Origin of the sequence: Streptomyces sp. NPDC048734, from assembly GCF_043198675.1 — a bacterium.
Classification (GTDB): domain Bacteria; phylum Actinomycetota; class Actinomycetes; order Streptomycetales; family Streptomycetaceae; genus Streptomyces.
On record NZ_JBICUZ010000006.1, the window covers coordinates 107,084 to 163,681 of the forward strand.

Here is a 56,598-nt window from a genome sequence, read left to right on the forward strand (position 1 = left end):
GCCCCGTGTGAGAGCCCGCGCCCGCCTCCGGGCGTTTTTTGGCTTGCCCCCCGTACCGGGCCCCGCCCCCCCCCCCCCCCGCCCCGCGGGGGGGGGGGGGCCCCCCCGCGGCGCCGGGGCCCCCCCCACACTGCTGGTCAGGCGACGGCTCGTGCCTGTTTACCCGGTCAGACCGTGACGGGGGTGCCGAGCATCGCGGAAGCGTGCTGCATCGGGCTGGGAATGCCCAGGGGCGCTGGCTTGGGAACGGCGCGGCAGGTGAAGCCGAGCTGGGCCATGGCCCGCAGGACTTCGGCGGCGCTGAAGTCACGGCGGTCCTGGCGCGTGATGACCTGGCCGACCTGCTTGAGGGGGTAGTGGCGGCGGCCGATGATCACCGATTCGCCGGTGGCCGGTTCGGGCTTGATGCCCTTCATCGATTCCAGCACGCCGCCCTTGGTGAGCTCGAAGGGGAAGCGGGCGATGACGCAGCGCATGTGGCCTCACAGGGAGAAGGGAAGAACGATCCGACCGGGGGCGAGGTGTTTCAGCGGGAGAGGGCGAGGATGCCCAGGGCGCTGCCTTGCTCGTCGACTACCGGCAGGACACCGAGCCGACGGGTGCGCATCGCGTGCTCGGCCTCGGCCATCGTGGTCACGGGTGAGGCGAACGAGCCGTGGTCGCCGAGGATGTCGCGCAGGCGGACACGGTCCGTGTAGTCGGAGCTGTCACGGACGGCGGCGAGTTCGGTCTGGGTGACCAGGCCGGTGCACTGGCCGTCCTGGTCACAGACGACCAGCCGGCCCGTGCGTGCGGCGGCCATGACGGCCAGCGCCACCTCGACGCTCATGTCGTCACAGACCTGCGGTCCGGCCGCGTCCATGACCTCCACCGCCGTCCTGTGCGCGGGGTCGGCGTCCGCCGGGCGGGGCTGCATGTGAACCAGCGTCAAAAGGTGCCTCCTGCAGAGATGGACCGGCTTCCTGATCACGAAAGTTCTAGGCCACCGCGCCGAAGCCGGTCTGGCGTACGGGGGTGCGCCTGGTCGCCGAGGCGGGGCGGCGTCGGCCTCGGGAGGTGGCGCCGCGCTTGGGGCGTTCGACCACCGGTGCGGTGATGACGACCGGGATGCCGGACGGGGCCTGGGCGCCGGTGATCCGGTTCAGGGCCTCGTCACCCGAGCGGATCTGGGTGGTCTGCGGCTTGATGCCGGCGTCCGACATCAGACGGACCATGCCTCGGCGCTGGTTCGGCGTGACCAGGGTGACGACGCTGCCGGACTCGCCGGCGCGGGCGGTACGGCCGCCGCGGTGGAGGTAGTCCTTGTGGTCGGTCGGCGGGTCGACGTTGACGACCAGGTCGAGGTTGTCGACGTGGATGCCGCGCGCCGCGACGTTGGTCGCCACCAGCACGGTGACGTGTCCCGTCTTGAACTGCGCCAACGTGCGGGTGCGCTGCGGCTGCGACTTGCCGCCGTGCAGCGCGGCGGCACGCACCCCGCTGTTGAGCAGGTCCTGGGTCAGCCGGTCGACGGCGTGCTTGGTGTCCAGGAACATGATCACGCGGCCGTCGCGGGCGGCGATCTCGGTCGTGGTGGCGTGCTTGTCAGCGCCGTGGACGTGCAGGACGTGGTGTTCCATCGTCGTGACCGCCCCGGCCGACGGGTCGACGGAGTGCACGACGGGGTCGGTCAGGTAGCGGCGTACCAGCAGGTCGACGTTGCGGTCCAGGGTGGCGGAGAACAGCATCCGCTGCCCCTCCGGGCGCACCTGGTCGAGCAGCGCGGTGACCTGCGGCATGAAACCCATGTCGGCCATCTGGTCGGCCTCGTCCAGCACCGTGATGCCCACCTGGTTCAGCCGGCAGTCGCCGCGGTCGATGAGGTCCTTCAGCCGCCCCGGCGTCGCGACGACGACCTCGGCCCCGGCGCGCAGCGCGCCGGCCTGCCTGCCGATCGACATGCCGCCCACCACGGTGGCCAGCCGCAGCCGCACGGAGCGGGCGTACGGGGTCAGCGCGTCGGTCACCTGCTGTGCCAGCTCACGCGTGGGTACGAGGATCAGCCCCAGCGGCTGGCGGGGCTCGGCACGCTGTCCGGCGGTGCGAGCGAGCAGGGCGAGGCCGAAGGCCAGGGTCTTGCCGGACCCGGTGCGGCCGCGACCCAGCACGTCACGGCCCGCCAGGGAGTTCGGCAGCGTCGCGCCCTGGATCGGGAACGGTACGGTCACCCCCTGCCTGCCGAGTTCGGCCAGCAGCTGCTCGGGCATGTCGAGATCGGCGAAGCCCTCGACGGCCGGCAGTGCGGGGGTGACCGTCCTGGGCAGCGCGAACTCACCCTGCACGGCGGCGGGCCGACGGCCGTGACCGCCAAAACGGGCAGGCCCGCCGGAACGGCGCGGTGCCTGCGAGCCGTAGCCGCTGCCGCCCCTTCCGGCGTCGGCGCGGCCGTCACGGGAGCGTGCGGGGCGGTCGTTCGTGTACGTGCGGTTCATGCGGAACCTTCCTCGATGTGGCACATATCAAGGAATTCCCGCTGCGATGAACGGCACGGAGAATTACCAGTATGGACCGGTGGCAAAAGAAAGCAGATCTGGCCGGCGGAAAAATCCGGGGGCGCAGGTGCTGAAATGGGTGACGCGATGGGGACCTTGCGGTCCGGGCGTCGGCTGCGGTGCAGCGCTTCAGGATGCGTCTGCGTCCCGAGGGGGAACCGCTTGGGGTGGTGCTGCGGGTTCCTCCGGGGCATCCCGTAGGTGAAAGACGCGGCGGGATACGCGTGCAGCTGGGGCCCGCACCCCGAGGGATGCGGGCCCCAGCTACGGATTGCGCGTGAGCGTCAGGCCGGAACGATGTTCTCGGCCGTCGGGCCCTTCTGGCCCTGCGCGATGTCGAAGGTCACCTTCTGGCCCTCGAGCAGCTCACGGAAGCCTTGCGCGGCGATGTTCGAGTAGTGGGCGAACACGTCGGCGCCGCCACCGTCCTGCTCGATGAAGCCGAAGCCCTTTTCCGCGTTGAACCACTTCACGGTGCCAGCAGCCATGTCATATCTCCTTTGGGGCAGTGCATCGGCGTCCGCACTGCGCGGACTCCGTGTCGCCGCGATGATTGCCCCACCCGGAAATGACCGGAAATACAAAAGTGCTCCCGCCCGACAGAAACCTGGCGAGGGCACTTGAAGTTTTGGGAACCACAACTGCAACCGAGATAGACAGTAGCACGCCGGAGCGGCCCGTGTGCGTTGGATAATTCCACTCTGCCCTTCGCGGCAAAAACTCCCGCTGCACGGCCCCCTAATATCTGATCCCTCGGGAACAGATATTGATTCACCCGGAGTCCAACGTCTCAGGAAGAGAGGCCGATCGGCACGCTGCGCCACGGCCGAAGAAAAGCCGCTGCCGCCAGAAAACGCAGCCGCGAGACCGTGGAGATGACCATGGTGTGTCCGAGCCGGACCAGCAGTCCCAACTACTGCCGTCTGCATGATCGCTCTCATGCTGCTCGCTGCTCGCTGCTCGGCCTGCCTGGTCACGGGCGAGCGCGGGGAACCCGCCCGAGGCCGTCCATCTGACCGAAGCGCTCGCAGACACCTCGGTCACCCTCAGCCCCGAAACCCCGCTGCCCTCGTCGCCCAGCACCTGAAAGCCGGCCTGGGCCAGGCAAGAGCTCACCCGGGAAACGAGATCAGCCGGGACGCACGACACGCCGGTCGCCCGCTCACGAGAAGCACGATCATGCACCCGTCCTCACAGGCGCCCGTGAGAACGGTGGGAGGACGCGGTGGACCCCGGACGACGGCAACCGGCGGGTGGTGGCCACGGGTGGCCCGGTTGTACACACATGGACGGCTCCCGTCCTGCGGACAGAAGCCGTCCATGTGCGCCCGGAGGCGTTGTGCCTTCAGCGGGTCGCGTGACGGTGCGAATGCCGGTTGCCGGTGATGAGGCGGTACAGGGCGAGCAGGATGACGGAGCCGGCGATCGCGGCGATCCAGGTGGAGAGATCGAAGAACCCGTCGATGGAGTCGACACCGAAGATGACCTTGCCGAGCCAGCCGCCGAGCAGACCGCCGACGATGCCGATGAGCATGGTGATGATGATGCCGCCCGGGTCCTTGCCCGGCATCAAAGCCTTGGCGATGGCGCCGGCGAGCAGGCCGATGATGATCCACGCGATGATGCCCATGACACCTCTCCACTTCGTCACATAAAGGCTGTGTCAGCTCATCGTCTGCACCAATCACGCCCGAACAAACATCCTCTCCGAACCCGGCCGTGCCGGCTCCTGAGACCATCTCCCACCGTCGGTGCGGCGGCGACGTCAGGCGGCGAACGGTGACCGGTGTGGGCGCGGCCGTGGTCGGCGTGGTCACCCTGCTCGGCCAAATGAGATCGCCCGGCAGTTCCAGCGTTCTCTTCCGAGCTGCTGTCCCCTTGCGAAAGAGCACCTTCGTGTCGGGATACCGGTTCCTTCCTGGAACCCACAGGACGAGACCATGCGCGCATGCCCATGCCTCGGATGCCAACGGCGTGCGGACGCGGTCCCCGTCCACGCAAGACCCACAGCCAGATCAAGGAGCACCTGCCCCACCGGCGCCAGTACGCCTCCCCGGCCTCGTCAGCCGCCACGCGGGCAACCTCACCGACCGGGACGTCCACCTCTGGCGCGCAGTCGCAGCCACCGTCATCGCGGCGGAGATCGCCCTGCCACCGGCGCTGCTCGTCGAGCAGACGTGGCTGTACGCGGTGGTCACCGGCATCGGGATGCACGTCGCCTTCACCTGCCTCAAACCCCGCCAGCTCATCACCTTCTCCGGCATCACCCTCGCCACCTACGTCGCCTTCGCCGTCTGACCGACCCGCACGTCCTGGCCGTGCTCGATGCCGGATACGACGCCCGCGCATCGCTCGTCTCCTGACCGGACTGCCCATCGAGATCCTCGGCCGGCTCCGCTCCGACCGCGTGATGCGCCGACCGACACCGCCGCGGGTCTCACCGGCGCCTTCCGCCCCCTGCGCCCTGACGAGACCGCCCACTCCCGATACGGCCACAGCGGCAACGGCTTTCACACCGGCCACCTCTTCGTCCCCCCTATGTCCCACGCCAGCCACGTCCTCGCCTGCGAATACCACCAGGAGGCCCGGGAGGAACGGTCTGAGCAACCACGCGGTCATCCCCCTTCGACTGGGCCTGCCGGCGGGCTCAGGCAAGCAGGGCGAGGCACCCGTTGCGAATACCCGCTGAGCGCGTACAGCGATCCGTCCGAACGTCGGCGTTTCGGCCAACCCGCCCTCAGGCGCGCGCTCTTGCGCGGCAAGGGCCGGTGCACTGCCCACCTTCAGAAAACCGCTCGATACCAGGGCGCACAACCCGACCGAAAGACAGGTGTTCGAAATCGCGGCGGCGTCGTTGGACACGCCGACACCGCCATCACGTCCACGAGGGGGAACACGTTGACGCCAGTCGAACCAGGCAGTGACGAGACCGAGAACCCGCCGAAGGCCGCGGCCACGGACAACCTCTCGGACGCGGAACGCGAGCTGTACGGGGGTCGATTGCGCTACGACCAGTCCTACGTCCGCCACGAAGGCCCACTGACTCGGCTGGGCTTCGGACACATGGCAGCCGCGCTGCCCCGCATGGTGGGCATGGTGCTGCGCACCGGCTGGCAGACGGACCGGCGGGCGCTCGCCGCGGTCGTAGCGGCCCAGCTCGGGCAGGGCGTGACGGCCGCGTGGGGCCTGGTGGCGGTCAACGGCGTTCTCGCGCAGTTGTCCGCCGACGGTCCGACCGCGGACAAGCTTCGCGAGGCTCTGCCGTCGCTGGTGGTGCTCGCGATCGCGGCGGCGGCGACAGCGGTGCTGTCGGCGTGGTCGACGGCCATGTCCGGCAGGCTGGAGCCGCAGGTGGAGCGGGCGGTCTCCGCCCGGTAGCACACAGCCGTCACCGGTGTGGAGGTGGAGGCGACCGAGCGGCCGGAGGTCCAGCGGGTCCTGGAGGCGGGGAAGTTCGGCACCGACTCCGCCCGCAGCATGCTCCGGCTGTCGGTGGGCGTGGGCAACGTGGTCATCGGCATGGCGGCGGCCGCCGTGGTGCTCGCGGCGCTGCACTGGGCGCTCTTGCCGATGCTGCTGGCGATCGCCCTGCCCAAGGGGTGGGGCGCGGTCCGCTCCGCGCGCCGCGAGTACTCTCCCGCCTGAACTGGGTCGACCACCGCCGGGCGATCGCCTCGCTGCTGGCCTACCTGACCCGCCCGCACGCTGCCGGGGAGATCCGGGTGCACGCCGCCGGCACGAAACTGCTGTCCAGCTACGAGGAGATGGCGAGACAGACGGAGGCCGAGCAGCGACGCCTGGCCCGGGCGCAGGCATTCACAGACCTGGTCGCGGGAGCGCTCGTCGGCGTGGCGTCGCTGGCCTGCCACGGCGTGCTGTGGTGGCTCCTGGCGACCGGTGGTCTGCCGCTCGCCGTCGGGGGGACCGCGGTGATCGCCATCCGCACCTCGACGGCGCGGCTCACGTCGCTGGTGCAGCAGGTCAACCGGCTGTACGAGGAACTGCTGTACCTCACCGACACGGAGGACGCCATCAAGGTGGCGGGTGAGAACGCCATGCCGCTCACCGGAACGCCGCTGCCCACGCAGGTGCGGGAGGTACGGACGGAGGCGGTGTCGTTCACCTACCCGGGAGCGCACTCCCCCGCCCTGAAGGGCGTGAGCGTGCGGATCCCCCGGGGGAAGGTGACAGCCCTGGTGGGTGCGAACGGCTCGGGAAAGACCACCTTGACGAAAGTGCTGGCCGGGCTGCTCCTTCCCACGGAGGGGAGCGTGTGGTGGGAGGGAGACGCGGGCCGACCGGTTGAGCTCCGCGAAGCGGACCGTGCCCAGGTGTTCGCCGCGGTCGGGTTGCTGGCGCAGGACTTCCCGCGCCGGGAGCTGACGGCGGCCGCGAACGTGGCCATCGGCGCCGGCGACCGTCCCCGGGACATGGACCGCGTCCGCAAGGCCGCCGGGGATGCAGGCGTGCTCGACCTGATCGAGGGCCTTCCGCACGGCTGGGACTCGATCGTGTGCAAGGGCCACGAGCGAGGTGTCCAGCTCTCGGGCGGACAGTGGCAGAAACTGGGGACCGCTCGGACGCGGTACCGGCAGGCGCCGTTCCTTCTGGTCGACGAGCCGACCAGCGCCCTCGATCCGCATGCGGAAATCGCCTCGTTCCAAGGGCTGTGGTCCCTGGCCGAGCAGGGGCACGCGGTCGTGCTCATCACCCACCGGCTCGCCGCGACCATGAAAGCCGACCACATCTACGTCCTCGACCAGGGGCGCATCGTCGAGGACGGCACCCACGAGGACCTGATGGCCCACGAGGACGGCCTGTACCAGGGCATGTTCACCGCCCAGGCCGCCCAGTACGGGCTCGCGCCCGCGGCCGACACGCTTCCCGGCCCCCGCAGTATCCAGCCACCCGACCACGAGACGGCGAGCTGACCCACCAGCGCGACCTCCACAGCCCGGCCCGCAGCCCTCTACGTCGAAGGTGAGACGACGCTCATGCCCCCCAGCTCCTCCTCGATCCGCAAGACCGTCGAGGCCTACCTCGGCCGCCACCCTGACGAGCGTGACATCCTGGCCGAGCTGCTCGCCGCGCTGGACAAGCCCGCTGACGCGACGGAGGACGCCACCAGCGTCGACGGGCTCAGTAGTCCCGGTTCAGGCCTTCGTGGGCCGCTGGCGCGGCGACCCCGACCGGCTCCGGCTGCACGAGGGAGTGCTGCTGCGCTGGTTCACCCCCGACCGGTTGGACCGGCTGCGCCTGAGCCCTGCGACGCGAGACCTCATTCACCGGCACGCGGCCGAGAACGCACCGGCCGTAACCACTCCCCCGTGGGGCGGGGGAAGCCGGACCGTGCTGAACGGCATCGGCGTCCATCTCCATCTGGAGGACGACGTCGGCCGAGTGCTCCTGGGTCTGCGCCACCCCGACTCGGCGTACACCGGGAACCTGTGGCACTACCTGGCCGGACGGTGTGAGCAGGAGTCCGCGACCGCGTGCCTGATCCGTGAGGCGTGGGAGGAAGCGGGTCTGATCATCGACGCCGCGGACCTGGAGCCCGTGCACGTCGTACACGTCGTGGACACCCCGGGCGGACAGCCCTTGATGCAGCTGGTGTTCCGAGCCCACCGCTGGAAGGGCACCCCCGAGGTCCGCGAACCGGACAAGTGCCTCACACCTGGCGGTGGTCCTCATTCGACAAGCTGCCGGCGCCGACGGTCGCGTACTGCCGGGCGGGGCTGGACGCCTACCGGGCCGGCGCACGCATGGGCGTGCACTTCCAGGAGACCGGCGACCCGATCGCCTACGACCCGGCCGTCGACCGGCTGCTCCTGGTCCCCGGCCACGGCCGTCACGGCGCCGTCCCGGAGGACGCGGCGCACGCCTTCGCCGAGCGGGCGGTGGGCCGGATCACCCGCTGGACGGACGTCTCCTGGGCAAGGGAGGAAAGCCGCGTCTGGCGAGCGCACGGCGTCGAGGGCGGCACCTGGTACGTCAAGGTCCACCAGAACGACCGCTTCCACCAGCGCGAAGTGGCCGCGCTCCGTGGCTGGGTCGCCGGCCTTGGCGAGGCCGCGCCCCGCCTGCTGGCCACCGTGTACGGGCTGCCCGGCACCCAGTGGCCCCACAGCACTGTCGGGATGGTCTTCGACGGCGGCCGGCTCACCGCGGCGCAGATCCGCGGCATCACCCTCGACCCGCAGGAGCACGACGAGGTCCGCGTCCTGCCTCTGGCCGAGTGGAAGGCGCTGATGCCGGCCCGTGACTTCGCGCGCCTGAGCGCGGTGGAGGAGGCCCGCCGCACCGGCGAGGCAGCGTACTTCGGCACCTGGGACTGGGGGAACGAATGAGCAGCATCGTGTTGATGTCCGACCGGCGGGTGGCGGCAGTCCCCGTGCAGAACTACGGCGAAGATCTCGTCGACGTCCCTACGCACGGTGTGAACGTCGATGACCGCAAACGCGACGCTGCCGGAGCGTGGGCGCATGTCCGGCAAGGAGTCCTCACCCGGTTGCTGCACGCCCAGTCGCTGCTGCCCACCGGCGTCGCGCTGCTCTTCGTCGAGGGCTTCGGGCCGCCGGCCCTGCAGAAGCAGCGCTTGGAGACGTACTCCGAGGAACTCGCCCGCGCCCAACCGAGCCCCCAACTGCTGCGCGAAGTCGAACGGGCCGTCGGGCCGGAGATCGTGCTGTGCCAACCCGCCCGAGCCGGGCCGGATACCGGACGGAATCAACGCTGAGCGTCGACGTGGCCGACTGGGGCGCTCAGTGTGCGACACGGAGGGTTTCCCTCCTCACACGGCTGTGTGAGGGTCCGCCCGTGCCTCGTCCCGACGGGACGAGGCACGGGCGGAGCTCGGCTCAGAGACCGATGGTGCCCGGGCCTGCGCCGCGCATCACGGCGTCCTTGACGGTCTGCGGGTCGTCGACGGTGTAGTCGTAGTAGTCCGCCGGGTCCTCGACACTGCCGCCCGTGACCGGTTCGCCGGTGTCGCCGACGAAGACGTTGTTCCGTTCGACGATGTTGCCCTCCGGCCCCGAGTAGCTGTTGGTCATGGGCTCTTCGACGTCGTCGAAGTAGTTGCCCTCGACGAAGCAGCCGGAGTCCGCGTTGCAGGCCGGGCCGGTGTCACTGTTGTCGAGGAAGTAGTTGTTGTAGATGTGTACCGGATCGCCGAAGCGGGTGCGCGGATTGCGTTGCGGGGTGCGGTCGTACCAGTTGTGGTGGTAGGTCACCTTCAGTCGGCCGATGTCCTGGGCGCCGTTCTTGTCGGAGTGGCCCAGCAGCATGTTCTTGGCGTGGTGATGGGTGTGGTTCCAGGAGACGGTGATGTAGCTGGAACCCCGCTTGATGTCGAGCAGCCCGTCGTACCCGGCGGACAGGTCGTTGTGGTCGATCCAGATGTGGTGCGAGAACATCTGGACGTTGATGGAATCGTCACTGGCGTTCTTGAAGGTCAGGTTGCGGACGATGACGTTGTGCACGGCGTTCGCGGGCGGTGAGGTGACGTTGTCACTCACCGGGAGGCCGATGTTCAGGCCGCCGCCGGAGACGCCGGAACTCGCGCCGACACCGACGATCGTCTTGTCAGAGCTGACGTCGTACATTCCGGCGGGCAGCGTGATCATGCCGTTGACGCGGACGGTCCTCGGGCCCTCGGCCTTGACGGCGGCGATGAGGTCCGCGGCGGTGGAGACCGTGACGGTCGGACCGCCCGCGCCGCCGGTAGTCCCGTTCTGCCCCCACGCGCTGACGCTCGCGAACCCGGCGGGCGCAGGTTCCGCCAGTACGGCGGGGGCCGCCGGGGCGGGTGAGGGGGCGGCGGCCGTGGCGGTCAGAGCGGCCATGGCCGTGAGAAGGAGAGTGCCTTTACGGTGCATCGTGTGCCTCCCGGGCTCTCAGGCGATCCTGCCGACACCGACGCCGGCCGGGACGGTGGTGGGGACGGTCGACGGGGCGTCGAGGGTGTACGCGTAGAAGGTGCGCGGTTCGATCACGGTGCCCAGCGTCTGGGGCGCCCCGGAGTTGACGTAGAGGTTGTTCCGCTCGACCACCCGGCCGGGTCCGCTGTCGTCGTAGCCGGAGTAGATCGGGTGGGCGACGTCCTCGAAGTAGTTGCCCTCCACCAGCACGCCCGCGTCCTCGGTCGAGGCGACGCCGTAGAGGCGGTTGTTCCGGTAGTGGTTGTTGTAGACGTGCACCGGTTCGGCGAACCGGACACGTGGATGGCGCTGGTCGGTGCCGTCGAAGAAGTTGTGGTGGTACGTCACGCGCAGCTTGCCCCGGTCGGCCGTGTAGCTGTCGTTGTGGCCGAGCAGGCACGTCTTGCTGTGATCGTGGAAGTGGTTCCAGGAGACGGTGACGAAGTCCGACTCCCGCTTGATGTCGAGCAGTCCGTCGTACCCCTGTGAGAAGTCGCAGTGGTCGATCCACACGTGGTGGGCGCGGTTGGTGACGCTGACGGAGTCGTCGGAGGCGTGGGTGAAGCGGATGTTGCGGATGATGACGTTGTTGCCGGGCCTGGTCGTGGAGCCGAGTTGGAGACCACCGCCGGTGATCTCGGCGGTTGAGCCGACGCCGAGGACCGACTTGTCGGCCACCACGGTGATCATGCCGTCGATCTCGATGCGGCCGGACACCAGGACGGTGTAGGGGGAGTTGCGACCTACGTAGTCGGCGAGCTGGGCACCGGTGGTCACCGTCACGGTGGGTCCGGCTGCGCCGCCCGTGGTGCCGGGCAGGCCGAGCGCGCTGACACTCGCGAAGCCGTCGGCGCTCTGTGCCGCCACGGCGGCGAGCCGGCCCGGGGCGGTGTCGGCTCGGGCGAGCGGTGCCGCGCCGACGGCCGGCAGGGCGGCGGAGACCGCGGTGGCGGTGGTGCCCACGAGCAGGCCGCGACGGGTGATCGGGGGAATTTCTGACACAGGTTCTCCTTCAGGTCCGGCCGGCACCGGCACCGGCGGGAACGACGGCGGGGAGGTCTGCGGGGGCGTCGAGGGTGTACGCGTAGTAGGTGCGTGGTTCGACGACGGTGCCGAGTGTCTCGGGTTTCCCGCAGCGCACGTAGACGTTGTTCCGTTCCACCACTCGACCGGGTCCGCTCTCGTCGTAGCCGGAGTAGATCGGATGGGCGACGTCCTCGAAGTAGTTGCCCTCCACCAGCACACCCGCGTCCTCGGTGGACGCCACGCCATAGAGGGTGTTGTTCCGGTAGTAGTTGTTGTAGACGTGGACTGGTTCGCCGAAGCGGACGCGTGGGTGGCGCTGGGCCGTGCCGTCGAAGAAGTTGTGGTGGAAGCTGACTCGCAGCTTGCCCCGGTCCTGGCCGCTGTTGGCGTCCGAGTGGCCGATCAGCATGGTCTTGCTGTGGTCGTGGAAGTGGTTCCAGGAGACGGTGATGTAGTCGGCGCCGCGCACGATGTCGATCAGGCCGTCCGCTCCCGTGCTGAAGGTGCAGTGGTCGATCCAGATGTGGTGCGAGGACTGCTGGATGCTGAGGGAGTCGTCGTCGGCGCCGGTGAACCGCAGGTTTCGGATGATCACGTTCTGTCTGCGGTACATGTCCAGGCCGCCGCCGGTGATCTCCGCGTCGGTGCCCAGCCCGACGATGGTCTTGTTCGAGCGGACGCCCTGCTTGCTGCTGATGCGCAGGGTCCCCGAGACCTGGATGACGTAGGGCTCGTTGCGGTCGCAGTAGTCCAGGAACGTGTCGGCGTCGGTGACGGTGACCACCGGTCCGCCGGCTCCGCCGGTAGTGCCGGACAGACCCAGCGCAGGGACGCTCGCGAAGCCGTCGGCGGTCTGCGCCGCCACGGCGGCTCGCGTCCGTCGTACGGAGGCGGGCGCGGTGGCCCACGGGTGGCCGTTCCCGCCGGTGGCCGGCAGAGCGGCGGAGGCCGCGACGGCGGCGGTTCCCGCGAGCAGGCCGCGGCGGGTGATGGAGGGGAAGTTCCTCATCGTCGTCTCCGTCCCTCAGATCTTCCCGGCGCCGGCCCCGGCCGGGACGACGGTCGGGACCTCGGCCGCCCGGTGCAGGGTGTAGGCGTAATACGTGCGCGGCTCGACGACCGAACCCCGTTTCTCGATGGGGTGGTTGCACTCGACGAGGATGTTGTCGCGTTCGACCAGGCGGCCGAGGTCGCCGCTGAAGTCCACACGGGCGGGGTTGTTGACGCTGTGGAAGTAGTTGCCTTCCAGCACCACTCCGGCGTCCATGGCGGACGCGACGCCGTAACTGTTGTCGCGGTAGTAGTTGTTGTAGACATGCACCGGTTCGGCGAACCGTACTCGCGGATTGCGCTGGTCGGAGGCGTCGAAGTAGTTGTGGTGGTAGGTGACGCGCAGCCGTCCGCGGTCCTGGGCGGCGTTGTCGTCGTCGTGCCCGAGCAGCAGGGTCTTGTCGTGGTCGTGGAAGCGGTTCCAGGAGACGGTGACGAAGTCCGAGCCGCGTTTGATGTCCACGGCGCCGTCGTCACCGTTGGAGAAGTCGTTGTGGTCGATCCAGATGTGGTGCGAGAACATCTGGATGTTGATCAGGTCGTCCGTGGCTCCGTCGAACGACAGGTTGCGGATGATGATGTTGTGCACTGCCCCGGCGGGTGGCGAGATGACACCACCGCTCACCGGAAGGCCGATGTGCAGACCCCCGCCGGTCAGGCGGGCGGTGCTGCCCAGACCGATGATGGTCTTGTCCGAGGCGACCGGGTGCATACCGTCGCTGGAGCCGATGGGCAGCATGATCGTGCCGCTGACCTGAACGATCAGGGGTTTGGGGCGCGAGATGTAGTCGAGGAGCTGCGCCGCGGTGGCAGCCGTGACAACCGAGCCGCCCGTGCCACCGGTGGTGCCGTTCTGTCCCAGGGCACTGACGGAGGCGAAGCCGTCGGCGGTCTCGGCAGAGGCAGAGAGGGACGGAGGGGCTGAAAGGGCCGCGGCGGAGGAGCCGACCGGCGAGGTGGTGAGGGTGGTGGCGACCAGTACGGCGGCGATCAGTCCGGCTCGAGACGTACGGCGTCTGAATAATCGCATGACAGGATAGCCCTTTCTGTACCGTCTTTCGAGCATGCCGAAGAGGGTGCCTATCGGAGGGCTGTACTGAGCGGATGGCGGCTCGCTTGGAAGCAAGCGCTTTCTGTGAAAAGTAAAGCCCTCGTCCTGAGCGCGTCAACAGGCGTGCACATGTGCGAAAGCGCACGTTCTCAACAAAAGCAAACAGATGCCTGCTGGAGTGGGCGTCCCCCGGGGCGGAGGCCGGCGCCATGGAGGGCCCGGCCAGGGGGTTCGTTTGGATCAGTCGTTCGTTGTTCCAGTGGCGGCGCTCGGTCCGGAAGTAGCGGCTCAGGTCATGCCTGCGGCCGAGCAGCGCTCGCGAGAACCACAGCGGTGTCCCGTCCGGAGCGGCCACGACCTGCGCGTTCGTCCCTTGACTGCGGTGCTTCATCGAGTGGTACGGCTCGTCCGCCGCGATGCGGTCGGCGGTGGTCAAAACGCCGTCGAGGATGACGAACCCCTTCCGGGGGCGACTCGCGCGGGTTCGGAGCGCACCCGGTGAGGAGATTGACCGTCTCGCTCACGCAACAGCCAGCGGTGGCGGCGGAGACGCCAAACCCTGCTGCGAGCCGGGCGGCAACCTCGGCCACGACGACACCGCCCCGGTGCGGCGGACGGCCTCCGCCCTGGAACGGGCGTTGTCACGTTGTTGGGTGTGGGGGTGTCTGGCGGTGTGCCGGGGCGTGGTGGAGTCGAGTTCCGGCTGTGTGCTCACGGCGCGGTGGGCAGGCCGGCGATGTCGGTGATCTGCTCCCAGATGGCGAAGCGGACGGTCGTCTCGGCGCGGCTCCAAGACCGGCGCCACCCCGGACGACGTGAACCGCTTCTGGCAGGCATTTCTCCGCCGCTTCGATCTGGAGCACACCTTCCGCTTCGCGAAGCAGGCCCTGGGCTGGGCCACGCCGAAACTTCGCACTCCCGACGCCGCGGACCGCTGGACCTGGCTCCTGATCGTCGCCCACACCCAGCTCCGGCTCACCCGGCCCCTCGCCGCGGGCCTCCGCCGCCCCTGGGAGAAACCCACCACCTCCGACCGGTTCACCCCGGCCCGGGTCGCCGGGGGGTTCAGGAAGATCCGCGCGCATCTCGCCTGCCCGACCCGTGTCCCCAAACCCCGAGGCGCCGGCCCCGGACGGCCACCCGGCACCAAGAACAAACACCGGGCACCCCGCTACGACGTCGGCAAGACCGTCGAACGCCCCGAGACCCTCAAGGCCATCGGCAAACCCAGAAGATCTTGGTAGATAAAGAACTTCCCAATGACGATGTCAAGCTGCCGCCGTATCGGCTGGTAGAACCTCGTAGCACTCTCCGTCTCGGAGCATGGCCCACAAGACGTTGGCTCGTCGACGGGCCAGAGCGAGCACTGCCTGCTTGTGTCCCTTGCCCTCGTTCCGCTTGCGCCCGTAGTAAGCCTGGGAGGCGGAGCAGGTTCTCAGGCTGGCCATTGCGGAGAGGTAGAAGGCCCGGAGCGGACCGCGGTGGTAGCGGCGCGGGCGACGCATGTTGCCGCTGACGCGGCCAGAGTCCCGCGGCACTGGTGAGAGACCGGCGAAGGACGCCAGGCGGTCAGCCGTGCCGAAAGCTTCGAGGTCGCCACCGGTGGCGGCGATGAACTCGGCGCCGAGGAGGGTGCCCATGCCGGGCAGGCTCCGGACCACCGTCGCGTGTCGGTGTTCGTTGAACTGGGCTTCGATGAGCGCGTCGAGTTCAGCGATCTCCTCGTCGAGGGCCTGCACGCCCTTGGCGATGCGAGCGACCATTGCGGCCGCGAGGGTCTCTCCCGGCAGTGCGGCGTGCTGGGCCCTGGCCGCCTCGACAGCTGTTTCGGCGAGCGCGGCGGCGTTCTTCACCTTGCGGTTCTTCAGCCAGGTTCCAATGCGCCTGGCCCCGCTGCGGCGGATCGCGGCCGGCGTCTGGTAGCCGGTCAGTAGCATGACCGGACCCTTCTTGCTGAGGTTTGCTGAGGTTCAACGCCAGCTCCAACGCGGGGAAGAACTCCAGCAGTTGGGCCCTCAGCCGGTTGGCCTGACGCGTGCGGTCGTTGACCAGGTCGAGGCGGCGGGCGGTCAAGGTGCGCAGATCGACGGCTATCTCGTCGCCAGGCCGCAGGAGACCGAGGTCCCGACGCATGCGGGCCTGGTCGGCGATGACGAACGCATCCTTTTCATCCGTCTTGCCCTGACCGCGGTAGGCGGCCGACGCCTGGTGCACGGCCAGGCCGGTGATGTAGACCATCGGCTGCTCGTGGCTGAGCAGGAGGCCGATGAGCAAGGCGGCACCGCCGTGGTTGATGTCCACCGCCCACATGGCGTCCTCGGAGAGTGTCAGTACGTCTGCGATGAGCTCCAGCAGGGCGGGTTCGTCGTTGAAGACCCGGCGTGAAAGGGGGCGTTCGCCTTGCTCGTCGACCACCACGCAGTGGTGGTGTTCCTTGCCGATGTCCACTCCGGCCCAGATCTGGGGCACGGTCACCTCCGCCAGCTCGTCGTCACACATCGATCCCGCAGACGACCTCGCCGACGTTGTCCTACACAGCGATCGAATCGCGTATCCCAATTAGCGGTCGAGTCGTCGCGGGGCTCCGGGCGGCCAAGTTCTTTGAGCCATCCAACGGCGACAAGCTCACAGCCACACCCAGAACCCCCGGGTCCGCCGATCTTACGAATGGCCAGCTCAGACCCACGCTTGGAAGGTAGGACCCACGCTTGGAAGGTAGGACAAGCTCAGCACTGCCCCCAGCGCCCTCCCCGTCGACGCGGGGGTGCTTCGCTGGGCACGGCTGCGGCGTCAGTGACGAGCCGGTCCTCCCCGCCGACGCGATCGAGCCCTGCCGAACCCGGAGCGGTTCACGCTTTCCGGCCCCGAGAACAATTCGGACTCCCGGCTCACGGCAGGTTCCCCGCCCACAGCCCACCCCTGTAACCAACTGCGTTTGTTTCATTGACATTTCACTCAGAAGACATACCGTTGGGAGCGCTCCCATCACAGTCTTGCAACTGGAAGGAGTCCCCCACATGCGCAAACAGAGTCCGTTGACCGGGCCTTCGCGGTTGTCCCTCCGCCGGCCTCTCCAAGCGCTCGTCATGGTGTTCGCCGTGGTTGTCGGCGCGCTGACCTGGTCGGCCCCCGCCCAGGCTCACGGCACCATCGTCAACCCCGCTTCCCGCGCGTACCAGTGCTGGAAGACGTGGGGCAGCAACCACACGAGCCCGGCCATGCAGACCGAAGACCCCATGTGTTATCAGGCGTTCCAGGCCAACCCCGACACCATGTGGAACTGGATGAGCGCGCTCCGCGACGGCCTCGGTGGCCAGTTCCAGGCGCGGACCCCCGATGGGACGCTCTGCAGCAACAACCTCTCGAGGAACGCCAGCCTGGACAAGCCCGGGCAGTGGAAGACGACCAACGTCAGCAACAACTTCACGGTCCAGCTGTACGACCAGGCGTCCCACGGTGCCGACTACTTCAGGGTCTACGTGAGCAAGCAGGGCTTCAACCCCAAGACCCAGACCCTGGGCTGGGGCAACCTCGACTTCATCACGCAGACCGGCCGCTTCGCACCGGCGCAGGACATCAGTTTCAACGTCAACACCTCCGGCTACACCGGACACCACGTCCTGTTCGTGATCTGGCAGGCCTCGCACCTCGACCAGGCCTACATGTGGTGCAGCGACGTGAACTTCGGCTGAGCCGGAGAGCGCCGCACACGGCACCGGCCTCGGCCGGGCGCCGGTGACGCGCCGCCCGGCCGACCGAGCTCCGTCGGGGCAGGGGACCCCTTTGATCACCCTGCCCCGACAGGGCTCCCTGCGCTCCTGGTGTGAACACACCCGATCGCGCGGCAGTCGCACGGCAGCCGACCCCCCACCGTCTGCCCGCGGGCGGCAGGCAGGTCAGGGCCACGGTGGCGCGGCGCATCCCGTAGGTCGCGGCCAGGCTCCAGCTGCGTTCAAAGGTGGCGTCGGTGTGCTGGACGTCGAGCAGGTAGAGCGCACCGCGGTGCAGGAGGAGTGGTAGCGGTCGGGGGCGAGGGCGAGGGCGAGGGCGAGGGCGAGGGCGAGGGCGGGGAGAGCGTTGGCGGTCATGACGGCCTCGGAGGGCTCGCCGCGCAGGTGGGTGGGAAAACCGCCGTCCTCGCCTGCCAGGGCGGCCAGTGTACTCGCGGCCGCGACGAGGGGGGCATAGCGGGTGGGGGCGATGCCTTCAGGGCTTCGAGGGGTGCGCCGGTGCTTTCGGTGTCGCCCTGGGTGACACGGTCGGTGAAGGCCCAGCTGCCGTCGGGGTTCTGGTGCGCGGCCAGGTAATCACCGACGCGCGGCAGCGGTTCCCGGTGCTCGGGCAGGGCGCAGCGGGTCAGGGCCAGGACGGCGCCGGCGGGCAGGAAGAGGGCTTGGCCAGCGGCGAAGGAAAGCCCTCCGTCGGGGTTGCGCCCGTGGAGCAGGGCGTCGATGCCGTCACTGTGCTTTGAGGCACGCTGGTTGGCCTGGTCGTTTACCTGTCATCCGGTGAGGGTGAAGTTGTGCAGGCGGGCGATGCCGAGCATGGCGTGGTGGACGCCTTCGCCTCCGAGGCGGCAGTCGCGCAGGTTCTTCCAGCTCTTCATGCGGGCGAAGGTGTGCTCGACGCGGGAACGGCCATTCGCCGCTTTGACCGATGCGGCCGACGCAGTAGATCTGCGTGAGGTCGACCATGCGGGACGCCTCCTGGAGGGGGAGGGCAGAGCCGACCTCGACAGGCCCGTGGCCGGCCATGCGTTGGGCCAGTTGTTGCGGGCTGAGGCCGCGGGCGCAGGTGATGTACAGGTCGGCGGCATTCAGGTTCGCGCTGTGCCAGGCATCAGCGATCCATGCCAGGCCGTCGGGCACTGACGGTTCTCCTTCCGCCCACGACGAGGGCTGGTGGGGCACGGCGAAGGCGACTGCTGTGCCCCACCGTCGCTCCGGCCGAAGCGGGGTGACCTGGGAAGCGGCCACGGTTCGGCCGGCTCTCGCCGGACGTCCTGGACGCGTTCCGGATGCGGACCAGTGCTGCTGTGCGCATCGTGGCGTGGCACGGTGCGCCCTCGGCCACGTCGCGGCGTCGGCAGCGGCAGCGGCTGCGGCTGCGGCTGCGGCTGCGGCAGCGGCTGCGGCTGCGGCTGCGGCTGCGGCGCCCCTGGACGAAGGCGGGTTTCACAGTGCGGGTGTTCGCGGGCTTGCCCGGCGCGGCGGCGGACACGGGACCCGGATCAGAGCGCCTTCGCCTCCAGGTGGTACGTGGTGTCGACCCAGAAACCGCCCGTGGACTCGGCCTTGATCTCCAGGACGTACCGGCCGAGGGCCAGCGGCGTGACGCCGCCCCGGATTCCCCAGGCGAAGCGGCGGGTCAGTCCCGTTCTGAACGGTGCGGAGAACTTCTGCAAGGTCAACGGAATGCCGTTGAGCGAGGCCGTGGCCTCCGCCACGGTCAGGGACAGGGACAGGGGCAAGGGGAACCTTCGAGTGCGCCCTGGTGTGCTGCCTGTTGAGGACGGGAAAGAAGATCGGCCGGGTCGAGGGGATCGCGCAGCGCCGCGCCACGCGTCCACCATAGGTGCCGGCGAGGAACCAGAGGCCGTTCGGCTGATTCCAGGCGGAGTGCTCGCCTGTCACGTCCCGGACCGGGCTGAGGCCGTTCGGGGCGGACAGGGCCCACTTCCACCATCGGCCTGCAAGTCGTCCGCCCTGGTTGCCTGTCAGCTTCCACGTGCTGTCGATCGATTCCGCGCCGCTCATGACGCCCCTCCCGCGCACGGCCCCTTCCTGGGGCTCATTTCGAACGGACGGACGCCACCTTGGGCGGATCAAGGACTTGGCAGAGGCCTCCGCTCTGCCTGTTGTCCATGGTGTGCCTCCTGGGACTCCCCCGACCGCGGCACGGGCGCGAGAGGGATACCGCCGCAAACGTGACAGCGCCCCTGGCCGAGCAGGGTCCGTAGGTGCCTCCTGGGACTCCCCCGACCGCGGCACGGGCGCGAGAGGGATACCGCCGCAAACGTGACAGCGCCCCTGGCCGAGCAGGGTCCGTAGGGCTGAGCGGTTCCGTCCGGTGAGCCGCCTCCTGACGCGTGACGGCGGCGACATGACCTCATGCACCATCAACTAAGCTTGCCCCAGCCGTGATTCCCCTTCACACAGGCCGGCCAGGCCCACCCCGCCCGGAAAGCGCCGTCCCGGTCAGCGCGTTGCTCGATCGCCTGTGAAGAAGGGCATCTTCCCCTCTTCACAGGTGCCGCCGACGCCCGGCGACTGCCCGGCGATCCACGCGCACTTCCGGCCAAGCCCGAGAAGAAAGGTATGGAAAGTACATGTCTGACCAGCAGCAGGCGTCCAGCGAGCCCACTGCCACCGAACGGGCGGCCACGACGCCCGACGCCGAGGCAGTCAAGGTGCCCCTCAGCGGCGCCGGGAAGCCCTCTGCTGCCTCAGCGCCAGAAGGCGCCGGTGCGGGAAGGACTGCGGTGACCGGAGCGGAGACGGGGGCCGACCCTGGCGAAGGGACCCTGCCCACCAGTTCCACGGTCGGACGGGACGCCGGTGCTGCGGCCACGGGGCGGACGGGTACCGCAGATGACACCGAGGAAGCATCCCCCGGAGAAAAGCCTCAGGGCACCGACAGCGCCGAGGCGACGGCCGCTCAGGCCGCGAGCGGTGATGTGGACGCCGGCGAGGGCGAGAAGGACGCTGCCGCCGGCACCGAGGGCGTGGGCGCCAACAAGGCGAACGGCGCGCAGGGCCTGTCCGCCGCAGCGGTCAAGGGGCAGCGCAGGACCGTCGCGACCGCCGTGGATGACGGTGGCGCGACCGGCTCCAGCCGGAGCGGGGCCGGCCGCCCCCGTAAGCCCGTGCTCGCCGCTGCCGCCGTGGTGGGAGCGCTCCTGATCGCTGTGCCGCTGCTGATCACGGCGAACGACAGGAACGAGGAGGAGACGGTGGCCGACACCGCGGGCTCCGACACCGTCCTGGACACGGTCAAAGATCCGGTCGGCGTCTTCGCCACCCAGTCGCCCTCCCCCGCGCAGACCGAGAGGGAGGAGAAGGACGCGAAGAGGAAGGCGTCCGCGACACCGACTGCGGACAAGCCCGCCGTGTCCGCCGCGCCCGCCGCGCCCGCCGCGCCCGCCGCTGAGTCCAGCCCTTCGCCGAGCCGGAGAACGAAGGCCGTCGTGAAGAAGGCGCCGAGCAATCTGCCGCACGTCCTGACCAGAGTACTGATCAAGAACAACACCAACCGCACCTGCGTCGATGTCCCCGGCTTCACCAGCGGCCGGCCGGACGGGCCGGTGACGCATGCCACCTGCAACAGCAACACGGACGACAACCAGCTGTGGAACGTCGAGAAGCGTTACGACAAGGCCGGCCCCGGCGGGGTACCGCTCTTCCAGATACGCAACGTCATGGACAGCATGTGCTTGGACCTGCCCGGCTACCAAGGCGTCGGAGGGGCCACCAAGGTCACGGAGTTTCCCTGCAATGGCACCACGAACGACAACCAGCTGTGGTGGCTGGACAAGCAGTCCGACGGAACGTTCTGGATACGCAACGCCGCCAGTAACAACCAGTGCCTGGACTCCTACGGACCCGACGACCAGACGCGCGACCTGATCGTCTGGCCCTGCGCCCCGGAAGGCCAGAACAACCACGAGTGGATCTTCACGCGGTCCTGACCGAACCCGTCGCGTCGGGCACGCCGAAGGCGGGCGCCGGGCCGGTCCGCCCACCCGGGCGGCACCGGCCGGGCCCGACCGGACGCCGCGCTCGGCACCGTCCAGGAACAGCGGCAGCAGTCGGTGGAGCCGGTCGTGGGCGCCGGCGGCGAACAGGGCGCGGGCCGCGGCGAGATCAGCCTCCGACGCCACCGGGCCCTCGGTGACCCACACTGTCACCGGCCGTACGACCACCGTGGTACCCAGCACTCTCCGCCGGTCCATCCCCCCCCCGTGCCCGGCCAGATGCCGGGACGGTGTCACGATGGTGGAGCGGCCACCCGCGCACGGGCAGGGCGTAGGACGCCCGCTGCCGTACGCACCCGCCACCGCGGACCGGCTCCGCAAGGCCGCCCCCGGCGCCGGCAGCGGGACGGCGGGTCGGCGGGTCGACCTCGTAGTGCGGCGCCGGACACGGCTCATGGGTGTGGATGCCGCACAGCATCACCTCATGGTCCTGGCCGCTGCAGAAGCGGCTCGTCCCGCGTCGTTCCTGCTTCGGGCAAGACCCGTTCGAGGACGGACCCTGAACCACTCACATGCCCCGCATGGTGCTCGCAAGAGGAACAACAGGGGCTGCGACCTCACGGATGCGTCTGCTTCGGCAAAGTGAGGATTTCGGCTCCCTCGTCGGTGATGGCGATCGTGTGCTCGCTGTGTGCTGTCCGGCAGCCCGTCGCGCTTCGGAGCGTCCACCCGTCGGCGTCCGTGACGAGCTGGGCGGTGTCCGCCATGACCCACGGCTCCAGTGCCAGCAGCAGTCCAGGACGCAGTCTGTATCCACGGCCGGGCCGTCCGGTGTTCGAAACGTGCGGGTCCTGGTGCATCGTCGATCCGATGCCGTGGCCTCCGAACTCGGTGTTGATCGGATACCCCGCCTCGCTGAGCACCGTGCCGATGGCATGGGAGATGTCGCCGATACGAGCCCCGGGCCCGGCAGCGGCGATCCCTGCGGCCAGCGCGCGTTCGGTTGCGCTGATCATCGCGACGCTCTCCGGGGGCTTCGCGTCGCCCACGATGAAGCTGACGGCGGCGTCCGCCGCGACTCCGCCTCGGGAGACGGCGAGGTCGAGCGTCAGCAGATCGCCGTCGGAAAGCGTGCGGTCGTACGGCCGTCCGTGGAGCACGGCGTCGTTGACGGCCGTGCAGATGTAGTGGCCGAACGGGCCGCGTCCGAAGGACGGCTCGTAGTCGACGTAACAGGACGTAGCCCCCGCCTCGACGATCATGGCCTTGGCCCACCGGTCGATGTCCAGAAGGTTCGTGCCGGTCGTGGTGCGACTCTTCAGCGTCTGCAGGATGTCGGCGACGAGGGCGCCTGTGTCTCTGGCTCGGGCCAGCAGGGCGGGGTTCAAGATCTCGATCATGGGGCGTCTCTCTCCGCAGCCAATAACTATACCGTCATTACTATACCGGTACAGGGGTCGTGGTCATGGCCGGGCTGCCGCTCGCTCCCGCAGAGATCGAACGCGGACAGCGCCTCGGCGCCTTCCCCCATCGGGCAAGGGGAGAACGCCCGATGCCCGATACCGCGCTTGCCGCACGTGCCTCACCGGAGACCCTCCGAAAGATCGAGACAGGCCGTCAGGGCCGGCCGAGCTCCTGACCGACGGACCCGCGGCCGAAACCCTCACCGAGGCCGGCTGTCAGGAACTGGGCGCCCGAACCGGCTGGCAGGTGGTGACACCACCGCACCGCGAGTTCAAGAAGAACACCCCGGACCGGTACGAGGAGATGTACGAGTGCCGGCGCGGAGCCCACTCCTCGGCGAGCCGGCCGTGGCCACCTTGAAGGGCCGGCGGCTGCTGCGGAAACCCCGCTGCAGTAGCATCCGCATCACCTGCGTCGTGAAGACCGTCCTCGTCCTACACCACGCGTCAGCATGAGGTTGCAAACGGCTCAGTGGATCACCTTGGCGGACTCTCCGGTAACGTCGGAATATGAGTCATCCGCATCCCGAACTGAAAGCTGCCCCTCCCCTGGCCGAAGGAGGGCTGAGGGTCGTCGCCCTCGGCGGTCTGGGTGAGATCGGCCGCAACATGACCGTCTTCGAGCACGCCGGCAAGCTGCTCATCGTCGACTGCGGCGTGCTGTTCCCCGAAGAGACCCAGCCCGGCGTGGACGTGATCCTGCCGGACTTCACCTCGATCCGTGATCGCCTGGACGACATCGTGGCCGTCGTGCTCACCCACGGCCACGAGGACCACATCGGTGGCGTGCCGTACCTGCTGCGAGAGCGCTCCGACATCCCTGTCGTGGGCTCGAAGCTGACACTGGCGTTCCTGGAGGCCAAACTCAAGGAGCACGGAATCCGGCCGCGCGCGGTGCGGGTACGGGAGGGCGACCGGCGCGGCTTCGGCCCCTTCGACTGCGAATTCGTGGCGGTCAACCACTCCATCCCTGACAGTCTCGCGGTCGCGATCCGCACCGGTGCCGGGCTGGTGCTGCACACCGGTGACTTCAAGATGGACCAGTTCCCGCTGGACGACCGCATCACCGACTTGCGCGCCTTCGCCCGCCTCGGTGAGGAAGGCGTCGATCTCTTCCTCACCGACTCCACCAATGCCGAGGTCCCCGGCTTCACCACCTCCGAGCGCGACCTGAACCCGGCGATCGAGCAAGTGATGCGGACCGCCCCGCGCCGGGTGATCGTCTCCAGTTTCGCCAGCCATGTGCACCGCATCCAGCAGGTCCTGGACGCCGCCCACCAGCACGGCCGCAAGGTCGCCTTCGTGGGCCGTTCCATGGTCCGCAACATGGGCATCGCCCGCGACCTCGGATACCTGAAGGTTCCCAGAGGCCTGGTCGTGAGCACCAAGGAACTGGAGAAGCTCCCCGACCACAAGATCACCCTGGTGTGCACGGGATCCCAGGGCGAGCCCATGGCGGCTCTGTCCCGGATGGCCAACCGCGACCATGTGATCCGCATCGGCAAGGGGGACACCGTCCTGCTGGCCAGTTCCCTGATCCCCGGCAACGAGAACGCCATCTACCGGGTGATCAACGGACTGACCCGATGGGGCGCCCACGTCGTCCACAAGGGCAACGCCAAGGTGCACGTCTCCGGGCACGCCAGCGCCGGTGAACTCGTGTACTGCTACAACATCGTCAGGCCCCGCAATGTCATGCCCGTGCACGGCGAATGGCGCCACCTGCAGGCCAACGCCGACCTGGCCATCCGTACGGGGGTCGATCCCGAGCGGGTGGTCATCGCCGAGGACGGCGTCGTCGTCGACCTCGTGGACGGGCGTGCGTCGATCACCGGCAAGGTGCCCGCGGGCAACATCTACGTGGACGGCATGGAGGTCGGCGGCGCCACCGAGGCGTCCCTGAAGGACCGCATCACCCTCGCGGAGGAAGGCGTGGTCACCGTGGTGGCCATCGTCGATGCCGACACGGGCGCCCTTGCCGAGACTCCCGACTTCCTGGCCCGAGGGTTCGTCCACGACGACACCACCTTCGAACCGGTCGTCCCCGTCATCGAGAAGACCCTGGCGACCGCAGCCCAGGAAGGCGTCGGCGACGCACACCAGCTGGAACAGCTCATCGCACGTGCCGTGGCGAACTGGGCCTTCCGTACCCACCACCGCAGGCCTCTCATCATCCCCGTCATCATCGACGCCTGACCGGCAGCCCCCTTCCCCGCTCCTGTCCTGGCCCGCCGGCCGCAAGGGACGGTTTCGCGCCTGCGTCCACACCTGCGGGGAGCGGCGTTCCAGGCACCGGCTTCGGGCGCAGCGGTTGAATTTCGGACACGGAGTCGGTCAGGGTCGTCCTGCCCACTCCGAACGGGCCCGCGACCAGGATCCTCACCAGGTGGCGGACGGAACAAGAACCGCAGTGCCGGCTGCAGGGGTCGAAAGCCCCTGCAGCCGGCGTCCGGGCCGAGGCGGGGATCTTCAGGAGATGCTGGTGGACTGTGTCGGTGATCACCGTGCCGGCAGAGCAGGGCAGCCGTCGGTCTCGCTCGGCGAGCCAGGACGCGAGGCCGTGGGTGCCGTCGGCAAAGTCCGTCCGGATGAGCGCCCGCCGCCCTCGTCGTCACCCCTTCGGCAACTGGGTCAAGGCCAGTTGGGCGGTGACGACACGGTCGGCAGCCGTGTTCGAGCCTGCCGTTTCCCGGTCCGGTGAGGTCCACGCCCGTCCGGAGGGCGGCTGCTTGCGTCGCCCCGACGGCTCGGCCTGCTGTGGAGCGCTGACCTGGCGCGTGTCATGAGCCATGGGACAGGTGGCCTCTGCCGGTACCGGCAGATCACAGGGCTGTACCGGGCAGGAACGGGGGACGGCGGGCGGGGACGGCGGCCTGCAGCCTCGAGCAGGTCCTGGCGGCTGTGCGGGACTCCAGGGCTGCCGGACTCCAGGGCTGCCGGATCGATCGAGGTGCCTCGTCACGAAGTCCCGACGAAGATGACCCTCGCGGAATCCGTGGTCGCAACCATCAGGTGCGCTGTGGCGACACCTCCGCGTTCGCGGCCGGATCCGCCCTCGGCCCCGTACCCGACCTGCACGGGCGGCACGTCCGACCCCGTGGGCGCCGCAGCGGTAAGGGCCTGCGGCGTTCGGCGGCGCCGGTCAGCGGCGGAACTGGCGCCGGCATGGGTCGAGGGGCTGACGCCCGTCGTTTCCCGGAATCGGACCGTCGGACGGCACCTTGCCCACCGGACGCTCCGCGAACTGGGCCTGGCCGCCTTCGCGGTGCGAGGCCACGACCATGCGGCGGGCCACGCGCGCGGCAACGTCGGCGCCGTGGTCGGCGAACAGCTTCATGCAGGCGGTGAAGGTGCCCCTCGGCTCACGGACGTCGGCAGTCACCCAACCGAATCGGCCTGCGTGTAGGGCCGGATGGCCACCGTGACATTCATCGTGAAGGTGTTCGCCCCCGCCGCGGACGGCAGGCCCAGGACCCGGTCGAGCACGCGGCCCAAGGGGCCGCAGCCCTTGGTGCGCGGGGCGGCGAACTCCGCGTCCTGGGCACCGAAGGCGACGACCAGGGGCTCCTTGGACATCACCCGGGTGGGACCGGTGTCCTTGAGCACCAGGTGGACCGCGTCCTCATCGCTGCCCACCGCGCAGCCCGACGACGGTGGGGCCGGCAGCCCGCGCGCCGAGCCGATGGCGAACTTGATGTCGAACTCGCCGCGCCGGGTGTCGTCGGAGAGGAAGTCCGAGTAGCCGCCGTACTGCGGCATCAGGGTCAGCGGGGTGCCTCCCACCCGGATCGGCGCAGCGGTCATCTCCCCGAAGACCTGCCGGAATTCACCGTCCACACGGCCTTCCGCAAAGGTGATCTTCATAGGCTCGGTGAGCAACTCGTCGACGGCGCCCATACGCAGCCGCCCCGTGGCGTGCATGACCTCGCAACGCCAGGTCCCGGGGTCCGCACCCGTGGGCAGCTCATCGACGGTCGGGCAGGCGGAGAAGTCGAACTCGGGCAGATCCGCGGCCCGTTCAGTTCCATGCGCGGGTGCGGCGCCCAGGGCGAGTCCGGCGAGCAGTGTCCCCGCAGCAGCACGTGCGAAGCGGCGGGCCGTGCGATTCGAGGTCACTCGGTTCGGTGTCATGCACCACAGGGTTGCAGATTTCCCTCTGCAGAGAAAGCTCTGCAGAGGAATCGCTGTGATTTGGCTAGACTGCCGCCATGACGAACGAGCGGAGAGCGGAAGCCGCAGGGCGGCGCACGGTCGACAGCCCCGAGGTGCTCAAGGCCCTCTCACACCCCTTGCGCCTGCGCATCCTGCGCCACCTCGGCGCGGTGGGCCCAGCCACCTCGACCACGCTGGCCGCCGCCCTCGGCGAGAACACCGGGACGCTCAGCTACCACCTGCGCATGCTGGAGCGCAGCGGCCTCATCGAGGACATCCCCGAACGCTCCACCGGGCGTGAGCGCTGGTGGCGCGGGGTGCGCGGCCTCGACATCCGCAGACCGCCCCAGGACGAGCTGACGGAGGCTGAGCGCGCCGTGTCGGCCGAGCTGGACCGGATGAGGATGGAGGAGGACGTCGAGCTCGCCCGGCAGTTCACCGCCGGGCAGGCGAAGTCCGAAGGCTGGATGCGGGGTTCGCGCAGTCTCGTCCACCTCACGAAGGACGAGCTGGACGCCTTCCACGACGATTATCTGGCCCTGCTCGCGCGTTACGCCCGCGGCCCCGAGGACGCCCCCGACGAGGCACGACCTGTACTCCTCCGCTGGTTCGGCCTGCCTGCCGACTGACCGGTAGCCGACCGGCGAACCGGCTGATCGACCGACCGGCCTTACGGGTGAGGCCTTACGGGTGAGGTGAGAAAACGGACCACGACCTCGCCGACCGGCCGGCCACGGTGGCCGGCCGGGTCGACCTCGATGTCCTGCGATCACGCCAGACCCGCCCGGAGGCGTCCCATGACGACGGCCTGTCCGAACTCGTGGTGACGCTCGACGACAGTCCTCCTCCCGATGACGGGCAGGCGAGTGACGGTCCGCTGATCCTGGGCGGTGTCGCGGGTGCGGAGCCGGGTCGCCGGACGGGCCGCTTCCGTTCAAAGCCGGGTGATCCGAACGGGGAAGTCCCGGCACGGCCGATGGGCACGAAATGTCGGCGTGCAGCGATGTGCTCGGCCGGGTACGAGCGAACGCGCTCAGCGTCGGGCCGTTTCCGCCGGCGACCTCCGCTGTGCCCGCCTTGGGCTGCAGGTCGCCATCTCCGACTCCGCCCGGAGCGGTGGCGAGGCACCCGGCCGGGACCGGTGCCGGCGTCGACGGCCATTTCGACCCGGTCGAGCGTCACCCGGCGACGTGGCAGGGCGCCGGCGCACCGCTCCCGCCCGCGCACGCCTCACCCCCCGGCGGGGGCCGTCTCGGTGCGGTGGTCGTAGTACGCCCACAGGACCACCGCGACCGCGGCGGTGAGGGCCACGGCCGCGACGCGCACGCCGCCGGAGGTCAGATACGCGACGAGAGCGGTGAGCGCGCCTCCGCCGAGCATGATCAGACGGCTCACGACGCGGTGGCGCGGTCGCTGCGGCTCCTCCCGGTCCTTCAGCTCGTGCAGGGCGTCGCGGCCCGGATGCCGCGAGCCGCGCCGGACCCGCGTGCGGTACTCCAGTCCGTAACTGATCAGCGCGTACAGCGCGAGCGCGGCCAGCGCCCAGAGCCAGTCGCCGGGATCACCGACGGATCCACGTGCCAGATGCATGACACCACTCTCCTCTTCGGCATCCGGATGCCCGGCCCTCCCGTTCGTGAACCCGGCAGATCTCCGCCCGGGCCACCGGCGCGCCTTCGCCCCAGGTCACGCTCCTTCGACTTCCGTGACCGCCGGCCAGGTTGTCGCAGCGGAGGAGTCGAGGGTCCGCACCGGTGCGGCTGCGCCGCCGCGGGCAGCAGGATGCGGGCGGCGTCCCGATCGGACGCGGACGCCGGCGTGACCAGCACGGCCGGAAGGAGTCCGCGTGTGCCGCGGTCACACCAGCGTGGCCCGGACGCGGTGCCGAAGCCGGTGTGACCGCCTCACTCGAGGTGGGAGTCGTCACCTGGCACGGGACTCAGAAGTCGTCCGCACCGTTGCGGAGTTCGGGGGTCCAGTAGCCGGTGAGGGCCTTCGCCGGGTCGACGGCGATGCCACCGCTGCCGGGCGCGGTGACCGCGATGACCGTGGAGTCGTCCTCCAGCACGACGGAGAACGCCGACACCGGTTCGTTGTCCTCGTCGACCCCGCCGTCCGAGAGCTTCACCAGGGCGTAGGCCGGGGCCCCCGCCGTGAGCACGACCGGCGCGGCCGGCTCGCTCTTGGCGACGGACGGGACGTCCTGTTTGTGGCTCTCCAGGAACTGGATGTGCGGGAAGCCCGTCAGCCGGCAGGCGTGCCGGGTGGTGTTCCGCGCCGTCAGGACGATGTGGGTGTAGGGCGGACCGTCCTGCGTGGCGGCGGTGACGCGGACGTCCCGTGCGGTGCAGACCGGAGTGGAGGCGGTCGCCCGCTCACCGGTCGAACCGGTCGAACCGGCCGTGCCCGCGGAGGCACCGGTGGATCCCTCGGAGCCCTTCGAGCCGGCCGAGCCCGCGGAGTCGGTCGCCCCCGTCACGGCGGACGTGTCGGTGCCCTTGCCGGCGGTCGCCGGGGACGAGGCCACCGTGGCCGAAGTGGTGGGCTCAGAAGTCGACTTGGAGTCCGTGTCGCTCTGGCAGGCGGTGAGGGACAGGGCCAGAGCCGTGCCCGCGACGGCGAGCAGTGCAAAGTGGTGGCGCGGAGTGTTCATGGAGAGTTCCCCCGTGAGTGGTGCGGGGCCGCGGCACGGTGCCGTCGGCCGATGTCGTCCTGCTTGCTTTTCGCTGTGGTCAGTTGCCCTTGCCGGGCCGGTGGTCGGACGGCAGGGCGTGTACGGACTCGCGCGGATCCGCGTGCGCGGCCTCCAGTGGTTCCGGGACGCCGTGATGGCCGAGCGCGTACAGGTTCCGGCCCGGGTCCCAGGTGTTGCAGGCGTAGATCGCGTTGCCCTTGGTCCACGTGTGGGAGCCGGGGATGTTCAGCACGTACGCGGCGCCGTTCGCGCGCTCCTCCCGGGGGCGTCCGTACGCGTGGACGTGGTGGAAGCGCACGTCGGAGATCGTGCCGTCGTTCATCAGGCGGTGGGCCACGTCGCTGCACGCCATGTGCGTCTCGGTGTGTTCCAGCCAGCCGGCGGTGAACTTGTGCGAGGCGCCGGGGTACTGCGCGGCGAGCGCCCTGGCCTGGGCGTCGATCCGGTCGACGAGTTCGTCGCAGGCGGGCGTACTGGCGAACCCGTCGTCCACCACCTTGAAGTTGACGACCTTGTCCACGCCGAGCGCCTTCGCGGAGGCCATGAACTCGGCGGTCCGGGCGGCGACGATCCCGGTGGTCCCGTCGGTCGGCCAGGACAGGCCGTGCCTGCCGCCCGCGGCGCACGGATCGGGCTGGACCACTGGGTGAGGGGACACGGGTCGGTGTTCATGCGCACGGCCAGATCCGGGTTGCGGCCGTTGCTCACCAGGACGAGGTGGACGGGCCGGCCCGCCGCCTTGTGCTCCAGGACGGCCCCGGCCAGGCCGGTCGCGGCGTCGTCCTGGTGCGGGGCGTAGAAGACGGCGGGCTTGGCGGCGGCCGACGCCGCGGGGGCCCGGCCCGTCTGGTACGCCACGGCTGCGGCGGTCAGCGCACCGGCTGCCAGGACGCTCCGTCTGGACGGTCCGGCGGCGTGTTCCCCCCTGTCGTTCATGTGGAAGATCCCCGTTCGGTGAGCTACGGCACGCATGCCACGGTCGTTGGACGACGGATGGTCTTCGCCGCCCCCCGGGCCTGGACGGACCCGTTCCCCGACGGGTCCGTGCGCCGGGGCGCCCGCACCGCGCAGGGCCGGCAGGGGCGTTCCGCGTCGGCCTTCAGTCGATCACTTCCGGTCTCCACGGCCCAGGCGGTTCTCCCGGCAGAAGTATCGACGGCGATACTTCTGCCGGGGGCTCGCATCCGGACGAGCCGGACGACGGGGGACATCGACGGTGCGCGACGGCACGCCTTCCACGGAGGACTTCGGGCAGCGGGTGCGGGCTCTGCGGGTCCGCGCCGGACTGAGCCAGGAGGCGCTGTCCCACGCTGCCGGGGTGAGCGTCAGGGCCCTGGCCGACATGGAGCGCGGGCGTACCCGGGGGCCGCAGCGCCGTACGGTGCGGGCACTGGCCGAAGCGCTGGGGCTGGACGGCGACGAGGCGGCGGGTCTGGAGAAGTCGGCCGCCCTCGGCAGACCGCGCCCCGGGCCGGCCACCGGCGCGGCCGGTTCCGGCACCCTGGCGCTGCCGCGCGACATCCAGGACTTCACCGCCCGCGACACGGCCCTCGCCCGGCTGCTGGACCTGGTGCGGGACGCCGGTCCGCACCGGCCGGTGGTCACCGTGGTCGCCGGGCAGCCGGGTCTGGGCAAGACCGCGTTCGCGGTGCGTGCCGCGCACCGCCTCGCCCCGCACTTCCCCGACGGGCAGTTCGCCCTGGACCTGCACGGCATGGGCCCCGAGCCGGCCACCCCCCGGGACGCGCTGGCCCGGCTGCTCGGCGCGCTGGGGGTCGCCGAGGCGGCGATACCGGCCGACGCCGACGACCGTGCCGGTCTGTGGCGCTCGCTGTCCGGCGGGCGGCGCATGCTCCTGCTGCTGGACAACGCCGCCGACGAATCCCAGGTCGCCCCCCTGCTGCCGGGCACCGGGCCGTCCCTGACCATCGTCACCAGCCGCCACGCCCTGGCGGGTCTGGAGTCCGTGCACCGCACCGATCTGGCCCTGCTGCGACGCGAGGAGGCGGTGGAACTGCTGGCCCGCATCATCGGCCCGGACCGGGTGCGGGCGGAGGCACAGGCCGCACGCGACCTCGCCGACCTGTGCGGGCACCTGCCGCTGGCCGTCCGGATCGCAGGCCAGCGGCTCCTCGGCCGACCGCACGAACGCCTCGGCAAGCTCGTCGCCCGTCTCGCCGCCGAGGGCCGGCGGCTGGACGGCCTCCAGGCCGGAAGTCTGCGGGTGCGGGCCGCCTTCGCGCTCTCGTACCGGCAGCTCCCAGCGGCCTCGCGGACCTTGCTGCGCCGCGCCGCGCTGGCCGCCGGAGCGGACTTCAGCCCTGGGACCGCGGCGCTCCTGGCCGGCCTGTCCTACGACGAGGCGGCCGCCCGCGCCGAGGAACTGACCGACGCCGGACTGCTCCAGAGCGATGCCGCCGCCGAGCGGTACCGCTTCCACGACCTGCTCAGGCTGTACGCGGCCGAGCAGGTCGAGGCCGAGGACGGCCCCGGCGTCCGTGACGCCGTCCTCGACCGGACCGCGTCCTGGATGCTGCGCCGGGCCACCGTCGCCGCGCTGCACTTCGACGTCGACCACGAACGGACCACCCCGCCGGACGACCCGGACCCGGACCGGGCGCCCACGGGCCGGGAGGAGGCCCGGGCCTGGCTGGAGACCGAACGGGCCCAGTGGCTCGCCGCGCTGCGCCGGGCCCACGAGAGCGGCGGGTACCGGCAGGTGCTGGACACGGCGGAGGCGATGCACTGGTTCTCCGACCTCAACCAGCACTGGGAGCAGTGGGTGGAGGTGTTCCGGCGCTCGGCCGACTCCGCCCGTCTGCTGGGCAGCAGGCCGGAGGAGGCGGTGCACCTCAACTACCTCGCCTGGGCCTACAACATCTGTGTCCACGACCCGCACGCCGCCCTGACGAGCGCTGACGCCGCACTCGCCGCGGCCCGCGAGTGCGGCGACGGGCTTCAGGAAGGCTGGGCGCTCGGTTACGGCGCGGGCGCGCTCCACCGGCTGGGCCGCACGGACGAGGCCGAGGGGCGCCTGCGCGAGGGGGCGCGCTGCCTGGCCCCACAGAAGTCACCGCAGAGCCGGCTGGCCGAGCTGTCGATCCTCAACACCCTGGGCACCCTGCTGCGCCAGACCGGCCGGGCGGCCGAGGCGCTGGACGTCCACCGCCGCAGCGAGCGGATCTGCCGCGCGGGGGTCCCCGGCCGGACGGACCAGGTGATCACGGCGTACCACGCGGTCGCCCGGCAGCAGATCGGCAACGACCTGGCGGCCCTGGAACGCTGGCACGAGGCCGAAGCGCCGCTGCGGCAGGCCCTCGCCGCCTTCGACACCGTGCAGATGGCGGCCTGGGCTGAGCAGGCCCGGCTCGACCTGGGCCGGGTGCTCGCCGCCCTGGGGCGCCCGGAGGCCCGCGAGACGCTGCTCACCGCCCGCGACGCCCTCGCCGCACTGAGGAGCCCGCTGCAGGTCGAGGCCGCCGCCGCACTCGCCGCACTCGACGAGCCCGCCGCGGGCACCGGCTGACGCGGGGAGCGGCTGACACGGAGAGCGGCACCGCTCGGCGCGGAGGCTGGTGCAGGCTGCGCGCCACGGTGACCGCGATGAGTCGGCACTGACTGCTGGACGAAGTGGGGGTCCGGAAGCCGCTGAACTCGTGACGCGGCTGTACGGCCGGTCCGGTTCCGACACCCACGACCGGTCCGGTTCCGACATCGTGGGCAACGGTCCGCCGGACAGGTCCTGCCGCACTCCCCCTCCCCGGTCGATCTGATCCTCGGAAACCTTCCTGAGCGATGACCGGCACGGTGAAGCCGCGGAGGGCGCCACACCTCGTCTCCGTCCGGTCTCGGCCCCGATCCGGAGCTGCCCCACCGGAGGGTCGCCTTCATGCCCGGCCGGAATTCCACCTGCCGTTGGCGCTTCACTCCGAGTCCGAGTCCGAGTCCGCAGCCACCATGCTCACGGTCCATTACGCCATGTCCCGGCCGGGCATCAAGTTCAACGCGGTCGAACCCGGCACCACCGCGACGGAGCTGACCGCGGCGCTCGGCATCGGAAGGGCGCCGGAGGGGAGTGCCAGGGTCGTCGTGCGCCTGGCACTCTCGACGCGGACGGTCCGGCGGGAGCTTTCCGGGACGAGAACGGGCGGGACGAGAACGGGGAAGTGCCCTGGTGACCGTGTGAAAACGTTCGGGGCCGCCGGGCAGGGCCGGCCTCCGACCTCTCCCAGCAACCGGTCCCAGGCCGCCACGTCCGCCCCGGCTTCCCGAGCCCGGCCCCGGCCCCGACGGCGGCATCGTCCGGTCCGGACGACCGAGGTCAGGGGCCGATGCGGTCGGTCGTCCGGGTGAGCGAGTCATAGTGCCGTGCGGCCTCCCACCGGCCCGCCAGAACGCCCGACGGTGCAGCGGTCTGCTGGGACAGGCCGTCCCGCGGACCGTGCCGGACGGGGTCGCGGACCGTGCCGGACGGGGTCGCGGCCGCGGCCGCGCGTGATGTGGGAATCCAGCGGGCCGGGTCGTAGGGGGTCCAGCCGGCCGCTCTCCGGCGCGTCACGCAACGTCCGCCAGGCCCTCTCGCGCAGGCGCAGCAGGACATCGTCGGGCTGCGCCGCCCACGCGAGCACCCGGGTACGGCCGGTGAACCGCACGAGCCCGTCCAGGTGCAGAGGGAGGGGCAGGACCGCGAGTTCACGCCGCAGCCGGCCCCGTACCTCCGACGTGAGCGCGTCGGCCGTGGCCGAGGTGAGGTGCGGACGGTTCGTCGGATGACGGTGCGTGGCCCGACCGGGCAGGCTCAGGCCGAGCAGGCGGCGCCACACGTCCTCGACGGCAGCTTCCGTCGCCGGGGCGGGCAGCAGTTCCACCGTGTGCACCCTGTCAGGGTACGGCCGGCGCGATCATCTGCGTCCGCCCGGCCACGGCACGGCTGACGGGCCTGTACCTCGAAGCAGGACTGCCTGATCTCCGTCCTGCGGGTGGCACCCGTCCGGCCTGCCGTGGTGGCGGAACGTACGGAGTCCGGTGAGGGTGGGGTGGGGTTCGCCGTCCCCGTCGGCCAGGCCCTCTGCGACCATCCACGAAGGAGCACCGTCATGTCTGAACGCAATACCGCCATCCGCAGCCTGCACGATCTCGGTCTGGCAGCCTGGTTCGGAGGCTCGCTGATGGGCGCGATCGGCCTCAACGGCGCGGCCAGGGACGAAGGCGGAACGGAGACGGCCAGCGACCGGATCTCCTCGTCGGGGTGGGCGAAGTGGGTGCCGGTCAACGCCGCCGCGATCGGCGCGCACCTGTTCGGCGGCGGCGGGCTGCTCGCCGTGAACGCCCACCGCGTCGCCACCCAGCAGGGCGTGGCCGCCTCCACCACGGCCAAGACGGTCGTCACCGCGGCGGCCCTGGCCGCCACCGCCTACGCCCGCGCCCTCGGCAAGAAGATCGAACTGGCGTCCTCCCCCGACCCCGAAGACGCCGAGAAGGCGGCGAAGCACCCCATCGACCTGCACAAGGCGCGGCGGCAGCTGGCTTACGCGCAGTGGGCGGTACCGGCCCTGACCGGCGGCCTGGTGGTGCTCAACGCCCTGCACGGCGAACAGCAGCGCCCCGTCGAGCAGATTCCCGGCATGTGGGAGCGGGCGCGTTCCGTGACCCACCTGTGTGCGTAGAGCCTGCGTGACGGACTGGAGGTGATCACCGGCCGTGACTCGTGCCCGCGAGATGCGCGCCTGTGGCGCCGGGGCATGAGGTGCACCGTCAGTCCGTCACGAAGCCACCGTCCGCACGGTCGCCGTCGACGACCGGCTCCGGGCCCGTGAGCCGAACGGACCCCGGCCGGGTCAGTATCCGATGGCCTCTCGGAGAAGCAGCACGGTGCCGCGCCCCGGGCGGGGTTCCGCGTTGAGGATGAGCAGGCGGTTGACGGCACTGGGCCTCCCGTACGCCGCCCGGGCGCGGGCGTTCTCCATCGGGAGGGCGTGCTCCTCGACGCGGCGCAGGGCTGTGCTCAGGTCGGGCACCACCTTCTGCGCGCCGACGATCCAGACCTCGTGGGCGGCGCCGCCCGCGTGGGCGGGGAGCTGGCTGCCGCTGCCCGAGGCGAGAACGAGCGAGCCGGTCCCGGTGACGGCGGCGACGCTGTTGACGACGAATTCGGGGCCGGCGACCAGCCTTCGGATCTCGTCGGCGCCGGTGGCACGGTCGACGGCCGGGACGCGCGGCCTGACGGCGTCGTACCGGCCGCCGGCGTTGATGTCCTCGTCGATGCCGGACAGCCGGAGGGTCTCGCTGGCTCCGGTGAGCACGCCGGCGCCCTCGGGGACCAGGTCCTTGAGGCGGGCGCGCGCGGCCGCGGCGGCGTCGAGGATCTCGGCGGCGAAGCCGTTGGCACGCAGCGCGGCGGCCACCCGCTCCAGGCGTGAGGCCACCGCGACCGCCGACGGTGGCGGGCTGGCCGTCACCCACCCGCGCACGGTCGTGGGCGGTGAGCGGATCGCACGTCACCACGCCGAGATCGCCCGCCTGTCGGGCGGCCGCACGACGTTGCTGGAGTACACGGTCAACAGCCTGCCCGGCTTGGTGGCGCGGCAGGACGACCACATCGCGACCGTGTTCGCGTTCGAGACCGCGGGCGACCGGATCAGACGTATCTGGGCGGTGCGAAACCCCGAGAAGCTCCGTCCCTGGCGGATCGGCTGAGCAGCGACCCGGGACACCGCGGCGATCGGTTCACGGCCCGCGCCGGCCCGCACCGGACCCGCATCTCGAACATGTCTGGTGCCGTGGCGGGCGGCGTTCGCCCGTGAAGGAGCGGCGGCCGGTGCGTGCTCCGGGGGTACCCCCGGCCGGAGGCTGGGGGTGTGCCGGCCGGGGCCCTCGTACCGGACGTGCTCGGGTCTTCGGCCGGTGCGGCGGGTGGGGTCCCCCTCCGGGGGAGCGTGCCGGGCGTCGCGACGGGGCGAACGTCGCCCCGTCGCGGCACTAGTCGCGGGGCGGGCGGGTGGCGGTGTCGAGGTAGAAGGCGTCGATGCTCTGGACGGCCTGCTCGAACTGCTCCAGGTTGACCGGCTTGGTCACATACGCGTTCGCGTGGCTGGTGTACGCGCCGGTGACGTCCTCGGGGGCGGCGGACGTGGTGAGGACGACGACGGGGATGGTCTGCAGGTCCTCGTCCGTCTTGAGGATCCGCAGGAGTTCGCGTCCGTTCATCCTGGGCATGTTCAGGTCCAGGACGATCAGGTCGGGGCGGGGGTTGCCAGGGGTGCGCAGGTGCTCGAGTGCGGCGACTCCGTCGGTGACCTGGACGAGGTTGCGGGCTCCGCGCTCGGAGAGAGCTTCCTCGATGAGGAGGGCATCGGCCATGTCGTCCTCGACGAGAAGGACGTCGAAGGGCCGTGCGGGGCTGGTCATCATCGGGTGCTCCATGGGTGCTTCGTCGGAGTGGTGGAAGAGTCCGGGCCAGCGACGCCGGGCGCCCTGGCGGGTCATGCCGCAGGCGGCACCGAGTTGCGGGTATCCGGCACCCGCGCGGGCGGCGGAGAGTGCCGCGCCCCGCTGGAGGCGTTCGGCGGCGTGCCGGAGCTGGTCCAGCACGTACAGCAGGGTCAGCGCCTCCGCGGGGTCGCCCTCCGGCGCGGTCGGGACCTCTTCCAGGAGTTGGAGAGTGAGGCGCCTCGCAAGCCGGCCGACTGCCGCGTCCGCGACGGCTGCCGTTTCCTCGGGAGTGATCCGCGGGCTGAAGTTCTTGCCAGGCACGTTCAGCACCTTAGGCTCCGGCCGGGCACCTCGACAACAATAGTTGTCACGATGCATCTAAAGTGGCGGCTGCCCCCGCATGGTGCAGGCGGCATCACATCGGCATCACATCGGAGGGGTCACGGCATGAGCGGGAACGCGAGACCGCGTGCGCGAAGGTTTTCCACCTGGACGACGCGGCGGTGGCTGCGTGTCGGGGCGGCGGTCTCGCTGACGGTGCTCGCGCTCCTCGGAGTGACGGGCGCGTCGGTGCTGGCGCGGACGGAATCGATCAGCGAAGACCTCGTGGAGGTGAGATCTCCCGCTCTGAGCACGTCGTTCCGGCTGGAATCGGCGCTGCTGAACCAGGAGACCGGCATTCGCGGATACGGCGCCACCGGCACCCCGGAGTTCCTCGTCCCCTACCGGCAGGGCCTCACCGCCCAGGCGGCCCACACCGCACACCTGACGGAGCTGCTGCACGACGACGCGGCCGATCTGAAGGACCTGGAAGCCGTGCGGGACGCCGCGGAGACCTGGCAGGCGAGGATCGCCCGTCCGATCGCCGCCGCGCCCGCCGGAACGCCTTCGTCGCTGGCCTCCGAACGCGCCGAGGAGGGCAAGGAGGCATTTGACGCGCTGCGTTCCGCCCTGAGTGATCAGCAGGAGCGGCTGCAGACGGAGCGGGCGCACGCGGCGGAGGACCTCTCCTCCACGATGGCGCTGCGGAACTGGGTGTTCAGCGCGATCGCGGCCGTCATCCTCGCTCTGACGATCTTGGTCTTCGAAGGACTGCGCCGCGGCATCACCGCCCCCCTGGCCCAGCTGGGGGCGGACGCCCGCACCATCGCCGGCGGTGCCTTCGACCACCCCATCACCCCTGCCGGGCCCGCGGACCTGCGACGGCTCAGCAGTGAGATCGACTTCATGCGCCGACGCCTGGTGCGCGAGCTGGCGTTCACCGAGGAGGCCCGGCTGCGCCTCGACGCGCAGACCGCCGACCTGCAACGCTCGAACGCAGAACTGGAACAGTTCGCGTATGTGGCCTCCCACGACCTCCAGGAGCCGCTGCGCAAGGTCTCCAGCTTCACGCAGCTTCTCCAGCGCCGCTACGGCGGCCGGCTCGATGCCCGGGCCGACCAGTACATCGACTACGCGGTCGACGGCGCGAACCGCATGCAGACCCTGATCAACGATCTGCTCGACTTCTCCCGTGTCGGCCGCGTCCACCACGAGATGCAGAGCGTCGACCTCGGCTCCGTGCTGGAGCGGACCCTGTCCTCCCTCAGCGTGAGCATCGAGGAGACAGGTGCCTCGATCACGCACGACCCGCTGCCGTCCCTGGTCGCCGACCCCACCCAGATGGGCATGCTCTGGCAGAACCTGATCGGCAACGCCGTCAAGTTCCACCGTCCCGACCGGACGCCCGAGATCCACATCTCCGCCGCGCGGGAAGGCGCGCTGTGGCGGTTCGCGGTCACGGACAACGGCATCGGTATCGACCCCGAGTACGCCGAGAAGGTGTTCGTGATCTTCCAGCGGCTCCACACCAGGGAGGCCTACAACGGCAGCGGCATCGGCCTGGCCATGTGCAAGAAGATCGTCGAATTCCACGGCGGCACCATCGGCGTCGACCCCGACCACCACGACGGCGCCCGCATCACGTTCACCCTGGCCAGCGAACCGCCCGAAACCGCGGCGCCCTCCACCATGCCGGAAGCGACCCGCGCCGACGCGGAGCCGACGCCGTGACCGCGCCCGCCACGCACACCCCCGGCGGTCCCTCGCCGGACCCCGCGTACCGCATCCTCCTCATCGAGGACGACCGGGCGGACGCCCTGCTCGTCGAAGAGCTCCTCCACGACACCGGGCTGCGGTTCGACCTGACCACGCGAACGACCCTTGCCCAGGCCCGCACCGAACTCGCCGTCTCCGCGATCGACTGCATCCTGCTCGATCTCCATCTGCCCGACGTGTCGGGCACCAGGGCCATCGCCGCCGTCCGCGAACTCGCCCCCCACACCGCCGTGATAGTCCTCACCGGCCTGTCCGAGACCCAGGCTGGAGCCGAGGCGATGGCCGCCGGCGCCCAGGACTACCTGGTCAAGGGCAAGGTCGAAGCCGACCTGCTGCACCGCACCGTCCGCTACGCCGTCTACCGCAGCCAGACCGAACGCACAGCCGCCGACGCCCAGAAGGCCCGCCTGCACGCCGAGGAGAACGCCCGCCTGGAACGGGGCCTGCTGCCCCAGCCCATCCTCTCCACCTCCACGGTCACCGTGACGACCCGATACCTGCCCAGCGCCGAAAGAGCCCTGCTCGGAGGGGACTTCCTCGACGTCGTCGAAGACGACGACGGCCTCCTGCACGCCGTGGTCGGCGACGTCAGCGGACACGGCCCGGACGCCGCCGCACTCGGTGTCTGCCTCCGCATCGCCTGGCGCTCCCTCGTCCTGGGCGGACACCACGGTCCCGGCCTCCTGCACCTCATGGAACGCATCCTGATCGCCGAACGCGGCCCGCAACCCCTGTTCGCCACCTGCACCCTCCTCACCCTCGACCAGAACGCCGCCACCGCCACCCTCTACCTGGCCGGTCACCACGAACCCCTCCTCACCACCGCCGAAGCCACCCGGGAACTGGCCGCCGCCCACGGAATGGCCCTGGGCATCGCCCCCGAGCTCGGTACCTGGCCGGCCACGGTGGTCCCGCTGCCCGCCGCCGGGGCCCTGACCCTCTACACCGACGGCCTCACCGAAGGACACAACGGCCCGCACACCGAGCGGCTCGGCGTCGAAGGGCTCCTCGCCCTGATCGGGAACCTGCCGCAGGCGGACCCGGCCGCCCATGTCGACCGCCTCATCGAGGAGACCCAGACACTGAACGCCGGACGTCACACCGACGACCTCGCCGTACTCCGCCTCGACTGGGGCGACATGTAGGTGACGGCCGCCCCTGCCGTTGTCTGCGCCCGCGCGGAACGAAGGCCGCAACCGCCGCAGCGCCTCGGGCTCCGCGCCACCGGTTCACCCGCCCGGCGACCCTGTACGGCCCCGGCACGCACCCGGACCGGCGGCCCGGACCACCGCGACGGCGTGTTCGCTGACGGCGCGTACCGGGTGCTCGTCCGGTGCCGTACGGGGTCACCGCCTTGACGGACCGCGGCCGTCAGCGACGGGCCGGCCGGAACACGGGGCCGGCACACGCCGCGCGTCCTGGAGTCCCTCGACCGGGTCGACCACCACTTCGCCGCGAGCGGACAGCCGCGCCTGCGCCGCCGGGGTTTCGGCGGCCCCGCCCTGCCCGGCGACGTCGGCCATCCCCGCTCGGCGCTCCGCGGCCCTTCAGGTGATGCGTCAGGCGGGCCCTTCCTGCACCGGCGGAACGGCTGTGCACGGGCGAGGAGACGGCGATGTCCGGCGGACGGGCATCGTCGGCCCGACCGGGGGCATCAGCAGGGCCAGGAGCATCGCGCGGCCGGTTCGCGGCCGGTGCCGGCATCGGCCGCAGACAGTGACACGAGAAGGGGCGGACCATGACCCTGGAGCATCCGGCCGAGAGAGGCGGGCGCAGACGCGGCCCCTTCGAGGAATTCGCCGAACGCGCGTCGAACTTCACCAGCAGCCCGGCGTTCTTCGGCGTCTGCCTGCTGCTGGTCGGCATCGTCATCGGTGTGCACATCGCCAAGGCACCGCTGACCTGGATGCTGCTCGCCGGCGAGTCCATGACCGCCGTCACGCTCCTGCTCCTGGCGCTGCTGAAGAACAGCGAGCGGCGCGCCGAGCACGCGGTGCAGCAGAAGCTGGACGCCATCGCGGCCGCCCTGCTGGAGACGGGACGCGGCGAACCGGGCCCGGCCCAGCGCTCCCTGCGCACCGCCATCGGCATCGAGGAACAGACCTGATCCCGCCGCACGGCACACGGCCGTCGGCGTGCGGCACAGGACACATGACACGGGGCACAGGGCACAGGGCACAGGGCACAGGGCACAGGCTGCCGTTTCACCAGCCTCAACGGCACGGAGACCGACGTGGACTTCGCGGCCCACGCCGCGCGCCCGGCGAAAAAGGGGTGTCAACGGCGGTGGGCAGCGACGTTACAGTCCGCCCCATGAAAATCCACAGACTCGGTCCCACCCTGTTCCACCGACCTCGTCCGAGCCCTCGACGCCGACCCCGTCGCCCGCACCGCCTACGACGAGCTCTCCCCCAGCCGCAAGCGCGCCTGCATCCACACCATCGAGAGCGCCAGGAAACCCGAGACCCGCCACAGCCGCATCCAGAAAACCCTCGCCACACTCCGCAACCAGCCACTGACATAAGCCACCCGCTTCCTCGCGCGGGTCCGCGGCGCCTCCACACCGGCCGACCCCCGGACGGCGATCCGCAGGCGTCAGGTCGGGGACGGGCGGTGGCGTGGTGACCACGGTGAACAGGACCGTCGGGAACAGCGTGTCCCCGGTCCCGGGAGAGAGCGGTTCGACGTCGTCCGTCAGCGGCAGGTCCTGGTGGTCCGGGGCGGTGAAGAGCCGAGCCGTGCGGGGTGGCCGTACGCGAGGGGGACGCCCGCCACGTGGATCTCGCCGACGGCACCCACAGGCACCTCCCGCCCCGCGGCGTCCAGGAGCCGGACGCGTGCCCCCGGCCGGGGGCGCCCGGTGGCCGGCCACTGCCCGGCGGCGGCCCGACCGGCTCGTTCTTCGAGGACGACGGCGTCATCCCCTGGTGACCCCGACCCCGTCGTGATCGGGCGGCAAGCGCCGGCGCGCTCGACGCGACCGGGGATACCGAGGCAGTGCGGCCAGGAGTACCACCGCCCCCGGCCGACAGTCTCTCCGCCGACGCCGACGGCCGACCACCCGCTCTCGTGGTCGGCGTCGGCCGTCGCCGGGCGCGAACGGGCTGGTGCCTCGGCGACCGGCGTGGTGGGTGGTACGCCATGTCACCACGCCGACACCGTCGAGCCGGATGCTCAGTCGAGGCAGAACTCGTTGCCCTCGACGTCCTGCATCACGATGCACGACTCGTTCTCGTCATCGGCGGGCAGCAGTCGTTCGCGTACCGCGCCGAGCGCGACCAGTCGTGCGCATTCGGCCTCCAGGACGGCCAGGCGCGCCTCGCCCACGAGTCCGGTGCCGACCCGCACGTCGAGATGCAGCCGATTCTTGACGGTCTTGCCTTCGGGAACGCGCTGGAAGAACAGTCGCGGGCCCACACCGGAGGGATCGGCGCACGCGAACCATGAACCCTGTTCCGCGGGCGGCAGTGAGCGATCGTAGTCGTCCCAGGTGGTGAACCCCTCCGGTGGCGCCGGGACGACGTACCCCAACACCTCGCACCAGAAACGAGCGACGCGCTCGGGTTCTGCGCAGTCGAAGGTGACCTGGAACTGCTTGATCGATGCCATCAGGCCACCGTAGCAGGGAGGCTCGAGTGCCCAATTCCCGTGCCGAGCAGGCAGGTTGACGGGAGAATGTCCCCTGCCGGCCCGGCACCCCCACGCGATGGACCACTTCAGGTGACGGCAGTCGGATCGGTGGTCGGCTTCCCGCCGGTGACCGGGTGGGCGGCGGTCGGGGTCGGCTGCTTGTCGACGAAGGAGAGGCCGGGCTTGCCGGGGCGGGTCACGAGCGGCGCGACGCCGTTGGACGGCAGTGCCCCGGCCACGGCCGGAGCCAGGGTGACCTTGGTGGTGCCGGACCTGACGTGGACGGTCGCCGGGGAGGCAGGTGCGGGGCCGGCGGTCACGGCCGCTGCGGTCACGGAGCTGATGCCGATCAGCCCGGTACGGGTCAAGGCGGTTCGATCTCCCGTCAGTCGCGGTGTTCCCGACGTCGCAGGAGATGCGTACGTCCGAAGACCGGCGGCCGGCGACCGGCGACCGGCGACCGGATGCACCCTCTTCACGAGCCTTCTCGTCACCCGTGCGCGGGCCGGGTGCATCCGGCAGGGCCCTCGGCGACGAAACATCTTCGACCGACACCGCACCGTGCTGCACACCACGAGGACCTCATGTCTGCTTCCGCGCCCCTGCAGCCCGAGTCCGTTTGGGACTACCCCCGGCCGCCCGCCGTGCGCGAGGACGCCCGTCGCACTCGTGTCGAGTGCGGCGGCCTGCTCGTGGCGGACACCGGGAGAGCGGTCCGTGTGCTGGAGACCAGTCACCCGCCCGTGTTCTACGTTCCCCCCGCGGATGTGCGTCTCGACCTGCTGCGCCCCGCTTCCGGCGGCACCTGGTGCGAGTGGAAGGGCAAGGCACGGTACTGGGATCTGGTCGTGGGTGACGACGTGCGCGAGCGAGCCGCCTGGAGCTACCCACAGCCCACTCCCGCCTACAGCCTCATCACGGACTTCCTCGCCTTCTACGCGAGCCGGGTGGACCGCTGCACGGTCGGGGACGAGGAGGTGCAGGCCCAGGACGGCGACTTCTACGGCGGCTGGATCACCCAGGACGTGCGGGGGCCTTTCAAGGGAGCACCCGGAACACTCACGTGGTGAGAAGGGTCTTCACCAGGGCAGGGCGACGTCCCCCCACCCGCGCCCACGCCGAGGTGGTCCTCCCGAGCCAGGTCACCAGCCTCTCCCCCACGACGGCCCCGTGCCCGCCCTCGCCGTCGTCGAGACGGTGATCGCCGGCCTCGCGACGGCTGTCGGCGGCGAAGGACACCTCCACATGCGGCACGACGAGGACGTGGCCCGCCGTATCGGCCTGCTCTGACCGGCACCGCCCGGTAGCCCGCCCGTCCGGCGGATCCGGAGCCTGCGTCGTCACCGTGCCGCGCATCAGCGTCTTCTCGGCCGGAACGGGGCGGGACGCCGCCGGCGTCGTCGAACGGTCGGCGCCGAGCGGCCACCCGTACTTCGTGCCCGGGCGGCCCGGCGGATGCGGACGCCGCCGGCAGACCACGGGCGCGCGGTGTCCCCACCCCGGCCGTCCCTCGCCGGACGGCGGTGCCGGACGGGAACAGTCGGAGGGGGACAGGCGGAGGGGGACAGGGGACGGCAACCCGAGCCCAGGCTCACGGAGACAGCGCCTGCCAGGCACGGGCAAGCCGCCTCGACCGGCTACGCAGCCGGTCACCGCCCCGCTGCGACGCCGTCCCGCGTGATCGTTGCGGGGACAGCCCTCCGGTCCGCTGTCCCCGCCCACGTGTCGACGACGTGCCGGTCCTCCCCGCTCCCTCCCACCGGGCCCGCGTTCACGACTCATGCGGTCAGCACCCGGGCGAGCCACGCGGTGCGGGTTCGGCGGGCCGTGGCCGAGAGGCGCGCCTGTGGGTACAGGGCGTCGAAGCCGTGGAAGCCGCCCGCCCAGACGTGGAGTTCGGCCTGGCCGCCGGCCGCCCAGATGCGGGTGGCGTAGTCGGTGTCCTCGTCGCGGAAGACCTCGGCGGAGCCGGTGTCGACATAGGTGGTCGGCAGGCCGGAGAGGTCGTCGGCGAGCGCGGGCGAGACGTACGCGGGCACCTCGTCGTCGGTGAGGTCGCCGAGGACGGCACGCCAGCCGAACTCGTTCATCTGGCGGGTCCAGACGCCGGGCCCGTCGGCGTACTGGCGGCTGGAGGTGCTGGTGTTGCGGTGGTCGAGCATGGGGCAGATCAGCATCTGCGCGGCGATCGCGGGGGTGCCGAGGTCGCGGGCCAGCAGGGTGACGCCGGCGGCGAGGCCGCCGCCCGCGCTGGCGCCGGCGACGACGATCCGGGCGGGGTCGATGCCCAGTTCCTCTGCGTGTCCGGCGATCCAGAGCAGGCCCCGGTAGCAGTCGTCGACCAGGGCGGTGCCGGTGGCCTCGGGCGCGAGCCGGTAGTCCACGGAGACCACGACCGCGCCGAACTCGTCGAGCCACTCCAGGGGGATGTCGATCTGCGCGAAGCGGTCGCCCATGACCATCCCGCCGCCGTGGATCCAGTAGACGCACGGCGCGGCGTCGCTGCTGCCGTCGGTGTTCGCGGGGCTGAACACCGACAGGGGAATCGGGACACCGTCCTCGGCCGGCACGGTGACCTCGCGCCGGTCGGCCTGCCGGTGGGCGAGCAGGGACTCGACGGGTGTCGAGGGGAACTGGCGCAGTTGCGCGAGCGTTTCCGTGTCGAGCCGGGACATGAGGGGCATGCCGGCGAGGAGTTCACGCAACTCGGGGTCGAGGGCGGGTCGGGCCGTGGTCATGGTCGCGGGCCTTTCACGGGTCCGGGGCGGACGGCCGGACGAGGACGGGGTACGCCTCGGCAGCCGCCGGGAAAGCGGGGGGCGGGGGCGGGGATCGTTCCGGAGGTCAGAAGGCGGCCTTGCCGCGGACCGGGACGTGGTCGGTGTACTCGGCATCCTTGGCCAGCAGTCCGTCGATCTGCGCCACGACGGCCTGTGCGGCCTCGCCGGCGAAGATCCGGTGGTGGTCCTCCTCGCTGGTCCAGCCCTCGATGACGTGGACGACGTCGGGGTCGGACGCGGAACGGGAGACGAGGTAGACGACGCAGTGTTCGCTGTCGCCGGGACCGCCCTCGTTCAGGCCGGTCAGCAGCAGGTCGACCAGTCGACCGCCCATTCCGGGCCTGGCGGTCAGGGCGGCGCTGAAGCCGTACTTGGCGATCATGGGGACCTTCTTCTGCCTCGACGGATTGGAGTGACCCCATTCAATCGCCCTGACCTGCACAAACGTTAGACAGATGCTCGCCACTACTTGCACGATCCTCGCGACTGCGGGAGTCCGGAGGTCGCATGGTGCTGCAATGGACGCATGCACCTCGACGAGCTCCGCACCCTGCTGGCCCGGCATGCCCGCCCCGACTGCACCACCGCGATCGACGGCGTCCTCGTCTCGAAGGTCGACCGGCCGGATCCGCCGGCACCCTCGATGTCCGGCACGGTGCTCGCCGTCATCGCCCAGGGCGCCAAACGCCTCGCGCTGGGCGACCGCGTCTACGAGTACGGCGCCGGTCAGTACCTGGTCGCGTCCGTCGATCTGCCCGTCACCGGGCAGTTCACCCAGGCCCGCCCCGAGCAGCCGGCCCTGGGCTTCGGTCTCGTGCTGGAACCGTCCGCCGTCGCCGAGCTGCTGCTGCAGGCCGGTCCCGGCGACACCCCCCGCCCCGGCGGGGGCACTCCGTCGGGGATCGCGGTCAGCGACGCTCCGGCTGCGCTGCTCGACGCGGTGGTGCGCCTGCTGCGCCTGCTCGACGAACCCCGCGACCGGGCCGTACTGGCCCCACTGGTCACACGCGAGATCCTGTGGCGGTTGATCACGGGCGAGCAGGGCGCGGCCGTACGCCAGCTCGGCCTCGCCGACAGCGGACTCAGCCATGTCTCCCGGGCCGTGCGCTGGATCCGCGAGCACTACGCGCAGCCCTTTCGGGTCGAAGACGTGGCACGCCTGTCCGGAATGAGCGTCTCCGCCTTCTACCGCAACTTCCAGGCGGTGACCGCGATGAGCCCCATCCAGTTCCAGAAACAGATCCGGCTCCAGGAGGCGCGGCTGCTGCTGGCCACCCACCCGGGCGACGTCACCGGGGTGGGCCACCGCGTCGGCTACGACAACCCCTCGCAGTTCAGCCGCGAGTACCGCCGCCAGTTCGGCGCACCCCCGAGCCGGGACGCGGCCCGCATGCGCGACACCGCACGCACCCCTGCGAACGTCCTGCCCTGAGCGAGGCCGGGCCCGGTGTGACCGAGCCCGGCGTGACCGAGCCCGGGAGCATCGGCGCCGCCCTCGAGGAAGCAGGGCCCGTCGGCGTACTCGTCGACGACACGGTCAGGCCGGGCGCTTGTCCGACGACCGACGACGAACTTCGCGGGCGGGGCGGCGAACGGAACCTCCTCAGGCCGCCACGGCGGGCAGCCTTCCGGCGCCGACGGCGTCGACGAGTGCCTGGTGGTCCCGTTCGTTCTGGTCGGCGTAGCGTTCGGCGAACGTCACCAGGGCCCGGTCGAAGGAGTCGCCGCCGCCCAGATACGCGGCGATGGCGATGCGGTCACCGGACCTGGCGTGCGCGCGGGCGAGCGTCGCGCCGCACAGGGCGCCGAACGTCCGCATGCCCCGCGGCACCATGTCCTCGGCCACCGCGACCCCCTTCCAGTCCCGCAACTGCCGTACGTAGAAGTCCCGCTCACGGCCGTCGATCCCCTCGACCCGCTCCCAGCCCAGGAAGATGTCGCTGGTGGCCTGCATCAGCCGCTGCCCGGAGACGACCCGCTCGCCCTGCGTCGGATAGCCGGTGTCCCCGACGTGGGGGGCCAGCACCGATTCGTCGGCCTCCTTGGCCTGGAGGAACAGCGGGTCCTCGTCGTCCCGCCCCAGCAGCAGCACGATCCAGCACCGGGTGCCCACACTGCCGACCCCGACGACCTTGCGCGCCATGTCGGCCACCCGGTACTGCTCCAGCAGGAACCGCCGGTCCGACGGCAGAGACCTGCCGTAACGCTCGATCAGCCGGCTGATCTGCTCCTCCAGCCGGCCGCGGCGGTCGTCCGGCAGCAGGTCCTCGAGCGGGGTGACGAGCGGAGGATCGGGGGTGATACGGCGCCTGCCGTCGACGACACGCGTGAGCTTGGCGAAAGCCTGGAGGGTGTCGCGCGAACGGGCCTTGGTCACGGCCTGCCCCCAGCGTTCGCGGCCCCGCGCGGACAGGTCCGCGCCGAAGCGGGCCCGTACCCAGTCCACGTCGAACCGGGCGTACCACACGGCCAGGTTGCCGGTCCCGGCGAAGGTACGCATGCTCTCGCGGTAGGACCGCACGGTGGCCCGTACGATCGCGGCCCGCTCCTTGGTGCTGAAGCCGTTCGCGCGGCCGGCGATGACGAGGCTGGCGGCCAGGCGCTTGACGTCCCATTCCCAGGGGCCCGGCAGCGTCTCGTCGAAGTCGTTGATGTCGAACATCAGGCGTCGCTCGGGCGACGCCAGCAGCCGGAAGTTCAGCATGTGCGCGTCGCCGCACAGTTGGGTCCGGATCCCCGTCGTCGGCGTGCCCGCGAGGTCCGAGGCCATGATGGCGGCGGCCCCCCGGTAGAACCGGAACGGGGACTCGGACATCCTTCCGTAGCGGACGGGCACGAGGTCGGGCAGCCGCGTGGCCGACTGCCGCCCGATGATCTCCAACGGGTCGGGCCGTTTCCGCTCCGGCGCGAACTCCGCGTGGCTGGAGCGGGGTACGGTGTTCCGCGCCCTCTTGCCCAGCGCGGCCCGCTCCTGCGGGGTGCGGTGCACCGCGTGTGCGTCCAGGTGGCTCTCGGTCATGGCAGTGGCTCCAGTGCGAGGTCGCCTCCGGGCAGGGCGGTTGCGGGGCGCTCTGCCGCGCGGGGGGGGACGGCCGGTCCCGACGAGCCGCCGGGACGGGTTCTCGGAGCGGACTCCGCGCCCACCGTGCCGAAGGACCGGCGTCGCTCGGCACGGCCGGCTCACAGGGCTCTCGCACTCAACGTATCCCCGGCAGGGGAACCCGGCGAGCCGGGTCACAGGGCGGTGGCCCGGTCCCCGGACGCGGTGGGCGGGTCGGCGTGGTCGTGGTCCAGGAACTCGCGGATCGCGAAGCCCACCAGCGTGATCACCGCCGTCCACACCACGACCGCCGTGGTCGGGTAGTTCCAGGTGAACAGGACGACGGCCGCGATCACCAGGATGGCCACCCCGATCCAGCGCTTGAAACGGTGGACGAACCGCCCGACCGCGCCGAGACGCAGTCCCGCCGAGGTCGCCGTGCCGCGCAGGGCACCGATGCTCCTGCGGCAGCCGGTCCGCGTGAGGACGGCGATCCGGGACGGCCCGGCCAGGAAGGCGCCCGCGGCGGTGAAGAGGGCTACCGCGGCGAGCGCCCGCACGCCGGCCCGCAGGAACCTGATCAGCGCGTCGTACACGGACCCCGCGGCGGCCTGCGACACACCGGGGGGCAGACGGTCGAGGTAGACGTCCCGGGTCACGGTGAGGGCGATACCGAGAACCAGCATGGCCGCGAACACGGCCAGCCCGGCCCCGATCAGCGCGTGCCGGCGGTTGAACGCCACGTACACCCCGGCGGCGGCGACCAGCAGGGCGATGAGGGGCAGCCAGCCGCCGAGGATCTCCAGCACGCGCACATAGGTCCTGACCTCGCCGATGTCCTGCGACGCGAACACCACGAAGTCGGTACGGACGTCCGGGATCTTCGCGGCGGGCGAGAAGCCGGCGTCGACCAGCTGGTCCTTGACCTCGGCGACGATCGGCCCCAGGTCGACGACGACCTGGTCGTTCTCCAGCTTGACCGGTCCGTCGGCCTGCCCTGTCAGGGCCTTGTCGAGTGCCGAGTGTGCCCTGCGGTTGGCGTTCACCCAGACGGTCTCGAAGGCGCTGCTGGTGACCACCCGCTCCACGGTGCCGCCGACCAGTTGCTTCAGCCCGTTCTCGATCGGGCCGTCCAGATCGCCCAGCAACTGGGTCACCCGCGGCGGGACCCCCTGCTGCCCGGCCGCGTCCGTGAGCTGTTTGACCAGCGCGTCCACGTCGACCTGGGCCAGCACCGCGTCGGTGACCCGGTCGGTGACCGCCTTCTGCACGTCGGGGTCGCTCGCCAGCGGCCCGACGGTGGCGACGTATCGGTCCGTGTCCTGCACGATGCTGTTCGCCCACACCGCCACGACGGACAGCAGCGACAGCAGTGCGGCGGCGAGGACCAGCAGGGTCGAGCCGAGCGAGCGCAGCGGATGGTGCCGGTGGGGCCCCGCAGGCCCGGCGGCCTCCAGAGCCCTGACCCGGCGGCGCAGCTCGCCCAGTTCACCGCGCTCCCCTGCCGAGAGCCGTTCGCCACCGTTGTCGCTCATGGCCACCAGCAGATCCGTCCACCGCGGAACGCGCGACCCGGACGAACCAGGCAGGTGAACGGCGTACCGAGGTGCGGGGCCGGTCAGGCGATGCTGCAATGAGGGCGGGGCGGGCACCGGGGGGAGTGAGCCGCATCCCTCGGAGATGACGTCATGAGCGACGATTTCGAAGAAGTGGGCCCCATCGACCACCTGATCGTCGAGTTCCCCGGGAACCGCATGACCGGCGAGGGTCTCCCTCTCCTGGTCGACCTGGTGGACCTGGCATCATCCGGGTCCTGGACCTGACGTTCGTCAGGAAGGACGACGACGGATCCGTGACCGGGATGGAGATCGCCGACCTCACCGGTGACGGCGGACTCGACCTGGCCGTCTTCGAGGGCGCGTCCTCGGGGCTACTGGGCCAGGACGACATCGAGGAGGCGGCCACCGCGCTGGAGCCCGGCTGTTCCGCCGGCATCCTGGTCTACGAGAACGTGTGGGCCGCGCCCTTCGCCGCCGCCCTGCGCCGCGGCGGAGCCCGGTTGGTCGCCTCCGGGCGCGTCCCCGTCCAGGCCCTCGTCGCCGCCCTCGACGAGACCGAAGCCGCTCACTGACCGGCGACCGAGGTGCCTGACGCGCAGAAGGGAACCAGCCATGCCAGGACTCATCCGCGGGGTCGCCCGCACCGCCGTCGTCGCCGGAACGGCGACCGCCGTGTCGAACCGCGTGTCACGACGCCAGCAGGGGCGTTGGGCAGCGCAGCAGGGATACGGGACGACGCCCCAGCCGCAGGCCTACGCCGAACCGCCGGCGGAACCGCCGGCGACCGACATGGCGAGCAAGATCGAACAGCTGAAGCAGCTCGGCGACCTCAAGGCCCAAGAGGTGCTCACGGAGAGCGAGTTCGAGAAGCAGAAGCGCAGACTTCTGGCGTCGTGAGGCGGGCCTCGCACTCGGGTGCCTCGCGACAGCGCGGCGTGACGCGTGTCCACGGGTCCTGCAGCCGGTCGGCGCACCAGGCGCGAGAGTCGGGGCTCACCGGCACGAAGCCGCCCCGGTAGCCGGTCCTCCTCCCACCCGCCCCTCCCGTCGGCGGGCCGCCGCCGGGAGGGTGAGCCTGCCGTCGCGCACCTCGGCGATCCGGTCGGCGGAGGCGAGGCGGGCGAAGTCGTGGGTGACCAGGACGGTGGCGGTGGCCCGCTGGTGGGTGAGGCGGGTGATCAGGTCGATGACGGCGGCGCCGCGTTCGTGGTCGAGGGCGCTGGTGGGTTCGTCGACCAGCAGGACGGTGGGGCCGTTCATCAGGGCGCGGGCGATGTTGACGCGTTGGCGCTGGCCGCCGGAGAGCTGGTGGGGGCGTCGGCGGGCCTGGTCGGCCAGGCCGACCGCGTCCAGGAGTTCCATGGCCCGGTCCCGGGTGGTGCGGGGCCCGCGCGCCGAGGAGGCCGTCGATCGCGCCGCCCGGGGCGACATCGACGTCGTCCTCATGGACCTCCGGTTCGGCAAGGGGATGAACGGCGCCGAGGCCACCGCCCGGATCACCGCCCTGGCGGACGGCCCCCGCGTACTGGTCGTCACCACCTACGACACCGACGCCGACACCCTCCCGGCGATCGAGGCCGGGGCCACCGGCTACCTCCTCAAGGACGCCCCGCCCGAGGACCTGGCCGCCGCCGTACGCATCGCCGCGGCGGGACGCACCGTCCTGGCGCCCGCCGTCGCGGACCGGCTGATGCACCGGCTGCCTGCCCCCGGCACCGCCTTGACCCGGCGCGAGACGGAGGTTCTCACCCTGGTCGCCGGGGGCCTGTCCAACCAGGCCGTCGGCGCCCGCCTCCACCTGACCGAAGGAACCGTCAAGTCCCACCTGGCCCGTGTCTACGCCAAGCCCGACGTCGGCTCCCGTACCGCCGCCGTCGCCACCGCCACGGAACTCGGTCCGATCCGCCTCTGACCGGGCACTCGCCCCGGCCCCCACCGGCCGGCCGGGCGCCGGCCGGCTGTCGTACCGGACCTCGGTGCGCCGGACCGCTCCTGTCGCGCTTCCCGGTGGGCCGGCCGGCGGCGGAGACCGATCGGTCAGTGGCCGGCCGCCGTCGCCTGGCGTGTGGCCGGGGGCGTGTCGCGTCGGCTGTCGGTGCCGAGCGCGTGCAGGATCTCCTCCACGCTCTGCTTGGCGTCGCCGAAGAGCATGCCGCTGTTCTCGCGGAAGAAGAGGGGGTTCTGCACGCCCGCGTAGCCGGAGGCCATGGAGCGCTTGAAGACGACGACCTGCTCGGCCTCCCAGACCCGCAGCACCGGCATGCCGGCGATCGGGCTGCTCGGGTCGTCGGTGGCGGCGGGGTTGACGGTGTCGTTGGCACCGATCACCAGGACGACCGAGGTCCGGGTGAAGTCGTCGTTGATCTCGTCCATCTCCAGGACGATGTCGTACGGCACCTTCGCCTCGGCCAGCAGCACGTTCATGTGACCGGGCAGGCGCCCGGCGACGGGGTGGACGCCGAAGCGGACCTCGACACCCCGCTCGCGCAGCTGCCGCGTCAGCTCCGCGACCGGGTGCTGGGCCTGCGCGACGGCCATGCCGTATCCGGGCGTGATGATCACCGATCGGGCCTGAGCCAGCATCTCGGCCGCCTCCACGGCCCGCACCTCGCGGTGCTCGCCGTGGTCCTCCCTGCCCGCGGACGGCGCCTCGATGCCGAAGCCGCCGGCGATGACCGAGAGGAACGAGCGGTTCATCGCCTTGCACATGATGTACGACAGGTAGGCGCCGGAGGAGCCCACCAGCGCGCCCGTGACGATGAGCAGGTTGTTGTCGAGCAGGAAGCCGGCCGCGGCCGCCGCCCACCCCGAGTAGCTGTTCAGCATGGAGACGACGACCGGCATGTCGCCGCCGCCGATCGAGGCGACCAGGTGCCAGCCGAGCGCCAGCGCCAGCACGGTCACCGCGATCATCAGGGGCAGGTTCGGGCTGATCGTGAACCAGACGGTCAGCCCGACGAACACAGCGAGCGCGCCGATGTTCAGCGCGTTCTTGCCCGGCAGCATCAGGGGGGCGGACTTGATGCGCGCCGAGAGCTTCAGGAACGCGACGATCGAGCCGGTGAACGTGACCGCGCCGATGAAGACCCCGATGAGCACCTCAGCGTGGTGGATGCCCAGCAGGTCGGCGTCGACACGGGTCTGCGCCGCGCCGTGGGACTCCACCTCCAGGTAGCTGTTCCAGCCCACCAGCACCGCGGCCAGCCCGACGAAGCTGTGCAGGACGGCGATCAGTTCGGGCATCTGCGTCATCTCGACGCGGCGGGCCCGCCACAGGCCCGTCACCGCGCCGAGTGCCATCGCCAGCACGATCAGCGCGACCGCTCCGGCGGTGATGCTCTGCGCCGCCACGACCACGGTGGCGACCAGGGCGAGGGCCATGCCGGCGATGCCGTAGACGACGCCGGCGCGGGAGGTGCGGTGCTGGGACAGGCCGGCCAGGCTGAGGATGAACAGCAGGGCGGCGACCAGGTCGGCAGCGTGTGAGGCCGTCAGGGATGTCATCTCGGCTCAGCCTTTCGAGAACATGGACAGCATGCGGCGGGTGACGGCGAAGCCTCCGAAGATGTTGACGCTCGTCAGCAGGACGGCCACGAAGGACAGCGTGGTGACGATCCGGCTCTCGTGCCCGATCTGCAGCAGGGCGCCGATCACGACGATCCCGGAGATCGCGTTGGTCACCGACATCAGCGGGGTGTGCAGCGCATGGTGCACCTTGCCGATGACGTAGTAGCCGATGACCACCGCCAGCGCGAACACGGTGAAGTTGCGGGCGAGTTGTGCGGGAGCGAAGGCCACCAGCAAGAACATCGCGAGCATCCCGAGCCCGGTCAGGCCGAAGCGCCACGCGGGCGTCAGTCTCGGCTGCTTCGGTTCGGGCGCTTCGGGTGCGGTCGCGGGCTGCGCGGCGGGCGCGGCCGAGACCGCGACGGGCGGCGGCGGCCAGGTGACGTCACCGGCGCGCACCACGGTCACGGCCCGCTGTACGACGTCGTCGAAGTCGATCGACAACTGCCCGTCGTTTCCGGGAGTGAGCAGCTTCATCAGGTTCACCAGGTTGGTGGCGAACATCTGCGAAGCCTGGGCCGGGAGCCGGGAGGCCAGGTCGGTGTAGCCGATGATGGTGACGCCGTTGTCGGTCACCACCGTCCGTCCCGGCACGGTGCCCTCGACGTTGCCGCCCATCGCGGCGGCCATGTCGACGATGACGCTGCCCGGCTTCATGACGGCCACGTCCTCGGCCGTCAGCAGGCGCGGTGCCGGGTGCCGGGCGGCCGGGGATCAGGGCGGTGGTGATCACGATGTCCACCTCCTCGGCCTGCTCGTGGTAGAGCTCGGCGGCGGCGCGGTCGTAGTCGGCGGAGGTCGCCTTGGCGTAGCCGTCGGTGCTCACCTCCTGGGCGGCTTCCACCGGCAGGTACTCGCCGCCCAGCGACTTCACCTGGTCCGTGACCTCCGGCCGCGGGTCGGTGGCGCGCACGATCGCGCCGAGGCTGGAGGCGGCGCCGATCGCCGCGAGTCCGGCCACACCGGCGCCGGCCACCAGCACCTTCGCCGGCGGCACCTTGCCCGCCGCGGTGACCTGGCCGGTGAAGAACCGTCCGAAGGCGTGCGCGGCCTCGATGACCGCGCGGTAGCCGGCGATGTTGGCCATCGAGGACAGTACGTCCATCGACTGGGCCCGCGAGATGCGCGGCACCGCGTCCAGCGCCAGGGCGGTCACCCCGGCCTCGGCGAGCGACTGGAGCAGTTCGGGGTTCTGCGCCGGGCTCAGCAGGGCGACCACGGTCGCGCCCCTTCGCAACCGGCGGATCTCCGTCTCGGAGGGGGCGTTCACCTTGAGGACGACATCCGCGTCCCAGGCCTCGCCGATCCCCGCGCCGGCGTCGGCGTACGCCTGGTCACCGAAGCCGGAGGCCTCACCGGCCCCGGACTCGACGACGACCTCGTAGCCGAGACCCAGCAGCAGTCGCACCGTTGCCGGGGTCGCCGCGATCCGCGTCTCCCCGGAGACGGACTCGGCCACCACGCCGATACGCCGGGGAGGGTGCTGTGAGCGTTCTTGAGCAGACATGTCCTGTATCTCTCATCAGAGGAGGGTGCGGAAGGGAAATCTGCGCTCGGGGCGGTCGGGACGTCCTCTCCCCGTGATCGCTGGAACCTACCCGTCAGACGGGTACGGGCCAACGCGAACGGACGGTGACGTGCTTCACCTTGCGGTAACGGCCGAGACCGGACGGAGAGGGATCTCGAACCCGGCGGCGGACGACTGTCGACGTGCGCCCGCGTCCATCCGGTCGACACGCACTGATCGGCATGCCCATGCCGATCAGTGCGGTGCCGGTGGCCCGCCCGGGCTCTCGGCGAATCCACGGCTCGTCAAGGACGGGCCCGGCCTGGGCAGCGGGAGTACGTGGCCGCCCGGTCAGGTGAGGGTGCCGGCACGACGTGTCCTTGACGAAGAACCGGGTGGCCCCCAAATCACCTGCCGGAGCCGGCCGATGGCCCGGAGGCCGATGGCCCGATTTCAGCTCTGCCGCTCCAGGGTGAGGACGACGACGGAGATTGACGACATTCGATTCGGGTTGCACCGTGCCCTGCGGAAGACCCACCACGACTTGAGCCGTGCGACACGCCGCTCAACCGGTGCTCGGGCTGCGGACAGCACGCGGTTGACGGTTTGCCACGTTGGCGTGAGGGCACGGCCTGGTGGGCGTCTGAGGGGAGTCGTCACCCGGAAACCGGCTCGTCTGTGGGCGCGGTCGGCGAGGATCGGGACGCTTGGCGTTCGCAGATCCGGATGATCCGGCGGGTACGGGCCGCGGTGAGGCCATGCGCGCGGCCGTCGCCCTCCGCGAGAGTGCCGTCGGGCAGGACACGGCCGGGATCGGTCTCGCGCAACCACCCCTGCTCCCGCATCACCCGCGGCCCTCCCCGTTCCGGCCCGTCGAGCCCCGACCCACTCCACGTATGCGGAAGTTCAGCGACCGTGGAACAGTTCCCCCCCCCCCAGAGGTGAGGGACAGCTCGATCGGAACGGTGACCCCGCATCCGGGCCGCCTCGCCGGTCAGCGCGAGGCGGCCCGGATGCGCTCCCTGAAGCGCGGTGGTCCACCGCCCGCAGGGTCCGGTCTCGTCGAGAGGGCTGGGCGCGGCGCGTTCGCGACGCCCCTTGCACGCCCGGCGCGAGGCGTGCCTACGCCACGTCCTCGAGGAAGGCCTCCTCGTTCATCATCGCGGCACCGAACCCGCCCAGGATCTCGTCGATGCTCAGCTCGGTGGCACCGGCCGGGGCCGTGGGCGTCTGGCCCTCGCTCATCCGCACCACCAGGCCCAGCTTCTTCACCTTCGCGTTCTCGGCCAGCTTGGCGAGGTCGACGGAGACCTCGGTCAGCTCGCCGTTCTCGAGTGTGAAGTCAGCCGTGACATCGGTGTCGGGGGCGTCCTTGAGGTCCTTGTCCGTGGGCAGTTCCATGCCCGG

The 56,598-nt window shown here is 70.9% G+C and carries 45 protein-coding genes and 12 pseudogenes (1 of these 57 running past the window's edge); 23 read left to right on the forward strand and 34 right to left on the reverse strand.

Annotated elements, in window-relative coordinates; all coding sequences use genetic code 11:
• Nucleotides 1-167 precede the first annotated feature (167 nt).
• The 5 genes from ACGFQC_RS17690 to ACGFQC_RS17710 form a co-directional block, all read right to left on the reverse strand.
• Complete coding sequence (locus ACGFQC_RS17690) at nt 168-476, reverse strand: SCO5918 family protein (RefSeq protein ID WP_363091578.1); 309 nt, start codon at nt 474-476, stop codon at nt 168-170.
• Nucleotides 477-526: 50 nt separating this feature from the next.
• The gene (locus tag ACGFQC_RS17695; RefSeq protein WP_393288341.1) at nt 527-931 is read right to left on the reverse strand and encodes a CBS domain-containing protein; all 405 of its coding nucleotides are present in this window, start codon (nt 929-931) and stop codon (nt 527-529) included.
• 46 nt (nt 932-977) lie between these two features.
• Nucleotides 978-2,471 (reverse strand): DEAD/DEAH box helicase, encoded by a 1,494-nt coding sequence (locus tag ACGFQC_RS17700; RefSeq protein WP_363091576.1) that lies wholly within the window; start codon nt 2,469-2,471, stop codon nt 978-980.
• A 344-nt stretch (nt 2,472-2,815) separates the two neighbouring features.
• Nucleotides 2,816-3,019 (reverse strand): cold-shock protein, encoded by a 204-nt coding sequence (locus ACGFQC_RS17705; protein WP_023586116.1) that lies wholly within the window; start codon nt 3,017-3,019, stop codon nt 2,816-2,818.
• Nucleotides 3,020-3,876: 857 nt separating this feature from the next.
• Nucleotides 3,877-4,161 (reverse strand): GlsB/YeaQ/YmgE family stress response membrane protein, encoded by a 285-nt coding sequence (locus ACGFQC_RS17710; protein WP_363091575.1) that lies wholly within the window; start codon nt 4,159-4,161, stop codon nt 3,877-3,879.
• A gap of 344 nt (nt 4,162-4,505) precedes the next feature.
• On the opposite strand from ACGFQC_RS17710, the gene ACGFQC_RS17715 reads away from it, so the two are divergent.
• From ACGFQC_RS17715 to ACGFQC_RS17735, 5 genes and pseudogenes are all read left to right on the forward strand, one after another.
• Nucleotides 4,506-4,829, forward strand: coding sequence for a hypothetical protein (locus tag ACGFQC_RS17715; protein ID WP_363091574.1), 324 nt, complete (start codon nt 4,506-4,508; stop codon nt 4,827-4,829).
• A gap of 702 nt (nt 4,830-5,531) precedes the next feature.
• A pseudogene (locus ACGFQC_RS17720) lies at nt 5,532-7,462 on the forward strand (ATP-binding cassette domain-containing protein).
• A gap of 469 nt (nt 7,463-7,931) precedes the next feature.
• Nucleotides 7,932-8,132, forward strand: a pseudogene (locus ACGFQC_RS17725) (NUDIX domain-containing protein); the annotation flags it as partial.
• Nucleotides 8,133-8,194: 62 nt separating this feature from the next.
• Nucleotides 8,195-8,878 carry an NUDIX domain-containing protein gene (locus tag ACGFQC_RS17730; protein WP_363091573.1) on the forward strand — a complete coding sequence of 228 codons (684 nt, stop codon included), beginning with the start codon at nt 8,195-8,197 and terminating at the stop codon, nt 8,876-8,878.
• Nucleotides 8,875-9,267: a hypothetical protein gene (locus ACGFQC_RS17735; RefSeq protein WP_363091572.1), complete on the forward strand. Its 393-nt coding sequence runs from the start codon at nt 8,875-8,877 to the stop codon at nt 9,265-9,267. Before ACGFQC_RS17730 ends, ACGFQC_RS17735 begins: the two co-directional genes overlap by 4 nt.
• A 121-nt stretch (nt 9,268-9,388) precedes the next feature.
• On the opposite strand, the gene ACGFQC_RS17740 is transcribed toward ACGFQC_RS17735, so the two are convergent.
• Genes ACGFQC_RS17740 through ACGFQC_RS17755 form a run of 4 tightly spaced genes read right to left on the reverse strand, consistent with a single transcriptional unit; the run spans nt 9,389 to nt 13,556 of the window.
• Nucleotides 9,389-10,375: a pectate lyase gene (locus tag ACGFQC_RS17740; protein WP_363091571.1), complete on the reverse strand. Its 987-nt coding sequence runs from the start codon at nt 10,373-10,375 to the stop codon at nt 9,389-9,391.
• Between the two features lie 51 nt (nt 10,376-10,426).
• Nucleotides 10,427-11,452 (reverse strand): right-handed parallel beta-helix repeat-containing protein, encoded by a 1,026-nt coding sequence (locus tag ACGFQC_RS17745; protein WP_363091570.1) that lies wholly within the window; start codon nt 11,450-11,452, stop codon nt 10,427-10,429.
• Between the two features lie 10 nt (nt 11,453-11,462).
• Nucleotides 11,463-12,485: a right-handed parallel beta-helix repeat-containing protein gene (locus ACGFQC_RS17750; protein ID WP_363091569.1), complete on the reverse strand. Its 1,023-nt coding sequence runs from the start codon at nt 12,483-12,485 to the stop codon at nt 11,463-11,465.
• Nucleotides 12,486-12,500: 15 nt separating this feature from the next.
• Nucleotides 12,501-13,556, reverse strand: coding sequence for a pectate lyase (locus tag ACGFQC_RS17755; protein ID WP_363091568.1), 1,056 nt, complete (start codon nt 13,554-13,556; stop codon nt 12,501-12,503).
• 809 nt (nt 13,557-14,365) lie between these two features.
• On the opposite strand from ACGFQC_RS17755, the pseudogene ACGFQC_RS17760 reads away from it, so the two are divergent.
• Nucleotides 14,366-14,821, forward strand: a pseudogene (locus tag ACGFQC_RS17760) (transposase); the annotation flags it as partial.
• 24 nt (nt 14,822-14,845) lie between these two features.
• On the opposite strand, the pseudogene ACGFQC_RS17765 reads toward ACGFQC_RS17760, so the two are convergent.
• Nucleotides 14,846-16,076: pseudogene (locus tag ACGFQC_RS17765) on the reverse strand (IS110 family transposase).
• 587 nt (nt 16,077-16,663) lie between these two features.
• Between ACGFQC_RS17765 and ACGFQC_RS17770 the strand changes: the two are divergent.
• Nucleotides 16,664-17,269 carry a lytic polysaccharide monooxygenase gene (locus tag ACGFQC_RS17770; RefSeq protein ID WP_363091660.1) on the forward strand — a complete coding sequence of 202 codons (606 nt, stop codon included), beginning with the start codon at nt 16,664-16,666 and terminating at the stop codon, nt 17,267-17,269.
• Between the two features lie 204 nt (nt 17,270-17,473).
• Here the strand turns inward: ACGFQC_RS17770 and ACGFQC_RS17775 are convergent, their stop codons facing one another.
• The 3 genes and pseudogenes from ACGFQC_RS17775 to ACGFQC_RS17785 form a co-directional block, all read right to left on the reverse strand.
• A complete protein-coding gene (locus ACGFQC_RS17775; protein ID WP_363091567.1) occupies nt 17,474-17,665 on the reverse strand; it encodes a hypothetical protein in 192 nt (63 codons plus the stop codon).
• 413 nt (nt 17,666-18,078) lie between these two features.
• Nucleotides 18,079-18,213: pseudogene (locus tag ACGFQC_RS17780) on the reverse strand (IS5/IS1182 family transposase); the annotation flags it as partial.
• A gap of 594 nt (nt 18,214-18,807) precedes the next feature.
• On the reverse strand, nt 18,808-19,047 hold the full coding sequence (locus ACGFQC_RS17785; protein WP_363091566.1) for a hypothetical protein: 240 nt from the start codon (nt 19,045-19,047) through the stop codon (nt 18,808-18,810).
• Nucleotides 19,048-19,905: 858 nt separating this feature from the next.
• Here ACGFQC_RS17785 and ACGFQC_RS17790 point away from each other — a divergent pair.
• Nucleotides 19,906-21,264, forward strand: coding sequence for a ricin-type beta-trefoil lectin domain protein (locus tag ACGFQC_RS17790; RefSeq protein WP_363091565.1), 1,359 nt, complete (start codon nt 19,906-19,908; stop codon nt 21,262-21,264).
• A 623-nt stretch (nt 21,265-21,887) separates the two neighbouring features.
• Here ACGFQC_RS17790 and map read toward each other — a convergent pair.
• A complete protein-coding gene (gene map / locus ACGFQC_RS17795; protein WP_363091564.1) occupies nt 21,888-22,670 on the reverse strand; it encodes a type I methionyl aminopeptidase in 783 nt (260 codons plus the stop codon).
• A gap of 573 nt (nt 22,671-23,243) precedes the next feature.
• On the opposite strand from map, the gene ACGFQC_RS17800 reads away from it, so the two are divergent.
• Nucleotides 23,244-24,929: a ribonuclease J gene (locus ACGFQC_RS17800; protein WP_363091563.1), complete on the forward strand. Its 1,686-nt coding sequence runs from the start codon at nt 23,244-23,246 to the stop codon at nt 24,927-24,929.
• Nucleotides 24,930-25,173: 244 nt separating this feature from the next.
• On the opposite strand, the pseudogene ACGFQC_RS17805 reads toward ACGFQC_RS17800, so the two are convergent.
• From ACGFQC_RS17805 to ACGFQC_RS17815, 3 genes and pseudogenes are all read right to left on the reverse strand, one after another.
• Nucleotides 25,174-25,416 (reverse strand): annotated as a pseudogene (locus ACGFQC_RS17805) (IS1380 family transposase); the annotation flags it as partial.
• Nucleotides 25,417-25,875: 459 nt separating this feature from the next.
• A complete protein-coding gene (locus ACGFQC_RS17810; RefSeq protein WP_393288345.1) occupies nt 25,876-26,070 on the reverse strand; it encodes a hypothetical protein in 195 nt (64 codons plus the stop codon).
• A gap of 41 nt (nt 26,071-26,111) precedes the next feature.
• On the reverse strand, nt 26,112-26,864 hold the full coding sequence (locus ACGFQC_RS17815; RefSeq protein WP_363090620.1) for a hypothetical protein: 753 nt from the start codon (nt 26,862-26,864) through the stop codon (nt 26,112-26,114).
• A gap of 77 nt (nt 26,865-26,941) precedes the next feature.
• On the opposite strand from ACGFQC_RS17815, the gene ACGFQC_RS17820 reads away from it, so the two are divergent.
• Entirely contained in the window at nt 26,942-27,514 is a 573-nt protein-coding gene (locus ACGFQC_RS17820) for a helix-turn-helix domain-containing protein (protein WP_363090619.1), read from the forward strand.
• Nucleotides 27,515-28,115: 601 nt separating this feature from the next.
• Here ACGFQC_RS17820 and ACGFQC_RS17825 read toward each other — a convergent pair.
• The 3 genes from ACGFQC_RS17825 to ACGFQC_RS17835 all read right to left on the reverse strand — a co-directional run bounded on the left by ACGFQC_RS17825 (nt 28,116) and on the right by ACGFQC_RS17835 (nt 30,223).
• Entirely contained in the window at nt 28,116-28,475 is a 360-nt protein-coding gene (locus tag ACGFQC_RS17825) for a hypothetical protein (protein WP_363090618.1), read from the reverse strand.
• Nucleotides 28,476-28,824: 349 nt separating this feature from the next.
• The gene (locus ACGFQC_RS17830) at nt 28,825-29,538 is read right to left on the reverse strand and encodes a DUF4232 domain-containing protein (RefSeq protein ID WP_363090617.1); all 714 of its coding nucleotides are present in this window, start codon (nt 29,536-29,538) and stop codon (nt 28,825-28,827) included.
• Between the two features lie 79 nt (nt 29,539-29,617).
• Complete coding sequence (locus tag ACGFQC_RS17835; protein ID WP_363090616.1) at nt 29,618-30,223, reverse strand: hypothetical protein; 606 nt, start codon at nt 30,221-30,223, stop codon at nt 29,618-29,620.
• A 573-nt stretch (nt 30,224-30,796) separates the two neighbouring features.
• Between ACGFQC_RS17835 and ACGFQC_RS17840 the strand changes: the two genes are divergently transcribed.
• Complete coding sequence (locus tag ACGFQC_RS17840; protein ID WP_363090615.1) at nt 30,797-33,106, forward strand: helix-turn-helix domain-containing protein; 2,310 nt, start codon at nt 30,797-30,799, stop codon at nt 33,104-33,106.
• 832 nt (nt 33,107-33,938) lie between these two features.
• On the opposite strand, the gene ACGFQC_RS17845 is transcribed toward ACGFQC_RS17840, so the two are convergent.
• Nucleotides 33,939-34,457 (reverse strand): 2'-5' RNA ligase family protein, encoded by a 519-nt coding sequence (locus ACGFQC_RS17845; RefSeq protein WP_363090614.1) that lies wholly within the window; start codon nt 34,455-34,457, stop codon nt 33,939-33,941.
• Between the two features lie 219 nt (nt 34,458-34,676).
• Between ACGFQC_RS17845 and ACGFQC_RS17850 the strand changes: the two genes are divergently transcribed.
• Nucleotides 34,677-35,246, forward strand: a complete 570-nt coding sequence (locus ACGFQC_RS17850; protein WP_363090613.1) for a hypothetical protein — start codon at nt 34,677-34,679, stop codon at nt 35,244-35,246.
• Between the two features lie 171 nt (nt 35,247-35,417).
• Here the strand turns inward: ACGFQC_RS17850 and ACGFQC_RS17855 are convergent, their stop codons facing one another.
• Complete coding sequence (locus tag ACGFQC_RS17855; RefSeq protein WP_363090612.1) at nt 35,418-35,984, reverse strand: LUD domain-containing protein; 567 nt, start codon at nt 35,982-35,984, stop codon at nt 35,418-35,420.
• Between ACGFQC_RS17855 and ACGFQC_RS17860 the strand changes: the two genes are divergently transcribed.
• Complete coding sequence (locus ACGFQC_RS17860; protein WP_363090611.1) at nt 35,962-36,276, forward strand: hypothetical protein; 315 nt, start codon at nt 35,962-35,964, stop codon at nt 36,274-36,276. The two genes, ACGFQC_RS17855 and ACGFQC_RS17860, sit on opposite strands and share 23 nt — an antisense overlap.
• Nucleotides 36,277-36,558: 282 nt before the next feature.
• Here the strand turns inward: ACGFQC_RS17860 and ACGFQC_RS17865 are convergent, their stop codons facing one another.
• Complete coding sequence (locus ACGFQC_RS17865) at nt 36,559-37,332, reverse strand: response regulator (RefSeq protein ID WP_363090610.1); 774 nt, start codon at nt 37,330-37,332, stop codon at nt 36,559-36,561.
• Between the two features lie 126 nt (nt 37,333-37,458).
• Here ACGFQC_RS17865 and ACGFQC_RS17870 point away from each other — a divergent pair, with 126 nt between their 5' ends.
• The 5 genes and pseudogenes from ACGFQC_RS17870 to ACGFQC_RS17890 all read left to right on the forward strand — a co-directional run bounded on the left by ACGFQC_RS17870 (nt 37,459) and on the right by ACGFQC_RS17890 (nt 42,039).
• Nucleotides 37,459-39,063, forward strand: coding sequence for a CHASE3 domain-containing protein (locus ACGFQC_RS17870; protein ID WP_363090609.1), 1,605 nt, complete (start codon nt 37,459-37,461; stop codon nt 39,061-39,063).
• Nucleotides 39,060-40,253, forward strand: a complete 1,194-nt coding sequence (locus tag ACGFQC_RS17875; RefSeq protein WP_363090608.1) for a fused response regulator/phosphatase — start codon at nt 39,060-39,062, stop codon at nt 40,251-40,253. The genes ACGFQC_RS17870 and ACGFQC_RS17875 overlap by 4 nt, the downstream gene beginning before the upstream one ends.
• 593 nt (nt 40,254-40,846) lie before the next feature.
• Nucleotides 40,847-41,215 (forward strand): low affinity iron permease family protein, encoded by a 369-nt coding sequence (locus tag ACGFQC_RS17880; RefSeq protein ID WP_363090607.1) that lies wholly within the window; start codon nt 40,847-40,849, stop codon nt 41,213-41,215.
• Between the two features lie 255 nt (nt 41,216-41,470).
• Nucleotides 41,471-41,632, forward strand: a pseudogene (locus tag ACGFQC_RS17885) (YdeI/OmpD-associated family protein); the annotation flags it as partial.
• A gap of 221 nt (nt 41,633-41,853) precedes the next feature.
• Nucleotides 41,854-42,039 (forward strand): hypothetical protein, encoded by a 186-nt coding sequence (locus tag ACGFQC_RS17890; RefSeq protein ID WP_363090606.1) that lies wholly within the window; start codon nt 41,854-41,856, stop codon nt 42,037-42,039.
• A 243-nt stretch (nt 42,040-42,282) separates the two neighbouring features.
• Here the strand turns inward: ACGFQC_RS17890 and ACGFQC_RS17895 are convergent, their stop codons facing one another.
• Nucleotides 42,283-42,717 (reverse strand): VOC family protein, encoded by a 435-nt coding sequence (locus tag ACGFQC_RS17895; RefSeq protein ID WP_363090605.1) that lies wholly within the window; start codon nt 42,715-42,717, stop codon nt 42,283-42,285.
• 107 nt (nt 42,718-42,824) lie between these two features.
• Nucleotides 42,825-43,106: a hypothetical protein gene (locus ACGFQC_RS17900; RefSeq protein WP_363090604.1), complete on the reverse strand. Its 282-nt coding sequence runs from the start codon at nt 43,104-43,106 to the stop codon at nt 42,825-42,827.
• Nucleotides 43,107-43,322: 216 nt separating this feature from the next.
• Between ACGFQC_RS17900 and ACGFQC_RS17905 the strand changes: the two genes are divergently transcribed.
• On the forward strand, nt 43,323-43,808 hold the full coding sequence (locus ACGFQC_RS17905; protein ID WP_363090603.1) for a DUF427 domain-containing protein: 486 nt from the start codon (nt 43,323-43,325) through the stop codon (nt 43,806-43,808).
• A gap of 708 nt (nt 43,809-44,516) precedes the next feature.
• Here the strand turns inward: ACGFQC_RS17905 and ACGFQC_RS17910 are convergent.
• Both ACGFQC_RS17910 and ACGFQC_RS17915 read right to left on the reverse strand, forming a co-directional pair.
• Nucleotides 44,517-45,476, reverse strand: a complete 960-nt coding sequence (locus ACGFQC_RS17910) for an alpha/beta hydrolase (RefSeq protein ID WP_363090602.1) — start codon at nt 45,474-45,476, stop codon at nt 44,517-44,519.
• A 106-nt stretch (nt 45,477-45,582) separates the two neighbouring features.
• Nucleotides 45,583-45,900: an antibiotic biosynthesis monooxygenase gene (locus tag ACGFQC_RS17915; protein WP_363090601.1), complete on the reverse strand. Its 318-nt coding sequence runs from the start codon at nt 45,898-45,900 to the stop codon at nt 45,583-45,585.
• Nucleotides 45,901-46,044: 144 nt separating this feature from the next.
• Here ACGFQC_RS17915 and ACGFQC_RS17920 point away from each other — a divergent pair, with 144 nt between their 5' ends.
• Nucleotides 46,045-46,950: an AraC family transcriptional regulator gene (locus tag ACGFQC_RS17920; protein WP_363090600.1), complete on the forward strand. Its 906-nt coding sequence runs from the start codon at nt 46,045-46,047 to the stop codon at nt 46,948-46,950.
• Between the two features lie 171 nt (nt 46,951-47,121).
• On the opposite strand, the gene ACGFQC_RS17925 is transcribed toward ACGFQC_RS17920, so the two are convergent.
• Nucleotides 47,122-48,537, reverse strand: a complete 1,416-nt coding sequence (locus ACGFQC_RS17925) for a DUF2252 domain-containing protein (RefSeq protein WP_363090599.1) — start codon at nt 48,535-48,537, stop codon at nt 47,122-47,124.
• Nucleotides 48,538-48,752: 215 nt separating this feature from the next.
• Nucleotides 48,753-50,093, reverse strand: coding sequence for a hypothetical protein (locus ACGFQC_RS17930; RefSeq protein WP_363090598.1), 1,341 nt, complete (start codon nt 50,091-50,093; stop codon nt 48,753-48,755).
• 153 nt (nt 50,094-50,246) lie between these two features.
• Here ACGFQC_RS17930 and ACGFQC_RS17935 point away from each other — a divergent pair.
• Nucleotides 50,247-50,689 (forward strand): annotated as a pseudogene (locus ACGFQC_RS17935) (DUF6325 family protein).
• Between the two features lie 40 nt (nt 50,690-50,729).
• Nucleotides 50,730-51,014 (forward strand): SHOCT domain-containing protein, encoded by a 285-nt coding sequence (locus ACGFQC_RS17940; RefSeq protein WP_363090597.1) that lies wholly within the window; start codon nt 50,730-50,732, stop codon nt 51,012-51,014.
• 96 nt (nt 51,015-51,110) lie between these two features.
• Here the strand turns inward: ACGFQC_RS17940 and ACGFQC_RS17945 are convergent.
• Nucleotides 51,111-51,509, reverse strand: a pseudogene (locus ACGFQC_RS17945) (ATP-binding cassette domain-containing protein); the annotation flags it as partial.
• A 1-nt stretch (nt 51,510) separates the two neighbouring features.
• On the opposite strand from ACGFQC_RS17945, the pseudogene ACGFQC_RS17950 reads away from it, so the two are divergent.
• Nucleotides 51,511-52,029, forward strand: a pseudogene (locus ACGFQC_RS17950) (response regulator); the annotation flags it as partial.
• A 125-nt stretch (nt 52,030-52,154) separates the two neighbouring features.
• Here ACGFQC_RS17950 and pntB read toward each other — a convergent pair.
• From pntB to ACGFQC_RS17970, 4 genes and pseudogenes are all read right to left on the reverse strand, one after another.
• The gene (pntB, locus tag ACGFQC_RS17955) at nt 52,155-53,621 is read right to left on the reverse strand and encodes a Re/Si-specific NAD(P)(+) transhydrogenase subunit beta (protein WP_363090596.1); all 1,467 of its coding nucleotides are present in this window, start codon (nt 53,619-53,621) and stop codon (nt 52,155-52,157) included.
• A 6-nt stretch (nt 53,622-53,627) separates the two neighbouring features.
• Nucleotides 53,628-55,191: pseudogene (locus ACGFQC_RS17960) on the reverse strand (Re/Si-specific NAD(P)(+) transhydrogenase subunit alpha).
• 453 nt (nt 55,192-55,644) lie between these two features.
• Nucleotides 55,645-56,018, reverse strand: a pseudogene (locus ACGFQC_RS17965) (transposase family protein); the annotation flags it as partial.
• 295 nt (nt 56,019-56,313) lie between these two features.
• A protein-coding gene (locus tag ACGFQC_RS17970) for a hypothetical protein (RefSeq protein WP_393288412.1) crosses the window boundary here: on the reverse strand, nt 56,314-56,598 show its end. The gene runs 696 nt beyond the window's last position; the window shows 285 of its 981 coding nt (coding positions 697-981); its start codon lies off the right edge, out of view; its stop codon occupies nt 56,314-56,316.

Excerpts from the sequence above, each read along its gene's own strand:
- ACGFQC_RS17880 (WP_363090607.1), top strand. The coding sequence starts at position 40,847 with ATGACCCTGGAGCATCCGGCCGAGAGAGGCGGGCGCAGACGCGGCCCC.
- ACGFQC_RS17705 (WP_023586116.1), bottom strand. The coding sequence starts at position 3,019 with ATGGCTGCTGGCACCGTGAAGTGGTTCAACGCGGAAAAGGGCTTCGGC.
- ACGFQC_RS17750 (WP_363091569.1), bottom strand. The coding sequence starts at position 12,485 with ATGAGGAACTTCCCCTCCATCACCCGCCGCGGCCTGCTCGCGGGAACC.
- ACGFQC_RS17940 (WP_363090597.1), top strand. The coding sequence starts at position 50,730 with ATGCCAGGACTCATCCGCGGGGTCGCCCGCACCGCCGTCGTCGCCGGA.
- ACGFQC_RS17910 (WP_363090602.1), bottom strand. The coding sequence starts at position 45,476 with ATGACCACGGCCCGACCCGCCCTCGACCCCGAGTTGCGTGAACTCCTC.
- ACGFQC_RS17710 (WP_363091575.1), bottom strand. The coding sequence starts at position 4,161 with ATGGGCATCATCGCGTGGATCATCATCGGCCTGCTCGCCGGCGCCATC.
- ACGFQC_RS17930 (WP_363090598.1), bottom strand. The coding sequence starts at position 50,093 with ATGAGCGACAACGGTGGCGAACGGCTCTCGGCAGGGGAGCGCGGTGAA.
- ACGFQC_RS17830 (WP_363090617.1), bottom strand. The coding sequence starts at position 29,538 with ATGAACACTCCGCGCCACCACTTTGCACTGCTCGCCGTCGCGGGCACG.
- ACGFQC_RS17810 (WP_393288345.1), bottom strand. The coding sequence starts at position 26,070 with ATGAAGCTGTTCGCCGACCACGGCGCCGACGTTGCCGCGCGCGTGGCC.
- ACGFQC_RS17815 (WP_363090620.1), bottom strand. The coding sequence starts at position 26,864 with ATGACACCGAACCGAGTGACCTCGAATCGCACGGCCCGCCGCTTCGCA.
- ACGFQC_RS17735 (WP_363091572.1), top strand. The coding sequence starts at position 8,875 with ATGAGCAGCATCGTGTTGATGTCCGACCGGCGGGTGGCGGCAGTCCCC.
- ACGFQC_RS17925 (WP_363090599.1), bottom strand. The coding sequence starts at position 48,537 with ATGACCGAGAGCCACCTGGACGCACACGCGGTGCACCGCACCCCGCAG.
- ACGFQC_RS17755 (WP_363091568.1), bottom strand. The coding sequence starts at position 13,556 with ATGCGATTATTCAGACGCCGTACGTCTCGAGCCGGACTGATCGCCGCC.
- ACGFQC_RS17790 (WP_363091565.1), top strand. The coding sequence starts at position 19,906 with ATGTCTGACCAGCAGCAGGCGTCCAGCGAGCCCACTGCCACCGAACGG.
- ACGFQC_RS17905 (WP_363090603.1), top strand. The coding sequence starts at position 43,323 with ATGTCTGCTTCCGCGCCCCTGCAGCCCGAGTCCGTTTGGGACTACCCC.
- map (WP_363091564.1), bottom strand. The coding sequence starts at position 22,670 with ATGATCGAGATCTTGAACCCCGCCCTGCTGGCCCGAGCCAGAGACACA.
- ACGFQC_RS17870 (WP_363090609.1), top strand. The coding sequence starts at position 37,459 with ATGAGCGGGAACGCGAGACCGCGTGCGCGAAGGTTTTCCACCTGGACG.
- ACGFQC_RS17770 (WP_363091660.1), top strand. The coding sequence starts at position 16,664 with ATGGTGTTCGCCGTGGTTGTCGGCGCGCTGACCTGGTCGGCCCCCGCC.
- ACGFQC_RS17800 (WP_363091563.1), top strand. The coding sequence starts at position 23,244 with ATGAGTCATCCGCATCCCGAACTGAAAGCTGCCCCTCCCCTGGCCGAA.
- ACGFQC_RS17690 (WP_363091578.1), bottom strand. The coding sequence starts at position 476 with ATGCGCTGCGTCATCGCCCGCTTCCCCTTCGAGCTCACCAAGGGCGGC.
- ACGFQC_RS17825 (WP_363090618.1), bottom strand. The coding sequence starts at position 28,475 with ATGCATCTGGCACGTGGATCCGTCGGTGATCCCGGCGACTGGCTCTGG.
- ACGFQC_RS17775 (WP_363091567.1), bottom strand. The coding sequence starts at position 17,665 with ATGACCGCCAACGCTCTCCCCGCCCTCGCCCTCGCCCTCGCCCTCGCC.
- ACGFQC_RS17920 (WP_363090600.1), top strand. The coding sequence starts at position 46,045 with ATGCACCTCGACGAGCTCCGCACCCTGCTGGCCCGGCATGCCCGCCCC.
- ACGFQC_RS17740 (WP_363091571.1), bottom strand. The coding sequence starts at position 10,375 with ATGGCCGCTCTGACCGCCACGGCCGCCGCCCCCTCACCCGCCCCGGCG.
- ACGFQC_RS17915 (WP_363090601.1), bottom strand. The coding sequence starts at position 45,900 with ATGATCGCCAAGTACGGCTTCAGCGCCGCCCTGACCGCCAGGCCCGGA.
- ACGFQC_RS17820 (WP_363090619.1), top strand. The coding sequence starts at position 26,942 with ATGACGAACGAGCGGAGAGCGGAAGCCGCAGGGCGGCGCACGGTCGAC.
- ACGFQC_RS17700 (WP_363091576.1), bottom strand. The coding sequence starts at position 2,471 with ATGAACCGCACGTACACGAACGACCGCCCCGCACGCTCCCGTGACGGC.
- ACGFQC_RS17850 (WP_363090613.1), top strand. The coding sequence starts at position 34,677 with ATGTCTGAACGCAATACCGCCATCCGCAGCCTGCACGATCTCGGTCTG.
- ACGFQC_RS17895 (WP_363090605.1), bottom strand. The coding sequence starts at position 42,717 with ATGGCATCGATCAAGCAGTTCCAGGTCACCTTCGACTGCGCAGAACCC.
- pntB (WP_363090596.1), bottom strand. The coding sequence starts at position 53,621 with ATGACATCCCTGACGGCCTCACACGCTGCCGACCTGGTCGCCGCCCTG.